The following is a 57,671-nucleotide window of genomic DNA, read 5'->3' on the forward strand; positions in this document are numbered from 1 at the left end:
TTTTATACGAAAATGGAGGTTTTCAATAATTTTGGCGCAAAAAAGTACTCTCCCTAAAATGAATAAATTCATTTTAAAAAATTTGGCTATTAAAATATTTATGCGGGTTTGATTTCTTGAATATCTACTTCATAGCCCATATGTTGAAGTTTTTTTATAAAGTAATCTTTTTTCCTTTCTTTTTTTGGAAGGTAGTCCCAACCTAATTCTTCATATGAAGTTTTTGTTTTTAACATCTGGTAAATAATTTTTAATATTAAATGTGCTAGTGCCATATTTGCTTTTCTTGGTCCACGTGTTTTTACTAAACGATAATAAAAGGAAGCTAACCTACTGTCCCTCTTTTTCATTGCAGCCCAACTTACTTGGCATAGGACTGCTTTTAAACCTTTATTTCCTTTGTTCGATTTGGAACCTTTTTTTTTACCGGCACTTTCATTATTACCAGGGCTAAGTCCACTCCATGATGATAGGTGTCTATCAGTTGGAAAGTTAGACATATCAATACCTATTTCCGCTAAGATGGTCGCTGCTGCATCTTTTTTAATACCCGGAATGGTTATTAATAAGTTAATCTCTTCCTGATAGGGGGTTACTAATTGAGCAATCTTACTTTCTAATTCTTCGACTTGTTTCTCAATGTAAAGGAGGTGGTCATAATGCATTGTAATCAGTTCTCGATGATGAAGGCGAACTCGACCGTTTAAAGCTTCCACGATTTGGGGCACTTTTTTCTTGAGTGTTGTTTTTACCATTCCCATTACTTGGTCGGATTCTATTACTTCTCCATTGAGAATCGCTTTTAATAAAGCACGTCCAGATACACCGAATAGATCTGTGATGTAGGTACTCAATTTGATATTGGCATCTTGTAATATTTTATGGATTCTATTTTTTTCGGATGTTGTATGACCTAAAAGCTTTCGACGATATCGTGTTAAATCTCGTAAGTCTCTTATTTCTATAGGTGGAACGAAACTAGATTCAACGAGTCCTGCACGTAACAGTTTTGCGATCCAATAAGCATCGGATACATCAGTTTTTCTACCAGGTACATTCTTGATTCGTTGTGCATTGGCAAGCACAAGTGTAAAACTCCCCTCTAGAATGTTCCAAACTGGTTTCCAATAGACTCCAGTACTTTCCATTGCAACATCTGTTACCTTAAGTTCTGCAAGCCAGTCCTGTAGATTTAATAATTCTTTTGTTGTCGTTCCAAATGTTTTTGTCTTTCTTTTGGGTTTGTAGTCTAAATGACCATATAATACACACGCAACAACTGTCTCTTGATGAACATCAAGTCCTGCAACTCGTTCCAAAATAGCATCCATAATTAACCCATCCTTGTTTATATGCTAGGTCATGTATTCTCGAGCGAGTATTTTTATACACGTGCTCTATGGCAACAATCAGCGATACTCATGAATACAATAGATCGGTTTTCAAGTCGGGGTTTATGTCCACCAAAAAAGAAACGACCTTAGACCTGCGTTACTATGATTAACAGGATAATTCATCATTAACCCTCTAAACCCATTTTCATCCATTGCGGTGTCTGGTTGGACATGTGGGTTTTCAAGGAAGCATTCTTTGCGAGCGAGGGGCTGAAGCGTTCTCCACGGAAAGCGAGTGGTTTTTCGCAACGCTAGACCAATACTCATCTTGTAAAGACAGAAGAAAATCACACTAAAGTTAGCAGACTTTGTATCAAGTTTTAATGCCGAAAAGCTACAATGTTTGCAAAAAGAGCCTATATGAAACAATAAGTTGATTATTTTCACTATAAATAAAGCACATAAAATTGTGCCTATATCTTAAATGTATTCATAGCTATTTAAATTATTTTATTCTATATAAAAAATATTAGAATAAGATAGTAAAAATGGACAAACAGGGAGGGAATGGTGTGGCAAAATCTCGTTTTTCTGCTCTTCTTTGGGGATGGATCGTAACTTTTGTGATTATGCTATGTGCAAGCTTAATCCTATCGCTACTATTACGATTTACATCATTAGGATCATCAACACTTAGTTGGACAACTTTAGCAGTTAGTATAATCGCACTTTTTTCAGGAGGACTAGTCGCTGGATTAAAAGGAAAAGAAAAAGGTTGGATTTTAGGTGCCGGTATTGGAGTTGGCTTTACCTTATTTATACTACTCTATCAATATCTCGGATATAGAAATGGTTTTTCCACGAATCAAATGATTCACCATGGCGGATTTCTGTTAGCCGCTTTACTGGGCGGAGTGTTCGGAGTAAATATGAGTACTGATAAGGAAAGTTAACATACACTTGATTCATATTATTCTTTTTATATTTTAAACATGAAAAAGAGGCTATCTCAACAATTAATTTTCAGTGGTTGAGTCAGCCTCTTTTATTGGTTAAATTTAATCTCTATTCAATACTTCTCTTACAGCCGAACGATCGTATGTAAGTTTTGTACCATCTTGTACAGTTAGTACAAGTGTATCTTCATCTATTGCATGCACAGTTGCATGCATTCCACCAATTGTAATGATCTTATCGCCTTTTTGTAGATCCGACTGCATTTGTCTGACAGCTTTTTGTTTCTTTTGTTGTGGTCGGATTAATAAAAAGTAAAAAATGACAAACATTAAAATAATTGGTAATAAACCGATTAAAGTATCCAATGTAACCCCTCCTTTTAAAAGTTTTTAGCATTGGGCTTATTAAACCCATATTGTTCAAAGAACTCTTCTCTGAAATCGCCAAGACAATCTTCTGTTATCGCTTTGCGGACTTGCCCCATTAATTTTAACAGAAAATAGAGATTATGATAAGTAGTAAGTCTAAATCCAAATGTTTCACTCGATTTGACTAAATGGCGAATATATGCTCTTGAGTAATTTTTACAGACGTGACAATCACAGTTAGGATCAATTGGTGAAAAATCTCTGGCATACTTCGCGTTGCGGACTACTAAACGTCCGTTTGAAGTCATACATGTACCATTTCTTGCAATACGAGTTGGCAGAACACAATCAAACATATCAATGCCTCTAATTGCCCCATCAATCAGAGAGTCGGGTGACCCAACCCCCATTAGGTAACGGGCCTTGTTATTAGGTAGTAACGGAGTTGTAAAATCTAGCACCTTATTCATCACATCTTTTGGTTCACCAACAGAAAGGCCACCAATAGCATATCCCGGAAAATCCATTGAGGTCAAGTCTTGTGCGCTTTGACGACGTAAATCCTCATACTCTCCGCCTTGAATGATACCAAACAATCCTTGCACATCCGGTCGACCATGGGCTTCTAAACAACGTTCTGCCCATCTGCTAGTGCGTTCAACGGAATCTTTCATATACTTATGTTCTGCTGGAAATGGTGGACATTCATCAAATGCCATCATTATATCTGATCCTAGAGCATTTTGAATATGCATAGCTTTTTCTGGTGATAAAAATAACTTCTCCCCGCTTATATGATTTCTAAAGTGAACTCCTTCTTCTTCAATCTGTCTTAAGTCACTCAAGCTAAATACTTGGAATCCTCCAGAATCAGTAAGAATTGCTCCATCCCAGTTCATGAACTTATGAAGACCACCTGCTTCTTGGATAATATCCTCACCTGGTCTTAGCCACAAATGATACGTATTAGATAGAATTATCTTTGCACCCATTTGTTCCAATTCTTCTGGGCTCATCGTTTTAACCGTCGCCAATGTGCCTACAGGCATAAACATTGGTGTATCAAACGAACCATGAGGTGTATGGACTTTTCCTAATCTTGCGCCTGTTTGCTTACACGTTTTTATTAATTCATAGGTGATTGCTGGCATTATAATACCCTTTCCATATATAAATTTTTAACAATTTCCCTTACCTTATTGATAAAACTCTGTACTTATTTTAATGTCGAATGGCAAGCTGAAGAACGCCTTGTTGAACGCTTTTCATTATAGAGAAGCTATAGGATTTAGCCAGCAAAGCGCAAAGTTTTAAGCGTTTAAAATAATCGAACTAAACTGACTATAAATTCACGTCGAATTTTTCATCAACATCTTATGAAAAAATCTTCACTTGATGAACTATTAAATGATTAACATGGCATCGCCAAAGCTGAAAAAACGATATCGTTGCTTAATTGCTGCCTTATAAGCTTCCAATACAAACGACTTCCCTGCAAGGGCACTAACTAACATAATAAGTGTAGATTTAGGTAGATGGAAGTTAGTAATCAAACCATCTATTGCTTTACATTCGTATGGTGGATAAATGAAGATATCTGTCCAACCACTAGCTGCAACAAGTTTGCCATTATTATCTCTCGCAATCGTTTCTAATGTACGTGTAGAGGTTGTACCAACAGAAATAATTCTGCCTCCCGATTGCTTGATTCGGTTTAACTGGCTAGCAGTTTCATCAGACATATGGTAAAACTCTGCGTGCATGTCATGTTCCTCAATACTATCAACACTTACTGGACGAAATGTCCCTAGACCCACGTGTAAAGTAATGAAGGCAATTTCAATACCTTTATTCTTAATGCTCTCCAGTAAGTCCTTTGTGAAATGCAAACCAGCTGTTGGTGCAGCCGCAGAACCTTCCTCTTTTGCATAGACAGTTTGGTAACGCTCTTTATCTGACAATTGCTCTTTTATATAAGGTGGTAGTGGCATTTCGCCAAGTTCATCTAGCACTTCCAAAAATATCCCTTGGTAATGAAAACGAAGGATCCGACCTCCGTGTTCTTTCACTTTGATACAAGTTGCAGTTAATTTGCCATCTCCAAAAGTAATAACAGTCCCCTGTTTCACCTTTTTCGCTGGTTTGACAAGCACTTCCCATACATCATCCTCTTGTTGATGAAGAAGCAATACTTCAGTCTTTCCACCTGTGTCTTCTTTACTACCATACAACCTAGCAGGTAGTACTCTTGTATCATTTAACACAAGACAATCTCCTGGATTTAAGTAGTCAATAACATTTGAAAAATACTTATGCTCCATCGTTTGATCGTGGCGATTCATAATTAATAATCGAGACGATGTTCGATCTTTTAACGGAGTTTGAGCAATCAGTTCTTCAGGTAAATCAAAATCAAAGTCGTTAATATCCATAGTTATCTCCTATCGTTTCTACTGAAGATTTAATTAGCGGAATTTACCGATTATATAAAATATAACTGTCAAGATAATACTGACAATAATCGATGTCATAATTGGAAAGTGAAAGGAAAAATTTCCTTTCTTAAAACTAACATCACCTGGTAGTTTTCCAAATATCCCCCACAATAAACCTACAATAATAAATACAACCCCTATAACAATAAAGATTTTCCCCATACCGGTCAAGCCTCTGGCACCTCCCGATTGAAATGTTCATAGGCTTTTCTTGTTACAAGTCTTCCCCTTGGTGTACGCTGGATAAAACCCATCTGTAACAAAAACGGCTCGTACACATCTTCAATTGTTTGTGATTCTTCTCCGATGGTGGCTGCAATTGTATCTAAACCAACCGGTCCCCCATTATAACCATCCATAATACCCAAAAGTAATTTATGATCGATGTGGTCCAAGCCTGCTGGGTCTACTTGTAGCATTTCTAGTGCATGTTTTGTTGTTTCAACCGTAACTTCTGTTTCACCCTTAACCTGAGAAATATCTCTTACACGTTTAAGAAGACGGTTAGCAATTCGAGGTGTGCCTCTCGACCTACGAGCTATTTCAATTGCAGCATCCTTAGATATGGAAACATTAAATATATCCGATGTTCTTTCAACTATAGAACATAAATCATTTGTGTCATAAAACTCCAGTCGACTTAATACACCAAAACGGTCCCGGAGGGGTGCAGTCAATAGTCCTGCTCTCGTAGTTGCACCTACTAATGTAAAAGGTGGTAATTCTAAACGGACAGACCTGGCACTAGATCCAGTACCAATAACAATATCTAAACAAAAATCCTCCATTGCTGGATAAAGTATCTCTTCTACAGATCGAGGTAGTCGGTGTATCTCATCAATAAATAAAACGTCTCCAGCCTCAAGTGAGGATAGAATGGCAGCTAAATCACCTGCACGTTCTATAGCTGGACCTGAAGTAGTCCTAAACTGTACACCCATTTCATTTGCAATAATAGATGCCATTGTTGTTTTTCCTAATCCAGGAGGTCCATATAATAATACATGGTCCAATGGTTCATTCCTTAGTTTAGCGGCCTCAATAAAAATACTCAAATTATTTTTAGCTTTATGTTGTCCGATATATTGCCTTAATGTTGTGGGGCGCAAACTAAGCTCTATCTGTGAGTCTTCCTCATGAGAATCACTAGATATCATTCGATCTTCCATCTATCCCACCCCTTTCTTATTTTTGCATCATCAATGCTAATCCTTTTCGGACGAACTCATCAGCGTTAGCATGTTTATCTTGCTTAAGTGTTGGTGCAATACTTTTAATTTCTCTGTCTGAATAACCAAGAGACTTTAAGGCTTCAAATGCCTCCTCAAGTGCTTGTATCTGTGCTGCCGTATTTGTTGTTTTGCCTTCCTCTACTTGATGTTCTGTAACCGTATATTCGAATGGCAATTTCCCTTTAAGATCAAGAATCATTTGTCGCGCTGTCTTCTTCCCTACACCTGGAAATCCTGTTAAAAACTTTTCGTTTTCCTCTTCGATTGCTACAACAAAGTCTTGCACCCCTGCCACACCTAGTATCGAAAGCGCACCTTTTGGACCAATACCAGAAACACTTAATATTTTAGAAAACAATAGTTTCTCATCTGTATTTTTAAAACCGTATAATACTTGTGTATCTTCACGAACATAATGATACGTATAAATACGAACATTTTCCCCAATTTTATCTTGAAACGCAAATGGATTTGCGCAAATAATTTCATATCCCACACCATTTGCCTCTACAATGACAACACTTTCTGTTACTAATTCTAAGATTCCGTTTATGTATGCGATCATCCTATTCTCCCCTAACATTCGTCCAAAGTCATTGATCAATTAATTACTTATAGTTTATCATACAGGTAGCGTATAATATGAAATTGCTAAACTACACCATTTACTATTTTATCACAGAAGCGTATGTTCGTATAATATCTTTAAAAATATAATATCCATAATCAAAACAACTTATTTAAGAACAACACGTGCCTCATAAGAAAAGCGCAAGCGCCTTGCTAAAGCCCGACAAGCTTAAGACCTCGAGGAATTAGGCGCTGGAGCTAGACATCTCTGTTAAATGAAAGGAGCCTAACCATAGAAATACGGTTAGGCTCCTTTCATTTTAAACTTCAACTACTTACCGATCGAGATGGTGTCATTTCACGAAAAGCTTCTAATACATAATCATAAACTTCTTTTGAATCAATTTTAATACCGTCTTGTAATTCTTTAGCTTGATAGCTTTCTAACTCACTCGTATCAATTTGATAAAAGGATTGTATCACCTGTTCATGATCTGGTTTGCCTTCAAATATCGTTAAAATATCATTACTCAAACCAAAATAGCCATTTTCCTTTAGATAAGGTGAAATATCATCTATTTGTTTCTTAAATACAATTTTACCCTGTTCCTGATTCATTACTTGCCAGCCATGATAATAGGACCAGAAATCTTCCATTGCTGTAATTTTTTCTTCATGTGTTTCTTCTACAATTTTCCCGTCCAGGTATTGTTTTTGCAAAGTCACTTCTAATACTAACTGATCTTGTTGAGAAGATTCACCATTTTTATCATCAGCGTCGACTCTTATTAGTTGGTTATCCGCTTGTACATAGGTGGAAACCCCAAGTCCAATAACCACTACTGATATAGATAAAACTAAAAACAAAATATGTTTCTTCATATCTTCACCCCGTATATAAAAATTTAATTATTTCCTTAACTGAGTCAACTTCATAATTACCTTATACAGTCATCTAAGGGCAATATATAGTGGAAATGGTTGTATCCAACTATATATTGTTGTAGATGACGACAAAATTGGTATTATGAAATTGATTAAACTAGCTATTAATTTTGCCTAAAAGAACTATGCATATTAACCTATATTTAAAGTTTGACCAAAAAATAGAAGTTCTATCCATAATCAGGTACAGTTCATCTAGAAAAATAAAATATAATAAGTGTTCTAGGGGTGTAATATTTCCGAGTTATATAGTTTAAAGCAGTACAATTAATTTTTATGCTTTACCTAGGTTAAACCACAGAACAAAAGCACAGGGCGACTTGCTCACCCTAGGGCAATTAAGACAAACATCTAATTTTTGCTCTTTACCACAAAGATGTTTGTCTTAAGACCTCGAGGGTTTAGGCGCTGGAGCTGGACGTGGCACATGCAATTATCCATAGGACATTAAATCTATAATTTCCTGGTGTATGAAAAAAAAAACCGACTAATAACTAGTCGGTAAACACTACAAAATCAAATTCACTTGGATCTACAACTTTCACATTTATAATATCTAATCGATTCAATCTAATATCTTCGCCAGTATAGTACCTTATACCTTCATGATAGTCTTCATTATGCATAGCAATTAAATAGTTTTCAGCATCTATTCTTGTAACTTTATTAAATTGCATTTCATGTTCCGTCGCTTGATCTTCTTTTTTATAAACGACGAAATAATCATTCTGATCATTATTGAAGTCATTCAATAATTCTAGTGATTTAACCCATTCACTATTTTGCTGCTCATCTAATAATTCGTCAACATCATGATTCGCATACATACGAACACCCTCTTTTTTTTAGTTTACCAACACACACTCATTATACAATGTTAAATCCTTCACAACCTTATTGAATGTGAATAATGTTTGACAATATACAACATGATTATGATTAGCAAACTTCCCTTTACAAATAGTTAATAACTCACCTTTTATAAGTAACATTTGGTATCTTTTATATATTAGAGTTGGTTTATTACATCCTCATCTGCATCCAAATTATGGTACACTTCTTGAACGTCTTCAAGGTCTTCCAACATATCTATAAGTTTAACCATTTTTCTAGCCTCGTCTTGTTCAAGTGGAGACAATGTTTGGGGTACCATCGTAAGTTCCGCAGTTTCTAACGTAAAACCTTTATCTTCTAACTGCTCCTTAACTTCATTAAAATCCTCAACGTCTGTATAGATAGCATAGCAATCATCTAATGATTCCATTTCATCAGCACCGGCCTCTATAACTTCGAGTAAAAGTATATCTTCATTTATACTTGTTGAATCTTGATCAATCACAATATACCCTTTTCGATCAAACATAAATGACACACATCCGTTTTCCCCTAAGTTCCCCCCATTTTTATTAAATGCATAACGAACTTCGGAAGCAGTTCTATTTTTATTGTCTGTCAACGCTTCTACAATAACAGCGGCACCACCAGGACCATAACCTTCATAAATGAGCTCTTCATAATGTACCCCATCTAAATCACCAGTGGCTTTCTTTATTGCGCGATCAATATTTTCATTAGGCATATTATTCGATTTAGCTTTGTCTACAGCTAATCTTAAAGCCGGATTTGTATCCATATCTGCACCACCTTGTTTTGCAGCAATAAATACCTCTTTAGCCATTTTCATAAACACTTTCCCGCGTTTGGCATCTTGTGCATTCTTTCGTCTTTGAATATTTTTCCACTTAGAATGACCCGCCATCTCTACATTCTCCTCCCTGCTTACTTTTCCTCTGTTCTTTAACTTATTTATACTGTATCATATCTACAATTTATTCTAAAAGTGTTTATATATCTTATGTAAACAGAAAAAATCCTCTGAATTGAGTCATTTTCATAATTCCTAATTCGGTCATCTACGACAATATATAGTTTGGAAATAGCTTTATCCAACTATATATTGTTGTAGGTAATGACAAAATTGGTATTATAAAATTGATTGAATTAACAAAGGATTAATTATTATCATGGGTATTAATAAAATCATTAATATGGTTGTTTGATTCATGTGGATCTTTTGTACTTTTCAATCTTGAATTCAAATTACGCATTTCATTCCAGTAAATCGCATCAGTATAGACTGTAATTTCCTTATTTGGAAATATATTTGCAGCACTGTCACCTATCTTTTTGATAATCGCATCAATGTCATCACTATACTCATTTTGTTCTAACATTGCTGATACAATAATTTTATTTTCCGTAACAATCACTTGTGATAAATTAACTTCTTTAAGTTTGTTTACTTCTTGAGATACTTTTGCAGATTCATCATTATAAAAATTTTCTGTATAGCCGGATTGGTTATTAGGGCGATCTAAATCTGTTTGATAGCCTTCTAAGTACTCCTCACGATTACGATTATTATTTACATTTGTGCCATTTCGTTCTGATTCCTCTTCTTTTGTATTGTAGGCAAGAGGATAATCATCATACGTATCATCATCGCCACCTAGCTTATCACGATTTGCACCTTCTTTGACTAAACACCCAGACAAAACACAAAAACAAGCAAGTGAAATTATGAGGAAAAGAATTATTTTTTTCATTTAAAAAACCTCCCTTACTTTTAGAATGGGTAAGGAATGCTTTTTTATACGAGAATCATATTGGTATTATAAAACAACTTTTTACTATATAAAAATCTCTCCATTTTATTCTAAGGACTTCTATCCATTTCACGGTTTAAGTGCTATCATTTCATTCATCTTTCTTGTAAAAATTTACAGTATAATAGTTATCTAAGCATACTTTCAACTTCTTCGACAAATCGCAATCTTTTCATCCAATCGTTTGATAATCGGGTTAAATACCATTTATACTGTCGTTCTGTTCTACTTTTTAAATTAAAGTACCACCATTCGCGTATAAGGTCTGAAGGGATTGTAATTCCCAATAACCAAATCCTAAACTCTTGTTCATTTCCACACATATTATAAGCAAGCAGTCTATCAAGGTCCCAATCAAGATACGGTAAAAAACGTTGACCTAATTGAATGTAATCGTATACAGGTGGGGATAGTGACAGTAAATCAAAATCAATCATATATATTTTTTGCTTATTATCCCTCAAAAAATTATGTGAAGCGACATCTCCATGTACCCACTTGCATTCTTCAACTGCATCTTTTTCAATTTGATACCAGTCTAATTGTTCAAATACAGATAACCGCTTCTCTGTTAATTTCATAATTTCTTCATATAATTCTAAAAAACCATGTTGTTCCATTAAGTACTTTGTTTTGTTCAACTTTGATATCCTTTTATTCCACTTTAAATACAACGGATCTTTTATAATAGGATCATTTACTGTGATTCCTTGTGCATTATTATGAAATGTAGCAATAGTAGTTAATGCATCTACTCGATCTCTATGGCTATTAAAAGACAATGCGGTACCTTCAATAAAAGGAGTAATTGTCCAATGTAATCCGTAACCAGAAAGAAATTGCTTTGAATTTGGAAAATGACTGAACTTGCTTACATGTTGATTATCAATTTCAGAAAAAATTTTCCATTGCTGTTTAATGGTGTCACAACTATGTTTCCCTTTTAGCACAAAACTTCCTTCTACTGTCTTTATATAAAATACATTTTCTTTTATCTGCCCAATGTTAATGACCTCTAGCCCACCCTCATTGATTAAAAAAGAAGAGAGACGACTCATATGCGAATCGTCTCTATACATTTTATTATTCACTTTCATCTTCATTTTCTTGATTACGATTAGTAGGATATCCATAACCTGGCATCATTTGACCTTGCTGTGGATAGCCGTAGCCTGACATGGTTTGAGGATATCCTTGTGTGTATTCTGGCATCATATTAGGACTTGTTGGGTATTGGGCTTGCGGATACATTCCTTGTTGGGCGGTTGGATATGGCATTTGTGGAACAGGTTGGTTTTGAGTATATCCTTGCTGATATTGCTTTTCTGGTCCATAAGACGGTGTGATTGGTGTATATCCACCCGCATAAGATGGAGTTGGAACAGATCCTTGACCATATGCTGATGTCATTGGCATATTTACTGAATGATTCATCCCTGGGTAGTAATTCTTATTGTGCATTTGGTGATGTTGATGATGTTGCTGTTCTTCCTCACAAACACCAGCTAAATGGTGAGGCATTTGTGGCATTTCTAGACTACTTGACGAAGACTCCATTAGAGTTTCTTGATTAAATGGCATCGTTGATTGAATTGGAGCCTGATAATGGGATGTTTGCTCAGCATAATAACTACTATCATTACACTCCATATTGTATGGCATATTATGCATTGGCATTGGTGGCGCTTGGTGCATTTGTGGTGCCTGTTGCACTGGATAAGGAACTGGGTTCATAGGGACACAGTATGGCGCAGTTTGATGATAGTTCATTGGCATAACAGGTTGTTGTGGAGAGTAGTAGGGTTGCTGTGTTTGTTGTGTTGGCATTACTGGTTGCGCTGGATAGTTCATTGTATTTTGATAGTAGTCTACATCTACATCTACGTCTGTTTTATTTACTTCTTGCTCTACTTTTGTTTTTTCAAAATGTGGCATTTTCGGCATATTAACCGATGCTGGGTAATTTTCCAAGTGCTGTTCCATCATTGGTATTTCTGGAATATCTACTGGCTTCATTGAATAGCTTTGCTTATCTTTTTTAGGCTTCTTATAATCGTCCTCTTTAATTACTGGCATCGCTTTGTCAGAAGTATCTTTAAAAGGATGTTTTGCCTCTGTTTTTTTCTTTGATTGTTCTTGTTTTTTGGGTTTAGTTGTCTCACTTTTCATATGAGGTGCTGGATACTTTTTCATCTCTTTATCTAACGGTTGTTCTTTTTTTACTTGCTTTGAATTTGTAGGGATTTTGATTTTCATTCCTGGCATAATCATATCTGGATTAGATAGTTGTGTATTCATTTGTTTAACTTCTTCAAAATCAACTCCATACTTTTGAGCAATTTTCCATAATGTTTCACCTTTTTGAACTACATGAATTTTCAAACTCTGAAACTCCCTTCTATATTTAAGTAATCTGCCTATAGACTTTTAACAGAATAATTCATTATCAACATATGCGAATAACCCAAAAAGTTGAATAATTATTTGATGGACATACTATATTTTCACCTATATTTTTTTGTTCAACTAACGTCCAATTTAATAAAAACAACGTTCACACCATAACAAGAACTGTTAATTATTAATTAGTTTGTAACATAATAAAGCAGAGAGGAATTCCTCTCTGCTTCTTGTTTTTGAAATGACTGTTTTAAAAGTTTGTTGTTTACGACATATAAAATATAGAGTTCCCTAACACTATGTTGATTTCCTTAATTCATTCATCACTTCGGAAACATACTTCGCTCTCTGTAGGGTCTCAGCGTCATCGTTTTCCCACAGCGAGCATTTGTGAGTAAATAGAATCTAACTGAGGGAGGACAAGGAATGTTTTTTTGGGGGGGAGTAATCGCAGTCCCACGAGCTGAAGACCCACTCAGAAGTGGTCTCCTTTTGAGTTAGCTGAAGCTGTGCCCGTGGAAAGCGGAGTATTCTGTCGGAACGGATTATTACCACTCAAGACTCATTGCAACAGAAAAGAAGTACACAAAAATTAAAAATACTAAGTGCGAACTTTCTATCAAGGTCAACGGCTATAATATAACCTGTTTAACTGTCTTCAAAATTTATTAAGCTTTGTCCAACATTTTATTCAGTGCGCTAATTGCTTGGTTAGAGATTGTTTCATCTACGTTTATCTGATTAATGACATTTCCTTGGTCAAGTTCCTCAAGTGTCCATAATAAATGTGGTAAATTAATTCGATTCATCGTCAAACAAGGACACATATATGGATTCAAGGAAACCACTTCTTTATCAGGATTGTTATCTATTAGCCTTTTAACTAGATTCATTTCTGTCCCTATCGCCCATTTGCTACCTTTAGGTGCTTTTTCAATCATATCTATAATATATTTGGTTGAACCCGCATAATCAGATAAAGCAACTACCTCTCTACTACATTCTGGGTGAACAATAATATTCATATCTGGGTTTACTTCTCTAGTTTCTTCTATATTTCTTACAGTGAAATTTTCATGAACAGAACAGTGTCCTTTCCATAGAATTACTTTAATGTCTTCATTATTTCCTTCAAATTCTAATCGGTCATTAATTGGATCCCATACTGCCATTTGACTAAGCGGTACACCTAAATCAAAAGCCGTATTTCGACCGAGGTGTTGATCAGGCAAAAACAATATTCTTTTCTTTTGGGTAAATGCCCACTCCACCATACCTTTAGCATTAGAAGAAGTAACAGTAGCACCACTGTTTTTTCCAACAAATGCTTTAATTGCAGCTGTGGAGTTCACATAAGTTAATGGTAATATTGTATCTCCAAATGTCCTTTGTAATATTTCCCAACTACGCACTGTTTGATCAATATCCGCCATATCAGCCATCGAACAACCGGCTCGCATATCTGGTAAAATTATTTTTTGGTCATCATTTGTTAAAATATCTGCTGTCTCAGCCATAAAGTGTACACCACAGAAAACGATAAATTCTGCCGCTTTATTTTGGGCAGAAACTTGTGCTAGTTGTAATGAATCACCTGTAGCATCTGCAAATTGTATCACTTCATCTTTTTGATAATGATGTCCAGGAATAAACAGACGTTGTCCAAACTTCTGCTTAATCTGTTTAACACGGCTTTCCATTTCTTCTACAGAAAGTTGTTTGTATCTCTCAGGCATTTCATTTTGCTTCGTCTTTAAAGCTTCTAAAATATTCATTATTCTCCCCCTGATTTAATCAATTTTAGGCACGTACTAAGAGTTCATGCTTGATGCTACATCCAAACTTATATCTAATGCCGTTACGGAATGTGTCAATAATCCTAAGGATATATAATCAACGTTACTAGAACCATATTCAGCAATATTTTTCAGATTAATGTTGCCAGATGCTTCTGAAGTGATGTTTTCCGGAATTAACTTGACTAGCTCTCTTACTTGCTCTGGCAGCTGATTATCTAACATAATTACATCTGCACCAGCATTTACTGCTTCAGCAACTTGTTCACCATTCTCCGTTTCAACTTCAATTTTGGCCATATGTCCGAGTTGATTTCTAACTTTTTTCACAGCTTCTGTAATGGAACCACAAAATGCAATATGATTATCCTTAATCATTACCGCATCATATAATCCAAAGCGGTGATTATATCCACCACCACAGGTGACAGCATATTTTTCAAACATTCTTAATCCAGGTGTAGTTTTTCTTGTATCGCAAACTTTTGTATGATTTGAATTTAGTCTTTGCACAGCTTCGTTCGTTAACGTGGCAATCCCACTCATCCGTTGTATTAAATTTAAAATAACTCTTTCTCCTGACAGTAAATCTCTCACATTCCCCCGGACAACTGCAATAACATCACCTTTTTCCAATCGATCCCCATCATGTTTTTGCAATGATATAACTGTTTCCGAATTAAGTAACCGATATGTCTCAACAATTACTTCCACACCAGATAAAATACCCTCGCTTTTTGCAGTAAACGTTCCTTCCCCAAATTGGTTTTCAGGAAATATCATCTCACTTGTCATATCTTGATCTCCGATATCCTCTAACAAAAACGCTTGTAATTTATTTTTAAGTTTTATCTTGTTCATTGCCCTACTCCTGTCATTTTTCTTGGTTCAGTCTCTAATCTTTTCCTAATAATTTGTTTATTACGCCACTCGTGATCATTAATCAGCGGATAATCATTACGGTAATGAGCACCTCTGCTTTCTGTGCGCTTTAAAGCTGAAGTGATAATCAACCAACATGTCGTTAACATATTCACTGTTCTTATTTGAATTGGCGTATAATTATTTATTAATGCGTCGCGATAACTTCTAAAATCATATTGTTCAATCCAGGATTTTGCATCTAGTAAACCTTGTTTAGTTCTTTCAATACCAACGTGAATTTGCATCACCTCTTGGATTTCAGCCAAATTGGGTAATGGTCCAACAGGCGTGTACGTTTTTTTGTCCATTGCATTCGTTTTTCTATATACACTTACATCTGTAGGTGTTAACAATATTTGATCAGCTAATAAGTTAGAAAAAACAATACCCTCAAGCAATGAATTACTCGCTAAACGGTTTGCTCCATGTACACCAGTACAAGCCACCTCTCCAATCGCATATAAGCCGTCTACCGTTGTTTCCCCAACCTGATTAGTTACAACCCCTCCCATTAGAAAATGGGCTCCAGGGGCTACTGGAATTAATCCTGTGTCTACATCTATGTTTGCTTGTTCACATAAAGAGCTAATCGTTGGAAACTTCATACTGAAATTTTCAATCATCGAAATATCAAGAAAAACTGTCTTTCCATTTGTCATTTCTGTTTGTATTGCTCGAGCCACCACATCCCTTGGCGCTAAGTCCTTCAAAGGATGAGTATCTTTCATAACCAATTTCCCAACATCATTAACTAGAATGGCACCCTCACCTCTTACAGCCTCGGATACTAATCCATAATTGCGGTTATTTAAATACAACATAGTAGGATGAAATTGAATGAATTCTAAATCACTTAGTGAAGCACCAGCTCGATAGGCCATAGCTAAGCCGTCTCCAACAACAGAAGGATCATTCGAAGTAACCTGATACAACCCACCACAACCTCCTGTTGCCAAAACAATATGATCGGCATAATAAGTAGTTAGCTGCTCATGGCTATTACTAGTGATCACACCTATACACGTGTTATTTTCTATAACTAAATCAAGTACCACTTCATGTTCAATAATAGTGACTTTTCCATCTATTTGTTTTTTCATAAAATTCATGACTACTTTACCAGTTGCATCACCACCAGCATGAAGAATTCTCCTTTTTTGATGTGCACCTTCTTTACCTAGTAATAGATCACCATTTCTATCTCGATCAAATTCAAGACCCTGTTCCATTAGTTTATTAATATATAGTGGACCTTTCTCAACTAATACATTTACAGCCATTTGATTGTTATAAAAACATCCGGCCATCATTGTATCTTGATAGTGAATTTTCCAATGGTCTGTTTGGGATACAGATGCTGCTATGCCACCTTGCGCCTTGATAGAATTACTATGATCTTTATTTGATTTTGTTAAGATAATCACATGACAGTGCTGACACAGTCGTTCAGCAACTGTTAATGCCGCTAGACCGCTACCTATGATGATTACTTTTTTCTTATTAATACCATTACACCTCACTCATGTGTCTTTACACTTATATTTACACATAACTTGATAGATGACAAGACTTTTTTGGAAGTGTTATGATTAGAATTATATAAACAAGCTTTCTATAGGAAGGAACATTCGTTATGATTTACCTTGATTATGCCGCAACAACGCCAATCAGTGATAATGCATTACATGTGTTTAATGAAGTATCTAAAAATTATTATGGAAATCCAAACAGTTTACATGATATCGGCACATCATCAAAAGCAGTCTTAGAGCATTGCAGAGAAGAATTAGCTAAATTAGTAGATGCTCCTTCTAACGGAATTTACTTTACTAGTGGTGGTACAGAATCGAATATATTAGCAGTTAAAACATTGTTACGTGCGAACAAGCGTAAGGGAAAACATATTATTACAACGGCTATGGAGCACAGTTCTTTATATAATTTTTTTAAACAACTTGAATACGAACAGGGCTATTCTGTTTCTTATTTAGCTATCGATAAATTTGGACAGGTAGCTATTGATCAACTAAAAGAAATAATTAGCAATGATACAATTCTAGCTTCGATTCAACACGCAAACTCTGAATTAGGAACGATTCAACAGTTAGAAGATATCGGTGAAATATTACATCATAACGGAGTCTTTTTTCATAGTGATTGTGTTCAAACATTTGGAAAGATACCAGTAAATATTAACCAACTAAAGATAGATAGTCTTTCCATCTCTAGTCATAAAATTTATGGGCCCAAGGGGGTCGGAGCAGTTTACCTTAATCCGAGCATTTCCTGGTCTTCAGATTTCAATAATAGTAATCAAGAAAAAGGTTTCAGGGCGGGAACTGTCAATGTAGCTGGTATTGCTGGATTCGTTACTGCTGCCCAAGATATTTGTAAGAATATAGAATTTGAACAAAAAAGGTTAAGTAATTTAAGAGAGTACTTCATTAGTAAAATAAATGATCTTGAGTTTAAAATGGAGATAATAAATAGTAAAAGTCAACTACCGAATATTATAGGAATCTTATTAAATCGAACCCAGGGTGATTATGCGATGTTAGAATTTAATAGAGCAGGAATTGCTATATCAACCGGGAGTGCATGTAGTTTAGGAGACCAACAACCATCACGATCAGTTATGGAGCTTGGTAAATCTGAAGCGGAAGCAAAACGGTTTATTAGAATATCACTAGGGAAATCTACAAGTCAGGGTGATATAGATAAAGCTATTGATATATGTAAAAAAGTTAGTAACAACTTATAACTAGTCCGTGTATTTCATAGGAGATTATAAAGAATGGAGCTTAAATGATGACAGATAGTAAAAAATTATTAGGGAAAAATCGCAGGAGTTTAATTCTTCAATGGTTAAAAGAAAACAATCGACCAATGACTGGTAGTGATTTAGCAAATAAGACAAACGTGAGCCGGCAAGTAATAGTTCAAGATATCTCTTTATTAAAAGCGACCAATGAACCGATTATCGCTACTAGTCAAGGGTACCTATATTTAAAGAAAAGTAATAAAGAGTTATTTCAGAAGGTTGTTGCATGTAAGCATACACCCGAACAAACTAAAAAAGAATTATACCTTATTGTTGATCAAGGCGTGACTGTTAAAAATGTATTTATTGAACACCCTGTTTATGGAGATTTAGAAGCATCTATCATGGTTAGTAATAGAAATGAAGTTGATCAATTTATTCAGCGTGTGGAAGAAACGAAAGCACCTTATTTACTGCAATTAACCGATGGAATTCATCTACATACATTAGAGGCTGATAAAGAGGAAAAGTTGGAGTTAGCATTTAAGGTGCTAAAAGAGGAAGGAATCATTATCAAGTCTTAACATGTTATCTAATAATAAGAAACACTCTAGTTCTAATAGAAGTGTTTCTTAATTTTTTGTAATAAGAAAAGTTCGGGCACCTTTCTCAACCTCAACAGGCTTAACACAAGCCTCGTCGAGCGTTTTGTGACACCTCAGGTAGGCGCGGCCACCTCGGGTAGGCGTGGGATAGACATAACTGAATGTTAGCTATATTTACCAATTTAATTTTTGTAACTTCATAAACAACAATAAAAAAAGACTTACCTTTTATTTATTTGTTCGTTTTAATTTTATATCCACTATTTCTTCTGTCTTGGTGTTGTACTCAATATCAATGGATAAACCGAATTCCTGCTTATCTTTTTCTAACCATAATTTAAATTTTTCAACAGTAGTTTTTTCATTTTGTATTTTACCATTATGATCATAATCAATAAGTTGAGCTTTTGGGTATTTCTCTGTCGCCTCTTTAACCGCCAATCTTCCCCACTTTGCATAAGAAGGAAGATCTTCTGCACTTGCACTATTCATGTCACTTTGGATATTGTATGGTACGGAAGTTAAAATTGCCGCACAAAGCAACGTACTACTTAATAATTTTTTCATATATAATAACCCTCCTATTCTAAACTAACAAATTTTCGAAAATATCGAATCTAAATTATTTTTAACGGATAGTAATCATTCCCTTTTCCTATGATTTGTCGAATTTTCGATTTCTATTCATCTTCATAAATGATTAAAACAAGCTAATAGGAACATAAGCGCAGGCGCCTTGTTCACCCTAGGGCAATTAAGTCAAACATCTATGTGGTGCTCTTTACCTCATAGATGTTTGACTCGGGTAGGCGCTGTAGCTGGACGTGGAACATGAAATAGTCAGTTATACACAGGACACTAAATCTATAATTTCTTGCTATTAAACAAAAAACACTTACCACATCCACTAGGAATTTGGTAAGTGTTTTTTCGTGCATCACACCTAATTAAACTTGTAATGATAATCCATTAAATAAAAAATAAGGATAACTGCCTAAAACCTCTACAGAACAACCCAATGACTCTAGTTCAGCAATCGCATTTGGTATAAGTACATCGTCCATTTTCTGCTCGATATCAATTAGAAAAAAATAGTTGCCTAAACCAGTTTTCATTGGTCTAGACTCTATTTTGGATAGATTGACCTTTCTCCATGCAAATGCAGATAAAACTTGATGCAAAGCACCAGGATGGTCAGAAGGTAAGGTAATCATTAAAGTTGTTTTATATCCTTTCACTTCTAACTTTTTTGAAAACAACTCTGAAGCATATTTATGTAGTACAACAAATCTCGTATGATTATTTGTGAAGTCATGGATATCTTTTTTAACGATTGAAAGACCATATTCTTCTGCAGCTAAATGATTGGCAATTGCTCCCACTTTTAACTCTGGGTGTTCACTTACATATTTAGCGGCAGCACCTGTTGATGATACTGACTCTGTCCTTACTTGTTTCATGTCCTCATGAAGAAAATGGTGACATTGCGCAATAGCATGCGGATGGGAATGGATAACCTCAATATTTTTCCAATCCTTAACATGTGATGGATGTACCATTAAATGTTGGCGAATTGGCACAATAACTTCACTAATTATTTTCAAAGGTTTTTTTTCAATCAAATAATCAAGTGTTAAGTTAACGGTTCCTTCAATTGCATTTTCTAATGGGAGAACGGCATATTTAATTTCTTCTTGTTCAACTGCATCCATACACTCCGGGATTGTTGTGTACCCCTTTTTTTCATCACCATTAAAAATTGCATCTACAGCAATCTTTGTAAATGTTCCTTTAGGTCCAAGATAACCAATTTTATATGCCATTCCATTTTCCCCCTGTTTAAGCACCAGAACTTAATATTTCTACTTTATCTATAAAATCTAACATTTTTAACTGCTGAATAAGCGTCTCAATATCTAATGACATACCTACTGTATTTAATGAAATGGTTACATTGGCTTTTCCATGTAATGGAATTGTTTGGTGGATTGTTAAAATATTCCCACCTGCATTAGCCACAGTAGTTAGTAAGTCAGATAGTGTTCCTGTTCGATCTTCGAGATGAAAGAAAAGCGTGATAATTTTTTCCTTAACCATAGCTTGAAATGGGAACACAGCATCTCGATATTTATAAAAAGCACTTCTAGATAAATCCACTTGCTTTACAGCATCAAAAACAGATTCAGCTTTGCCTCTCTCGATCAACTCTTTGGCTTCGATTGTTTTACGCATCGATTCTGGAAGAAAATCATTTCTGATTAGATAAAACTTTTCCTCTTTATTAGCCATCTCTCATTCCCCTTTTAGATCGCCGTCCTTACCAACTGGTTCTCTATTCCACAAACTCAAATTCATATTCAAGTAAACGAACCGTATCTCCATTTTGAGCACCTTTTTCTCTTAATGCTTCATCAACACCCATTCCTCGCATTTGTCTTGAGAAACGGCGTATAGATTCATCTCTAGAAAAGTCAGTCATTTTAAATAACTTTTCAATTCTTGCACCTGATAATACATAAGCACCATCTGGATCACGTGTGAGAAAGAAGTCTTTCTGTTCTTCTTTATGGCGGTACATCACGCGCTCGTCTTTCTCTTCTAATGGTTTTGTATGTTTTGGTATCGTTGCTAATTTATCAGCAACGCTAAATAAAAGTTCTCTTAAGCCTTGTCGTGTAATGGTTGAGATTGGAAAGATTGGATTATCGTCATCCAATCTTTCCTTGAACGCTTCAAGATGCTCTTCGGCACCGGGAATATCCATTTTGTTTGCAACAATAATTTGTGGTCGATGACTAAGTGATTCATCATATTCTACAAGTTCTTTATTAATTGTTACGTAATCTTCATAAGGGTCGCGACCTTCCGTAGCAGCCATATCAATTACATGAACGATTACACGTGTCCGTTCCACATGTCTTAGAAATTGATGGCCTAATCCGATACCTTCATGGGCACCCTCAATTAATCCAGGTAAGTCTGCCAATACAAAACTACGCTGATCTTCGGTTTCAACCACACCAAGGTTTGGAGCAAGTGTTGTAAAATGATAATCAGCAATTTTTGGTCTAGCAGCACTTACGACAGATAAAAGCGTTGATTTTCCGACACTTGGAAAGCCTACCAATCCTACATCTGCTATTAATTTTAATTCAATTTGAATATCTTTTTCAATTCCAGGTTCTCCGTTTTCAGCAATCTCTGGAGCAGGATTTTTTGGCGTAGCAAAACGAATGTTACCACGACCTCCGCGGCCTCCACTAGCAATCACAGCTTCTTGACCATGTTCAATTAGGTCTGCAATCACTTCCCCTGTAGTATCATCCCTTACAGTAGTTCCAGGAGGCACAGATAATACAAGGGGTTCTGAGTTTTTCCCATGCTGACCTTTACTCATCCCGTTCTCTCCACGTTTTGCTTTAAAATGTCTTTGGTAACGGAAATCCATTAATGTGTTTAAGCCCTCGTCCACTTTAAAAACAACATCGCCTCCATTACCGCCATCGCCACCAGCTGGACCACCAAGTGGTACATATTTTTCTCGACGATATGCGACAAGTCCATTTCCTCCGTCTCCACCTTTTACAAAAACTTTAACCTGATCAACAAACATAAGTAAAACACCTCTTCAGCTGCATATCCACGTAAGCTTACATTCATGTCTATCGTTAGATAATTGCTTTATTTTTAAATGATATAATTTATTTTTTTCTAAAAATCCTCTTTTTAAACGGTCTATTTCATCAAATACTCCGGAAAAATAAACTTCAACTTCAGCATTGTCTTGATTATTTAGTTGACGAATAGTAATTGTACCATGATATAACTCTAAATTCATTCCAAAGGTTGTAAAAGTTTCCATTACTTCATTAAATTGTTTATGTAATAACTGATCATCTATCAAAAGATTACTATTATCTGTATCGATTTTATATTCTATTCTAAAATTTTCAAAACTCCAGTTAAAGCTAATCAACCAAATTGCTGTTTTGGGTATATTTAAATTCACTAGTTTTCTTTCATTGTCTGCATTTCTTACACATTCTTTTAGCTTATCTTCAACTCTTTCTATCTTCCTCATAGAAGTGTAACCCATAAGTAGTTGAATTTGGTTCATCCAATCGTGACGATAATGCCGCAATAGTTCAATTGTTTCTTCATCTGTCATCATGATTTCCCCCTAAGGCATTAACAAAATTATAGCAAAGAAAAGAGAAATAGAAAAATACCAAATAATCTACCATTCTTTATTTGACTATCTCTATAAAATAATGCATCGGTTTATTTAATCTGAGTTCAGTGTATCATCTATACTATATGGATGTCTGTAGTTGAATACAACACTATCGTATAGATTTATTAGAAAAAAAGACTCTAACCTGTTGGCTAGAGTCTTCTTGAGTATAATTATGCTTCTTGAGCTACTGGATACACGCTCACTTTTTTGCGATTGCGTCCGTAACGTTCGAATTTAACGACACCGTCAGCTTTAGCAAATAGTGTATCGTCTCCACCACGGCCAACATTTTCACCTGGGTAAATTTTTGTACCGCGTTGACGGTAAAGAATTGATCCACCAGTTACAAATTGTCCATCCGCGCGTTTAGAACCTAAACGCTTTGATTCTGAATCACGGCCGTTTCTTGTACTACCTTGACCTTTTTTACTAGCGAAAAACTGCAAATCTAGACGTAGCATTGGTTTGCACCTCCTTATTTTTCAGAGATGGATATATATTGACCATAGTCACGTTCGATGGTTTCTAGAGATACTAGCATCCCTTCTAATAGCCATTCAGCCTTAGAACGTATAGAAGCATCCAGTTTCCTTGGAAGTTCTACTCGTAAATAACCACCTTCGCCACCTTGGTCAATGATAGGTTCAATCTCACAAAGCTTAATCACTGCATTAACAGCTCCAAAAGAAACTGCTGATACGCCGGCACAAACTAAATCATGACCGACCGGGCCACTCTCTGCATGACCACTCAGTTCAAAAGCATAAACACTTTTATTATTGCGATAGACAATCACCTTAATCATCTATACTAAATCCTTACGCATTGATTTTTTCAATTGTAAGTTTTGTATATGGCTGACGGTGACCTTGTTTACGATGGTAGTTTTTCTTTGCTTTAAACTTCATGACAGTAATCTTTTTCTGACGACCTTGTTTTTCAACTTTAGCCGTTACAGTTGCACCGTCAACGTAAGGAGCTCCGACTTTAAAGTCATCACCACTAACTACAAGCACTTTATCTAGTGTAATAGAATCACCTGTTTCAGCTTCTAGTTTTTCAACATAGATAGCTTGACCTTCTTCTACTTTCACTTGCTTACCACCAGTTTCAATAATAGCGTACATACTCTTGCACCTCCTCTTAAGACTAAGACTCGCCATACAGGTGCCAAAAAGCTTTAGCTTAATAACCTGTTCTGCGCGGTTGTAGCAACGGGTGCTACGATGAATAACGTATTGATGTTATCATATATTATAAAGATTTGTCAATGGTATCCATAGAAACAGATTCTAAATATTCTTCAATTAATTGTTTACTTCCCAACAATTTCACTTGATACGAACTGACTTCATTCGTTTTATTAAAATAGATATTCGGCGATATAAAAGTTTTTATCTTTTCAAAATTAATTTCACTTTTAAAAATATCGTATAGGATAGGATTAATTTCAATTAACAGTGCTTCTGCTTTACTATCTTGATAACTGACCAAGTCGTGTTCTAACAAATAAGCATAGCTATTAACAGACAGTTGCGGTTGTTTACTTGTTTTTTCCAAAAGGAATTCATAAACTGGTTGTGATTCTCGTTTTCGAGTCATTTCTAACAGACCTAATTTTGTGAATCCATAAACGTCACTAAGAATTGGGTCATCCTTTAATTCTTTTTTTAACTCAGCTAAAACTTGATCTCTATCTTTTTGTAACTTCATTCCAATAAAATCAATGATAATGATTCCTGAAATGTTTCTTAGTCTTAATTGATGTGCCACTGCACGTGCAGCGTAACAATTGGCTGTTACAATCGTTTGGCTCTTATCTACTTTTCCGGTAAAGGCTTTTGTATTAACATCAATTACTGTTAATGCTTCTGTTTGATCCACCTGTAATTCAACTCCACCAGTTGCCTGTACAGAAGGATTAATGACTTCCTCCATTATTTGCCCAACACTTTTAGGCAAAAGGTTTTCAATATTTTTATGCCAAGTCACACAATCTGTGTATTCTGGAAACCTTTTCCTCACGTTATTAGCTGCTTGTACATCATCAATAAATATCGAGTGTATAGACTTTGGATCAAACCTTCCAATAAATCTATCTAGTAATGGATCATCCAAATAAACGCATGAAGGTATTGATTGCTTTTTTGATCGTTGATTGATATCTTCCCACCGGCGTCTAAGACTAAGAAATTCAGCTTCTATTTCATGATTAGTCTTATTTTTGGCAGATGTGCGAATAATCGCCCCCTCTTCACCAACCGTCATATTTTTAACTTGATGGCGCAAGTTTTCACGGTCTTTTTCAAAAAGTTTTCGTGATGACGCTATATAATTACCAAATGGTAAATAAACGATATCTTTTCCAGCTATTGTGATATTTGCTGTCAACCTTGCTCCTTTATCTCCATAGGCATCTTTTTGAATTTGAACGATAATTCGTTGTCCTTCCGTTATGAGTGATTCAATCCCAACATTTTTATTTGCATGTGATTGTGGTAATTCTTTTTTTTGTAAGAATCCATGTTTTTCTTGACCAATATCAATAAAAGCTGCTTGTAATCCTTTTTCAACCTTAGCGACTTTTGCCACAAATATATTGCCTACTTGATTTTTTGTAGACGGTCGATCAATGACAAGCTCTTTTACAATATGGTCCTCTATCGCTAAACCAATACGTTCAGTCGTAATGGTCTTTATGTAAATGGATAACATAAATTTTCCTCATTTCTATTCACGGATACCAGTTATTTCTCCTGCAGTAGCTTTGTAATGCTTCCATTTGAAATAGATATCGAGACACTCATGCTCCTTTATTAAGAAAGGCTGATCGAGATTTGATTTCCTCACATAAATCAAATGGTTAGAATTACGTCTGAACAAAGAAAAAATCCTCATAAGAGACATATCAGGATTAACTACAATTGGCCTAACTTTTTTCATATCCGGTTTTTCTACGTGTCTTTTCAGCAAAAAGCGTATAAATGTGTAGTATCTTTGCTTCCATTCTAGTCTATTTTCCCAAATTATAAAACCGATAAGAAGAATTGCACTTAATGTGAATGGAAAATATGTCAAAAAGAGAAAGATACTAACAATAGAAAACAGAATAGAACAAATAATCATCAAAGAATGTGCTTTACGGTAAGGGAATAAACAAGAAAAAAATAAAAGCATTAATTTGCCCCCATCTAATGGCCAGATTGGTAATAAATTAAATAGTAATATCGTTGAATTAAATTGTAATCCTAATGTTATAACAGAGGCAGGTAAAAGACTGTATTCCGAGCAAATGAACAGTATTCCATATATCCATACATGTTGCAATGGCCCTGCTAAAGTAATCAATAATTCTTGTTTCAGTGGCTTAGTAGCATGTTCATCTGTTTCCATCACACCGCCAAACACCCATAAATTAATTCTTCTTATTCTCCATTTATAGTAGTGTGCTAACGAATAATGACCTAGTTCGTGAACAAGTACAATAAAGAAAATAACAGTTAATTCCATAAACGTACCAGTAAACAACGAAACTAATATAAAAAACCAAAGAATTGGATGTATATACACTGGTGGTAACACGTTAAGGACGTTCGTCAACTTGCATCACCTTTATTGGATCAAGATATTGGTTATCTTTTTCGATTGCGAAATAAACAGATTTAGCTTCCGTTTCTGAAGGTTTGAATTCTCCAATCACCTCATTACTCGATACTGCTTTATATTGATGCACTTTTATAGAAGTTAAATTCCCATAAATAGATGTACTTTTATCTGGATGTTGAATAATTACCGTTTTATTCGTCTCGGAATCATTACCAGCAAAAATAACTATTCCACTGTTCATTGATAGTACATTCTGGTCCTGATCTGCCGTAATCATAATACCTTGTCCATTTACTTGAAATGTCTGACTTAATGTTCCATTAACCGGCAATGCTGGAGAGATTGCATCCCCCTGATCATTTTGCTTAGGAGTAAGTGCTACTGGATAACCAAACTTCTCTTGGTACCATTGATTGACAGTAGCAAATGGGAACTCTTCAGTTAAGGCACTACTTGTCCAACTTTTAGGTGTGTCTAACCAACTTCCTTCTACTCGTAAAAAGATGGCCACTCCAAAAAATAAAATAGCAGCTAGAATACTCTTTATAACAAAAGAGGAAACAAAGGTATCCTTGATGTTTTTATTTGATCCCACCTGCTCTGACACTGGCAAATAGCCGTGTTTTTCTTCCTCTTGAGGAAAAGAAAGCGAAGAGAATTTGCGAGGTGTAGCAGCGTTTTGGGGTACGCTTGTCTTTTCTCTCTTTCTTTTTGCGATACTTTTGCGTACTTGACTAACATCTCTTTTCATAACACAACACATTCCTTCACATGGTATTTTTATCAATTAGTAAGACAAGTATTTGATAAGTTCTTGATGAGGTAAAAAAATAAACCAAGTTTTCTAATACAAGTCTATGAAGGAAAAGAATGAGTTATGCGATATACAAAACAAAAAATAGCAGTTTAATAGGAAAAACCCTCTAAATTAACATTTAGAGGGTTTACTCGTTGTACTAGGTACGCATACCAAAAAACTTTTTCACCTTAGAAAAAACGCCTTGTTGATCTTCCAATGACATTAAAGGTACGGATTCACCTAGAATTCTTCTTGCTATATTTCGGTAGGAAATAGATGCTCTTGTGTTTGGTTGAAAAGCTACTGGCTCCCCATGATTAGACGCTTTAATAACTTCATCATCATCCGCCACAATTCCAAGCAATTCAATCGATAATACTTGTACTATTTCATCCACATCAAGCATATCACCTTGTTTAACCATATGATTTCGGATTCTATTAACAATCAAATGTGGTGGCTCTACATCCTCTTTCTCCAGCAAACCTATAATTCTATCAGCATCACGAACACTAGATTTTTCCGGAGTTGTCACAACAATAGCTTTATCTGCAGCTACCACTGCATTTTTAAAACCTTGCTCAATTCCAGCAGGACAGTCAATTAGTATGTAGTCATATTCTTGCTTTAATTCAGCAATTATCTCTTTCATACCTTCAGGATTTAATTCTGACTTATCACTTGTCTGTGCAGCTGGCAAAAGATATAAGCACTCAAATCTTTTATCCATAATCAATGCTTGTTTTAATTTACATCTTTTCTTTATAACATCCACAATATCATAAATAATTCGATTCTCTAGACCCATAACAACATCTAAATTTCTTAGCCCAATATCTGTGTCAATTAAACAAACCTTCTTTTCTAGCAATGCCAAAGCTGTACCTAAATTAGCTGTAGTCGTAGTCTTTCCAACTCCACCCTTACCCGAAGTTATTACTATTGCCTCACCCATTTAAAATTCTCCTTTCAAACCCGTTTAAATCCGGTCGTTTTTGCGAAAGAACTTGAAGACGATCAATTATGATTTTAGATTTTTCTTTATCAATTAAACCACATTCCATATAAACACCTTCTGATTCATAATCTGGTGATCGACTAATATAATCTGCTATTCTTAATTGACTAGGTTCCATATAGGATGCTGCAATAACAGCATCTGTATTTCCGTTAGCACCAGCATGTGCTACACCTCTAAGACTTCCAAGAACAAAAATATTTCCACTTGCTACGATTTTTCCACCCGGGTTCACATCGCCAATCAATAACAAATCGCCAACTATTTCAACCACTTGTCCTGAACGAACGATTTTCGTTATCGCCTTAATCTCACTATCATCTCGCCACTGAAGTGCTTGTTTTTTGGTAATAACATTTGAATCAATGGATTGTACGACAAGTTTATTCTTTCTCCGGATAACTTCACGTAATGCTTCTTCTTGTTCTTTATGTAAGTAACGATTACCAAGTTGAATAGTAACCGTTATCATAGGCTCATCCTTATCAGTGTATTTTGTAGAAAGCACTTGGTCTAATTCCTTAAGAACTTCACTAAATGAACACGAATCATCTATATATAATGTAAGACCCTCTCGAGTACCTTTGATCGTTATCATTTGCTTGTTGACTATCACGATAGGTTCACCCCAAAAAAATTATTTAACTCTACCCATAGGTTTTTTCGTGCTTCATTTCTTACTTACATAGATTATTTAATTACATTTTTTTGCTATCAAAGCGCTCCTGTGACCAATTTAACAGTCTTGTTTTAATAATTGGATAAAGAAGAATAAAGAAAACACTGTTAGCAATTAAAGTTGGTATTAAACGTATCATCATATAATCGTTCCATAATAACTCATTAATGCCTATAAAGAAATATATAATATATATTCCTATATCTGCCAAAGCTATTGCTATTATGCTCAACAAAAGAGCTACAAAAAAATTTGCATGCAATACTTTTCTAATCCCATGAATAATATAGATTACTAGCGCATAAACAAACATATAAACGCCGAGAACATCAGTATAAGTAATATCTATCATTAGTCCAAAAAGGATTGCATATAATAAAGAGTAATACGTATTTTCCAAATCATAAAAAAGGGTAATCATGACAAGAAACAGTAATAACCAGTGAGGTATCATAAGCAATTCTTTTGCCATTAGACTTTGTGGTACAAAGTCTAATGCAACTCCTTCAAATACAACCATAAGTAATAGCAAGAGAGGAAGATAGAATCGTTGCATTATTCTTCCTCCTCAACTGATTCTTCAGGTTGCTCTGCTAATCGCTCTACAACAATAACATGACTTAAATCATAGAAATCAGCAGAAGGAGTTACATGTGCAATTTTTGTTAGACCATACCTATCAGGTTTTACTTCTTCTATTGTACCTATTTCTAAGCCTTTTGGAAATACCCCACCTAAACCAGAAGAAAATACAACCTCTTCTTTTGCCAGCTCGATATTATATTCATCCAGTTCCAAAAGAAGCGATTCAGATTCCTCATCGTAACCAATAATAAAACCAGAAGCGTCTTTTTCCCTATCTTCTACGTTAACATTTACAGAAATCCGATTGGATTGGTCAAATCCATTTAATAACATTACAGAAGAGGTGAACTGTGATGTGGTGTATATTTTGCCTATCATACCTTCACCTGTTATCACTGCCATGTTTTTCTCTAACCCATCTTGCTCACCTTTATTAATGGTAACCATCTTAAACCATTGCTCCTTACTTCGAGCAATGACGGTGGCTTGAATTGCATTAAAGTCACGCAAGGACTCTGATTCAGTTTTATCTAACGTACTTCTAAGTGTCTCATTATCAGCTCTTAAATCATTTACTTCCTCTAATAACCGGTTGTATTGATTTAAACGAGTCTTCAGCAGTTGATTTTCTTCATATACATTTTTAATTTCCTTTATATTTTTAGCGATGGTAGTCGTATATTCAACCGGAACATGAACAATCCCTTGCATCCAACCTACTGAATCTTGAATAAACTCTTCTACAATGGTCTTGTCATCTCTCTCACTAAGAGAAAATCCAATTAATCCAACCAGAAGAATAAATCCAATCAAGATGAAAAATAGACGTTTTTTACGAAAAAATAGCATTTATAACACCCACTTAATCCATTAGAGAGCGTGAAGATACATTTGGATTAGATTTAAAGTGTTGAATATACTCCAGAGACTTACCAGTACCAATTGCAACACTGTCTAAAGGTTCTTCAGCAACAAAAACTGGCATCTTTGTTTCATCGCTTATAATTTGATCAAGTCCCTTTAGGAGTGCGCCCCCTCCAGATAATACTATTCCTCTATCCATAATATCTGCTGCAAGTTCAGGAGGTGATTTTTCTAATGTATTTTTCACTGCATCAATAATTGATGTAACCGTATCTTTCAATGATAATGCAATTTCTTCGGCTGAAATTGTAATTGTCTTTGGAAGTCCTGTTAGCAAGTCTCTTCCTCGGATATCCATTTCATCATTTTCAAAAAGCATACCTGCAGAACCTATATCCATTTTAATGGATTCTGCCGATCTTTCGCCAATCATAAGGTTATACTTTTTCCTTACATATTGTGTAATTGATTCATCCATGTCGTCACCAGCAACGCGAATGGACTGGCTTGTCACGATTCCGCCTAAAGAAATAATTGCAACTTCCGTCGTACCACCACCAATATCAACAATCATGCTACCAGTTGGTTCCCATACAGGTAACCCTGCTCCAATAGCTGCTGCAAATGGCTCGGCAATTGGGAAAGCATCTTTAGCTCCAGCTTGTTTCGTTGCATCAATTACAGCGCGTTCTTCAACCATTGTAATACCAGAAGGAACACACACCATAACATTCGGTTTTCTTGCAAAAGAGGAACGATTCTTTTGTGCTTGCTTTATATAGTACTTCATCATAACCGCTGTCGTATCATAATCAGCAATTACTCCGTCTTTCATAGGTCTAATTACTGAAATATTACCAGGAGTACGACCTATCATATTTCTTGCTGAACTTCCAACTGCTTCAATTTCTCCTGTTGTTCTATTTTTCGCTACTACAGATGGCTCCCGAACAACAATCCCTTTTCCATTAACATATACAAGCGTATTCGCTGTACCTAAATCTATACCTAAATCTTGTGATAAACTAAATCTCACCAAAATTAATCTCCCTTTCCAGTAAAGAACTGTTCCTATATTATATTTTAATATTGCACAGGTATATGTACGTTTTACTAATAAATTCTAATCATAACATACAATTAATCCCATGCATGTTGTCATACAAAATGGAATCATGTAATGAGAATAAGCGCCATTACAAGTTTCTTTCTTGTAAAATGGCGCCGATTAAAACAATCGTTAATTATAATTATACGAAAAAAAAGTAAAAATAGATAGTATTATAAGTATCCTTTTTCTTTCAAAGATACAAATTTATGATCTCCAATAACTAAATGATCGAGCAACTCAATCCCAATCATTTTACCACATTCTGATAATCGTTTGGTTACATGGATATCTTCTTGTGATGGGGAGGGGTCTCCTGAGGGATGATTGTGTGCACAAATAATAGAGGCTGCAGAACGTTTTACTGCTTCTCGGAACACTTCACGAGGGTGTACGATAGAGGCATTCAAACTTCCTATAAAGATGGTTTGGCGATGAAGCACTTGGTTTTTCGTGTTAAGAAAAAGAACGACAAAATGTTCTTGTTTTAAGACTCTCATTTCTTCCATTACATAATCAGCACCATCTTCAGGACTTCTAATAACATATTTTTCTTGAGGTTTATATTTTTGCATTCGTTTTCCTAGTTCAATCGCCGCTAATATTAAAACACCTTTTACGGATCCAATCCCCTTTATAGCTGTCAATTCCTCAATGGTTGATTCTCTAAGTAAATTCAACCCTTCAAAGTGCATCAATACTCGTTCAGCTAACGTTTGAACGGATTCCTCACGTGTACCTGTTCCTAGAAGAATAGCTAATAATTCTTGATTAGACACGTGCGTAGCACCTAACTCAAGTAGTCGTTCTCTTGGACGATCTTCTTTAGGAACATCCTTCATTGTCATGTTTGTCTTTGTCATATGTAGACCTCCTCGGTAGGGGATTTTTCAATCCATTAATTCAGGATATACATCAAATTCTCTAAGTCTTTGTACTACTTTTGAAACTGGTAACCCGACTACATTATAATAATCGCCAATTATTTCTTTAACTAAAAATGCACCTCTTGATTGAATACCATAACCACCAGCTTTATCAAAAGAATCACCAGAATTGACATAATCCTTTAATTCCTTTTCGGTTACTTCAAGAAATTGTACCGTAGTACAACGTGAAAAAACGATCTCTTTAACAGATGAACGGATCATTACACCTGTATAAACTTCGTGTTTTTTTCCATTTAACATGTTCAACATATTATAGGCTTCATTCCAGTTTTCTGGCTTTGTTAATATATTTCCATCCATACTGACAACCGTATCAGCACTTAATATTACCCGATTTTCGGACACTTCTATTGCTAGTCCTTTCTGATTTGCAAGCAGTTCCACAAATCTAACGGGATTTTGCTCCGTTAACAACGTTTCATCTACATTTGGTTCTATTACTGTGAATGGGATTCCTACTTGCTTTAATAGTTCACTCCGTCTAGGAGAACCTGAGGCTAAGATTAATTGGTTCAATTGTATCTACCTTTCCTAAATAGTTTACTTATCATTTCATAATTCAACAAATAGAGATAATTTAATTTCTCACTATTACGCTTTATAGAAAATAAAGGCTGTTATTAACCTTATCCAAGATTTCCGGTCTTTTAACGATAGAAAAAAGAATAAGTAGGTTGTTTTTCCTACTTATTCTTTACTTAATTCACTATATAGCTTCCACATATTTAATAAATGTATTTGTTTTTGATTAGAACTTTCATCATTCTTTATCGCTTCGACAAATGAATTAGCTTCCGTTTGAAGCGCTTTTACTTTTTCAGAACTGTCCTTTGGATAATTAGCTAACCAATCGGTCCAATTAGAAGCAGAAAGGTTTTCTAAAGATAAGGAATTATTCCATAGCTCCGGAAAGGTTTTTAACCATTCTATCTCACTTTCTAGTAATTGAGTCTCTTGACCACTAGATATCCATTGCCTATCATACGATTCTACACCAACACTATCCATATCAGCAACTATTTTTTCAATTACTGCTTGTGAATTACTTATTCCTACAAATAATCGGAATTCACCATCTTTTTCCCATATCATTGAAAGATAACCACTATCACGAATACCTTGTTGCCATTCCTCTGCCTTTTCTATCGTTGAAAAAGCACCTGCTTGGATAACACTTGCTTCTAAATCTGCCATTTTATACGTAACGTTACCAGAAGCATCAGATGCTTTTCCCTGTTCAGTGGTAGCTTGTCCATCATCATCTACAACAACAGATGATGATGCATCTGTTTGTTCACCACCATTTTCAAGACCTACAAACATCCTTAACATAATAAACCCTAATGTAAGCCCTACTAAAATGGCTGACCCAGCTGAAATGATAAAGATTTTAACTATAGGAGGGATTTTTTTTCCCTTTTTTTTATAATTATTTGAATTATACCAATCATCTTCTATCGTATGGTTTTTCTCATACTCTTTTAAATCATTCGGGTTAAAATTATTATCCAATGAAGCTGCTTGTTCATTAAATGTAATCGGCCAGGGGTCTTTATTCGAATGTTTATCGCTTTGAATAGTTGTCTCTTTGCCGTTCATTTTTACTGAGATGGTTTTTCGATTATCCACTTAATTCCCTCGCTTCTAGTAGAGTTTGTTTTACTCTATCACACTAAAACTGAAAAGTAAGACGAGTTTTGTCAATAGCAACATACAAGTTTTCAACATAGTTTTTATCTAGAAAGGATGCCAAACTAAAATGTGACATAATCTAGTTTTTTAAGAGAAAAGAAGATAGAAAAAGACACCCTTATTGTGGAAAAGGTGTCTTTTTATCAGCAGATGGTTGATGTTCAAATGTTGGTGCTTCTGGCTCCAATTCTTCTAAATTCGGACTATAAAATGCAGTGAATCCTACAGAGAAACCGAAATCATCTCCTGCATCCGAACCAAATTGAATCGAATTAATTTCTACTATTCTTTCCATACTTCTTAATTCTTGTAGAAATGTGTACATTTGTGAATAATTATCACTATTTACTTGTAATTCATAATTAATTGTTTCTATTCCCGCTATACCCTGAGTACCCTGATCATTAGCATTACCACCTGTATCTTGTTCCGTTGTTAATGGTTCATAACTTATCGAGTATTGATTGATTGTGCTATTCGATATATCTTGTATGTTCTTTAGTAAAAGTAATAATTGATCTGTCTGCTTCCCTACGGAAACCTTTTGTTGCAAACTAGTCGAAGTTTCTAGTTGCTCACTATCATCGACTTTTTTCTTTGCATTCGCTATGATATGCTCTTGAAACTCAATTTCTTCTTTCACCAATTGCACATCATTTTTAATAGGTTGTACAAAAAAAATATGACCAAATAGATAGCTTGCGGCACCCAAAACAATTACTAAAATCAGCAGCATTTGTTGAAGACGCGTCCACTTAATCATCATTGTCTGATGCCTCCTCTGTCAACGATTGCTCATTTAATGCAACATATAAAGAAGCAATATACCCGGAGTCCGTTTGATTAATCGTGGAGACATCAACTACTTCGACAAAGTTTTGCATCTCTAGGATATTTGTATAAGCTGCAACTTGTTCCACTGATTCAACACGAATATCTAGATAGAGACCATCTTGGATTGTAAACGTATAATTTTCAAAATACGCTTTCTCAGGTAATAAAATAATCATTTTATCTAATATAGAAAGGGTTGGAAATATACTTAATTCAACCTCATTAACTTGCTCTTTTAATGTTTGTCTTTGGTTTTGTATGCCTTCTATATTTTCCAAATTCCTTTGTTCTTCCAAATTAGCATTTAACTGATCTTTATAAGAACTTAACTGCTCTTCTTGATAAGATACTTGCCATTGTAAACCTACTACCGTTATGCCTAATAACAAAACCAACAAAACAACCAATATATAAGGAACAATATTTTTTTTACTTCTTTCAAGGAAATTAATTTCTACCATTTGTTTATTCCCCTCACCCGTTTAGCTAACTACAAATAATTTATTTTGCTCACACTTATTTATTTTTTGATAGCTAAACCTAATACATCGACATATTTAGACGGAAAATCTATTTTACCACTTAACTGTTTTTCCATTGTTTCTACTGGAAGATTATAACGCTCTTCAATTTCCTTTTTAATCAAAGGTAGATTTGGAAAATCTCCTGACAATAACATTTTTGTTATTTGATGATTCCCATCCATCACAGAATATTGATAAAAGTCCATAAATCGTTCAATTGTTACTAACTGTTCATTCCTTACCTGCTCAAGTTCATCTGCTTCTCCAACCCAATATATATCACTCTCATCCTCACTCCATCTCCAATCACTCTTATTAAGAGAGGATTTAATGTACCTGGTGAAAATTGGTTTGTTAAAGTTAAAAGCTGTTAATACATTGGCATCTTTTCCCCACTGGATAGACAACAGATGTTCATTTTGACTAGATAAATCCAAATGAGAGTATAATCTATAAATCGATAAAGCAGATAAATCTGCCACAACAGGTTTCATACCAACCTTATCAAATAGTTGAACAAAATCTGCCATTCGGTCTTTTGGATAAGCGAAAAGTAGTATTTTGGACTGATTATTTTCTTCACCGACAATTACAAAATCAATTACTGGATTGGAAAAAGGAAGTCGAATGCTTTCTTCTAACTCCATATTTATATAGCTTCTCATCTCTTCTTTTGTTAATTCTTTTGGAACAAGCTGTTCTCTAATCGTTACAAATGAATCCGGCACACAAAACGCTAATCGTTTGCCTTTCCACTTATTTTCCTTCACTAACGTTTCCAATACTTTCAAAAACGCTTCTCGGTTTATTAACTTTCCATCTTCAATAATATCTGCATCTAAAAAAACTTCTCCATAATCGACAATACCCTCCACAGAAGGTTGCTTGGAAACCATATACCGTAAAACGCGATCTTTAATAATTAGATTGACTTGTTTATTTAATCCATTCATCATTGCTGCCACCTACTTAAAAAAAGGTTGTAATATACCATTTAATCATTTCATCTCCAAAAAAGAATGCAGTTATCGTACCAAAAACAATAAAAGGACCAAATGGAATCGGCTTTTTCCGCTCAACAACCTTGAATCCTTGTAAAAGTCCACCTACGATAGATCCATAAAGTGTTGAAAAAAAGAAAGCTAAAAGAACACCTTTATATCCTAACACCATCCCTAAAACGGCAAATAACTTCATGTCTCCTCCACCCATGCCACCGTTACTAACAATAATAATGATAGCAAGTAACACAAAACCGATAAGGGCACCCGCAATCGGTGACCACCATGGTTCAAGGGGGGAAAGAACCCGTAAAATAATGAAAAACGGGACAAAAAATATCAAAATGCGATTTGGTATTAGCATATACGATAAATCAGTAACTATAATAATAACTAATAAAGAAATAAGTAATAGTGAAGTGATAAGTTCTAATTGAAAACCAAAAACATAGTAACTATAGGCAAATAACACACCTGTTAAGAGCTCAACTAGTGGATAAATAATTGAGATTTTTTGTTTGCAATTACGACACTTACCAAATTGTATGAGGTATGAAACCACTGGTATAAGTTCATACCAAGACAAGGTATGACGACATTGAGGACAGTAAGAGCGCTGTGATTGAAACATTTTCTTTTCCGGAACCCGTAAACCAACAACATTATAAAAAGATCCGAAAACCGTACCGATAATAAAAAAATAGACCAGGTAGAAAATTTGCATATGTTTTCTCCTATATTTTCCTTATATTATGTAGAGAGACCCCTCGGGGAGGGATCTCTGAAATATATATTTACTTTAGTTATTACTACCAGTACCTGTTGTAGTATCTTTAGAGTAATCATATGTTACTTTACCTTCAGTATCTACTGTTATACTTACAGTACCTTTTAAAGCAGTAGCACGTTCGTCATTTAACTCAAGAAAACCGTTACTTATTAATTCACTCACTGTGTAATCTGCATCTCCAGTACTTCCACTTTCTACATAAGCCAATCGTGCAGCATCAATAATCAATTCTGTTTCTGCTTCATCCGCCCCAGATTGTGCTTTATTAATAATTCCACCAATACTAGGAATGGCAATAGCCACAATAATCCCCAAAATAACAATAACTGCTAGTAACTCAACTAATGTAAAACCTTTCTCACTTTTAAATCTTTTTAAAACTTTTTTCAACATAACTCTTCACCCCTATTTTTTTATTAAAAAAAGACTCACAACACAAAGAATTTCTCATGAAGTCAGTCGGTTGCACTACTTGCTCCTGATTATCCAAGTGCCCAAATATAGATAATCATTCATAGCATTCTGTTCTATCGTTGTTCTTTCATTTATGTTTTCCTATACCTATTATACTATAAAGGAAAACTCTGTCCACATCTTTTTTACTAGTTTCTAGATGTTTTCAAAGATAGAAAACATTGGTATGACAATCGCTAAAACAATGGCACCTACCACCGTAGCTAAGAATACAATCATGACTGGTTCGATCAAAGATTTCATTTTATCAGAAGCTTCATCTAACTCTTGTTCATAGAAATCTGCTACTTTCTTAAGCATCGAATCTAATGAGCCTGTCCGTTCTCCTACTGCAATCATTTGCGTAACAAGTTTCGGAAATACCCAATGACCTTTCATAGGTGATGCCAAGGATTCCCCTTGTTCTAATGCATCATGACTTTCTTTTAAAATACCTTTAATCACTCTATTCTTAATCACGCGTTCGGTTATTTCAACTGCTTGTAAAATTGGTACCGAACTATTAAGTAACGAACTTAACGTTTGTGTCAGTCTTGCTAGTAATGACTTTTGAATAAACATACCAAATATAGGAATTCTTAATTTTATCGTATCAAACATAAAAGCAAATCTCGGTTTGTTTTCTAAATATTTAAAAATGATGACTAATAGGAGAACAATTAATAAAAGCATCCACCAAAAAGATTGGACAAATCCACTTATACTTAGAATAAATGCTGTGTACATTGGTATTTCTTGTCCAAATGAAATGAACATATCAGTAAAGATTGGCACGATAAAAGCTAATAAGAAAATCGTTATAAAAACAGAAATAACTCCTACAACAATAGGATAAGTTAATGCCGTAATAATCTTTTGTTTTAATTGATATTGTTTTTCATAATAGCCTGCCATACTATCTAATATATCATCAAGGTTACCACTTATTTCTCCTGCATTAATCATACTTACAAGTAACTCCGGAAAAAGTTTTGGGTATTTATGAAAGGCTTCAGATAAAGATACACCTTCTTCTAAATCATCTTGAATGTTTGCCAAAGCTTTTTTTAAGTATTTGTTGGTCGTTTGTTCTTCTAGAATACTCGTTGCCTCAACTAACGAGATACCAGCATCAATTAGTGTAGCAAATTGTCTTAAGAAAATAACAAAATCTCGATTACTAATGACACGACCAATCGTAATATCTTTATATAATACAGCATTCAATGGCTCCATTTTAAAAACAGTAATACCATCTGATTTTAATTTTGCGATCGCTTCTTTTTTTGTTTCAGCATTAATTTTTCCTTTTTTTGCTTTTCCTAATGTTGTTCTACCTTTATAACTAAAATAAGGCACTCGTTATCACCCTCTCCCCTTTAAATATGGTAGAGCGTGTTCTTCCAATATCGAACCTTGCCTTACTAATCGTTTAATGTCCATTGTCATCGTGTGCATACCTTGTTCTTTAGCTGTTTGCATCGTATTTGGAATTTGGTGCATCTTTTCATTACGTATTAAGTTCTTAATCGCTGGTGTATTAATTAATATCTCCGTCGCAGCTGCTCTTCCTTGTTTATTAGTTGTCTGAAATAAACGTTGAGAAACAATCGCTTCTAATACATTCGCTAATTGAATTCGAATTTGTCCTTTTTGATGGGCTGGAAACACATCAATAATCCGGTCCATTGTTGAAGATGCATCCGTCGTGTGCAACGTGCCTAGTACTAAATGACCTGTTTCCGCTGCAGTAATTGCAGTTGAAATCGTTTCTAGATCTCTCATTTCACCGACTAGAATTACGTCCGGATCTTGTCTTAAACATGCCCGTAATCCATTTTGAAAGTTCATTGTGTCAAAGCCGACTTCTCTTTGGTCAATAATACATTTTTGGTGGGAATGTAAATATTCAATTGGATCTTCTAGGGTTATAATATGTTTGTTCATCGTCTTGTTCATATAGTCTATCATTGCTGCAAGTGTTGTACTTTTTCCACTTCCAGTCGGACCAGTAACAAGTACGAGACCTTGCGTACTTTCTGCAATGCTTTTTAACACATTAGGTAGATCTAATTGTTCTAGACTCGGAATTATTGTTGGAACTATTCGAATCGCTAATGAAATACAACCCCTTTGGTAATAAACATTAATACGAAACCTTGAAATACCTGCAATACCATGGGATAAATCTACTTCCCTTTTTTCATTTAGATGTTCCCATACACTGTCTGTTAAGATACTTTTAGCCATAGCTTCCGTATCAGTAGGGAGTAAATCATCATCCCCAAATTTAATTAATTCTCCATGAATTCGAAAAACAGGAGGTGTACCTACTGTTAAGTGAATATCAGAAGCATGCTTTTCGTAAGCTGCTCTTAACAAAGCTTCTAATTTGTCCAAGTTGTATTCCTCCTATTCTTCTGAAGCAACTCGTAATACTTCTTCCATTGTTGTAAAACCTTGCTTAACCTTTATAAGTCCATCATCGATTAAAAATCTCATTCCATTTTCACGGATGTAATTTTTTATTTCGGTAACCGATTGATCATTCATCATCATATGTCGAATAGAATCATTGATAATTAATAGTTCATGAATAGCCATTCTGCCTTTATAGCCAGTATCCTTGCAGCTATTACAACCTACACCCTCGTAAGTTTGTTCGATTGTTATGCCACGTTTCTCAAATAGTTTCTTCTCCATAACAGTTGCCTCACGACTACGTTTACAGTCTTTGCATATTTTTTTAACAAGACGTTGAGCCATAATCCCTGATAATGAGGATACAACTAAATAAGGTTCAACCTCCATATCAAATAACCGAGGAATAGCAGCAACCGCACTATTTGTGTGTAGTGTACTAAACACTAAATGACCGGTTAGAGCTGAACGCACAGCAATTTCTGCAGTTTCTTTATCTCTAATTTCCCCAACCATGATTATATTCGGGTCTTGTCTTAATATAGAGCGTAATCCAGTCGCAAAAGTTAACCCGACTGCATTATTTACCTGGACTTGGTTAATGCCGTCTAATTGATATTCCACAGGGTCTTCAACGGTAATGATATTTACATCTTCATGATTTAGTTTATTGATCGATGCATAGAGCGTTGAAGTTTTTCCAGAACCAGTAGGACCTGTCAATAAGATTAATCCAGATGGTTGCTCAATTAACTTTTCATATTTACTTAACGTTGCTTCACCGAAATCCAAATCGGATAAGCGCTTAAAGATATTACTCAAATCAAGAATACGGATAACCACTTTTTCTCCAAAAACAGTTGGCAAGGTAGATATACGTAAATCAATTGGTTTTTCATCAACCGCCAACCTTATTCTACCGTCCTGAGGTAAGCGTGTTTCAGTAATATTTAAGTTGGAAAGAATTTTAGTTCTGGCTATTAAAGCATTTTGCAGGCGTTTCGGAATTGTTCTATCTGTACGTAATACACCATCCACTCGATACCTAATGGTAAGATTCTCTTCGCTTGGGTCAATATGAATATCACTTGCTTTAAGGTGAACACCAGTTTGCAAAATTTGGTCCATAATCCTTATCGCTGGTGCATCATCATACATTTCATCTTCTTCAGTCACATTCGATTCATTGGCATCATAATATTTGTTTATAGCTTGTAAAATATCATCTTTTGTAGCGATTACTGGTTTCACTTCAAAACCAGTTGAGAGTTCCAAATCATCAATAGAAAAATAATCCATTGGGTCATTCATTGCAACAGTGATTTTGGCTTCTCGTTGAGATAATGGAATGAGCAATTGTCTTCTAGCCACTTCTTTTGGCACTAACTGCATCAAGTTTTTATCAACTGGATATCGGTATAAGGAAACACTAGGAATACTTAAATGTACTTCTAGAACTTCTAATAACTGCTGTTCCGTAATATAACCCTGTTCAAGGAGAGTATCTCCTAACTTTTGTCCATCCTTCTTTTGCTGAAGAGCAGCTACAATTTGTTCCTCTGTTAAAATGCCTGACTCTTTTAATAAATCTCCTAGTTTTTTTCTGTTTCTGACAGCCATGGAATTCCCCCTAATAAAAATTCAATTTGATTCCCTTGGTGGACTAGATTTCAGTAAATCATCAGCGGTATCGCCATTCGAAATGAAAGGTAAATGACTTATATCAACTTCTTGATATGTTATGTTTGTCCCACCCTCACCATAATAGGAATTAGTTATAACCGCTCCATTGACTTTAGCACCACCTAGTAACCGGAAATCAGCATTTGGTGCTACTATTAATGATCCCGTTCTTACACCACCATCAAATACAACGTTTGTACCAGCTGTGAATATATGACCCTGGAATCCACCTCCACCTGTAAAGTGAATGTTAGCATCTTCTGCATAGATAGAACCTTTAATTACTTGGCTATGACTGAGTGTCAATTGTTTTGGATTACTACTATCATTTGATCCTTTTAAAAATACGATTAGATTTTCTACTGAACCATTCTTGTTAATAGAACTTCCTGATCCGATGTTTATACTGTCACGAACATAAAGAGTTAAACTGCCTCCTCCTAGAATATTGATGTGACCATTACCTACATTTAAATGGTCTACGACAATTGCTTTATCTGATCCTCTGGTATCAATGTTAAGCGTATAATTACTACCCAGTATAATTTCATTAAATGCTGCATTTCTTGTTAGTTCCAACGTATAATTATTTGATAAATAATTATTAATTCTTAAACTCCCACCCTTGACCACGTAATATTTTTCATGCTCCGTTTTTACTATTTCCTCATCTGGCGGAATCGTATATGAAGGCAAATCCGGGAATGGTGGTAACGACAACGTAGATGGTGGCTTAGCTACAGTTTCTGGAATTTTATATTCTCGATCAGGTTTATACATATATTCAGGAGCTTTAATAGCAATTTCCGTTGCGTTATTAGGCACATATATATTTCCATCAGTTATATAAGCACTACCATCCAGTTCAACAGTATTGGCTTGATCAGAATTCGTTCCTACATTCCCGCTTATCGAAGAACTTCCAAACAATTTAATTGTTGTATTCGTATACACCCCTATATTCGATGGAAAGTTTAATCCGCCCTTACTTTGCCAATTCACAGTAAATGTTCGCTCTACTGTTCTAGATCGTTTACCAATTTCACCTTCCGAAATAATTTTATATGTCCTAGGATTTTCGTCATTTAAACGTTCAATACTTACATTTGCTTCTGGTGCGTCTCCAAAAACTGATTCAAAATCAGTTAAAGTTGAATCCCCTATCATATTTCTTTCTAAAGCATCATAAAAATCAGACTGAGATGAGTATTGGTCATAGTAACTAGCAATTAGCGTTTCTACTTGACTTAACCTATGTGTAGCACCTGCCTCTGCTATATAGTAAGTAGCTTCATAATCACGTTCAACCGCGGTTAGTCTCGTATTACCAACCGCAATCGCAAGGAGTCCTAACCCTAATACAGATAAAACAACAAGGACCATCATCACCAGTACTAATGTAAAACCTTGTTCATTATTTGTTTTTTTTGAAAGTCGTTTTATAATAAGCTTCATTTTTTCACCTACTCCCTGAGATAGATTACTGTAGACAAAGAAGCTGTATTTCCATGTGGATCACTTATGCTTTCAATTTTCATGTCTACGTAAGGATTATTACTCTCGTCGTTACTACTCTTATTAACATTAAATACTGCAATATTTGAAACCATTTCATTCCCATTAACTGTTATTTTATTGTTAGTAAGCGTATATGTTTTTTCATCAATTATTAATGTACTATTATCTGGACTAGTAATGAGAGCCGGATCGGTTGTTCGAATATCCTTCGTTATGGAAGCAATAGCTAACCGAACATTGGATTGGTTTTCAATATCCTGTGATTGGTTTACATATTGCTTTTGACCAAAAATATGGACTGAACTAATCAAGAGTATGACTACAGACATTAACGCAAGAGCTCCTAATAACTCAACTAGTGTAATACCTTTTTCATCTTTGATCACTGTAACTCACTCCTAATTACTCCAGTTTAATTTAGTCTCCATTTTCGATTCCAGTTTATTATCACGATAAACCTCAACGACTACATCTTTTAAATCCACAATATTAGAATCCTTCATTCTAACTTTTACACAAAAATCACCGTTTTTTTCTGTGAATATATAGCTTGTGTCTGCATCACATGATGATTGATCTTGTAATACGTTTATATTTTGTTCAGAAGTAGTACTTAAATTATATATCTCTTCCATCTGTGTTTGTGCGACATAGGTGGCGTCCATTATATCTTCAGAAATCGAGTTTGTTCGAGCTGATTGAATGAAAAGGGTTAGAAAGGTTACAACTATAATAGATAAAATCATGATTGAAGCTAAAATTTCTACGAGTGTCATTCCTTTGGATGAAAGTAATCTTTTAAGTTGTTTTTGCATGAATTTATCACCCTTTTTTCCTAATTGTGCCACTTAGTTATCAGTCTTTTTAACTATATATGTACCTATAGTATAAAAGTGTTTAAGTGTAATGTAAATTAAATCTTCTAGTAATAAAACACCTTGGTCAAATAGTTTAACCAAGGTTCGACAAATATTGTTTATTTGTTTATTTATAAAGTCCTGAAAATAGTAAAATTAGTTCTTATAAACCGCCACTTTATTCCTGCCTTTTTGCTTAGCTCCTACATACATAGCGCGATCTGCATGACGAATCAAATCAAGTGGGTCTTCAGAGTTTTCAGGATACGTAGCAACTCCAATACTCGCAGTAACATACATATCAATTGCTTTGTCATCATCTAAGATGTGTTGATGAATGGTAAAGCTTTGTTCTTCAATTTCTCTTCTTAGCGATTCTGCAAGGATAACAGTTTGTAATTGATTCATCCCAGGTAATAATACAACGAACTCTTCTCCGCCGTACCTTGATACAATACCTTTCTCACCAATACTCTTCTGCAAGTATGAAGCTAAGCTTTTCAATATTTCATTACCACTCTGATGGCCATATGTGTCGTTAATCTGTTTGAAGTGGTCGAGGTCTAACATAATTAAAGAAATATCATTTTGTTTATTTGCTTTTTTCATATTAGAAAAATAATTGAGGAGATAATTTTCAAAGAAGCGGTAATTATATAGTTGTGTCAGTTGATCTCTCTCGTTTTCTTGTTTTCTAGCTTCATAATTTTTTGCATTTTTAATAGCAACAGCGAAATAGTTTTTTAAAATGTCTAAAATCATAATATGGTGTTTATCAAACATACTTTTTCTTTTCGAAATTAAGGTAATCACTGCCACAATTTTATTATTTCTTTCCACCGGTAAGGAAACAATACTCTCTCCTAATTCTGGTAAATACACATCTGCAATCTGTTCCCACTGTTTTTTGGAACGATAATGAATCATTTCATTTCTACCCCACGCTTTTCCGCTTATCGCTTCGTTCTTTTTCAATTCATCCTTGGCAGGGAAGTCCAGTTGACTTTCGACATCATAAAACCTTATTAATTTCAATGTATCCTTATCCATCACTTCATATATAAACGTATAATCAACAGGTAACAAAGTAGAGATACGTTCAACAAACAAATCAACTACTTCATTTACTTCTAGCTCAGCTGTTAATTGATGGCCAAACTCACTTGTTTGCTGTAAATAGTAATTTACACTTTTACTTGCATGATACAGCATCAATATAATCGATATACTAATAAAAGGAATTCCCACAAAATAAATACCAAAAAGATTAAAATCGCGGTACATCATGTATAATACAAAACCAACAGGCAACACAACAATGGTTGTGCCAAACTCCCATAATAAGCTTTTGTCAACTAATTTAAATTTCTGATTATAAATGATTACTCTAAATAGATAAAGAAGAAAATGGTTGGATAAAAATACGCTCAAAACATAACCTAAGATAGGAATAATGTCTGATTTGTTTAAAAAATAAATCGAGCCAATTTCACCACCAAGCCAAATATAAACATGTGCTGAGATTATAGAAACAAATAGAAACATAAGTGAATTTAATGGGATTCTAAATAATTCCGATCGTCTAATTCTTAATCTTGCAAGTAAAACAATTATAGCAATTTGCGTTAAAACTAGTTCTGCAAATAATCCATATGCTAGAAATACGGCAAAAGCAATCCCATGAACAAAGAAAATTGGTGTTTTATTTACCATTAAAGGAAAAAAGGCTACGATACACATAATTAAGCCAAATGATAATATCGGTAATAGTTCACCATCCAACTGATGAAACCATTGATTATAAATAATCAATAGGGACATTGGCCATATACAGAGCCATATCAACCATAGTGCTATTTGTTTACTTTTTGGCACCATATTTTCCAACCCCTTGCCTATTTTAAACTAAAATACTAAATTTTTAAGACTAAAGTCCTATTCACCCTCAAATATAGCATATATTCTGTTAATTCACAAAATAATTCCTTACTTTTCCAATAAAACTCAAAGAACCTGTAATGAAATGGATTTTGTCTGGATAGCCTATGATATTATCTTGTATTGCCTTTATCCAATTTTCTTCTACTTTTTTTTGTTTGTGATTGGATAGACTAGCCAAATAATGAGCATTTGAAGCTCTTTCGTGATCGAAACTAGTGAAAACTACTTGGTCAAATATTAATTCAACTTGATTAATCATCTCCTGCAATGGCTTGTCCTTGAACGCTGCAAATAATAACTGCTTTTCGTTATTTTGATAATATGTACTTACTGTTTCAATGAAAGTTTCAATACCTTCTTTATTATGAGCACCATCAACAAATACAATTGGATTCTCACATATCTTTTCAAACCTTCCTGGAATATGAGCCTTTAAAAGTCCTTTTTGTATTGAAGACAACTCCATAACGAAACCAATTTCTTTTATCTTTAACAAAGCCATACATGCGACCGCCGCATTTATACATTGATGCTTTCCTTTCATCATAATTGCAATGGATAGTTTCACATCATTACTAATAAGGTTAAAAGATTGTTGATCTTTGAGACGTTGCACATTTTCAATACTAAAATCCTCTGAGTATGTAAGTTGCTCAGCGCAATTTTCACCTGCTACTTTTTGTATAACCGCTAGGCTCTGTTGATTCACATCACCAATAATTACAGGTACTTTATTTTTAATGATTCCTGCTTTATGATAGGCAACCTCTGTATATGTCTCCCCAAGAAAACGGCCATGGTCTAACCCGATATTTGTAATTATCGTAAGAATCGGTTGAATTAGGTTTGTTGAGTCTTCTCTACCACCCATTCCTGTTTCTATTAAAGCAACATCTACTTGATTCACAAAATATAAAATCGCAATAATAACTGTGATTTCAAATTCAGTTGGCGGATTATCTTTTTCATCTAAATGACTTATAATTGGTAGTAACTTGTTAAGTAATTGGACAAATTTTTCATCCTCAATCGGCTGATGATTTATTTGTATTTGCTCATTTATTTTATTTAAACTAGGGCTAGTAAAGCTTCCAACTTTATATCCACTTTCCATTAATGCTTGCTTTATGAAAGTTAACGTTGATCCTTTTCCATTTGTGCCCGCCAAATGAACCGCTTTTAATTTGTGCTCTGGATGATTACAATAAGTAAGCATAGTCTCTACTCTAGATAATCCAGGTTTAATTCCTAGGTTACTTCTTGATTGAAAAAAATCATCAACATCCTTTATAGTTGTTAACATAGTTAAAACCTACCTTATTAAAATGTACTTTATGTAATGAAAGTATTATATCAACAAACATAGCGTTATTAAAATCAAAATTTTCTAGCGGCTTTGATAGGAACATGATACTTTAAATTGGAAAGGAATGACCAACATGCATGGATGGGTTATTTATAATGGTCACTTACCCGGTGATAAATTTCTCGATTTCGCTGAATGGATTAAACAAGCAGGTGTTAGAAAAAATGTGAAGATTACTATTAAAAAAAATAACCACCTATTATCACTCGTATCCACGCAAGGATCTAAAATTATCAATCAAGCTTTAGAAGCGAAGCCTGATTTCGTAATCTTTGGAGATAAAGATATTGCACTCGCGAGACAACTTGAGCAAATGGATATTCCTGTCTTTAACTCATCGACCTCTATTGAAATTTGTGATAATAAAATAACCAGTTATCAGTATTTAGCACAAGAGAAACTCCCTATTCCCAAAACAATTATAGCACCGAAGATTTTCCCAGGAGTAAAAACGGTTGATTCTGAAACATTTGCGACTATTGAAACAGAACTTGATTATCCTGTTGTTATCAAAGAGGCATATGGTTCATTTGGAGAACAGGTCTATTTGGTTTCTTCAAGAGAAGAATTAACTTTAATGATAGAGAAATTAAAGGACACACCGTTTGTCATTCAAAAGTTCGTATCTTCGAGTTATGGGAAAGATATTCGGCTAAATGTAGTTGGAAACAAAGTGGTTGCTGCTATGCTTCGAACATCTAACAATGATTTTCGGGCTAATGTTAGTGCAGGTGGGAAAATGGAAATATATCAACCGTCACAAGCAGAAATAGCATTAGCTATCCATGCAACAAAAGCAGTTGGTGCAGATTTTGCAGGTGTTGACCTTTTATTTGGTCCTAATGACAAACCTATTATTTGTGAAATAAATTCTAATGCTCATATACGTAATATTTACGATTGCACAAACATTAATATAGCTGACTATATAGTGGACTATGTATTGGCTATGATAAATTGAATCCTGTCGACTGTTTGTATATAGGGTAACAGAGCAAAAAGGGCAGCTAAAATTCCACTTTTGAACAAGCAATGCATTATCTTCTCACCTTTACTCAACCTATAAAAAAACAGAATGAGTGATATAAAAAAGGCAGTGAAAAAAAGCCATAAATTCTCCTTTTGATTGTAAATTACATCATCTAATCTATCAATCTTCCGCAACTCCGGTGGAGCATAAGAAATAATGTCATCCTTTATTCCAAAAACAGTATTAGACTGGATAGTTAACGAAGACTCTTCACGCACCATTACTTCATAGCCGTTTGGTAGAAAATTTAAAGAATAGGTAATTGTATATGAAAGTGTAAATGAAATTAATAGTAATAAAATATGAAGTAGTATTTTTCTAATTTTAAGAACTGTTAATTCTTTCATTTAAATCAGCCTCATGTATTAAAATAATATGGTATATATTTTAACATAATTTTCTAGCTGTAGTAGAAAAAAACGTGAAATACCCTTAGGGAATTCCACGTTTTCTACCGTTTAAGATTGAAGTTCTTTTATTCTAGCTTCAACTTTAGATCGTTTTTCTCGATAATCTTTCTCTTTCTGTTTTTCTTCTTCTACTACACTTTCAGGCGCTTTCTTCACAAAACCATCATTAGCTAGTTTTTTCTGAACACGGTCTACTTCTTTGTTCAGTTTTTCCAGTTCATTTTTCAAACGAGTTACTTCTTTGTCAACATCAATCAAACCTTCTAAAGGTAAAAACAAATCTGCTCCAGTAATAACAGCTGACATTGCTTTTTCTGGTGCTTTAATAGAAGTTGAAATTATTAATTCACTCGTATTACAAAATCGCTCTAAATAATGGCGATTTTGTTCAAATTGCAAGGAGATTTGGTCATCCTTAGCTTGAATCAATAGTTGAACTTGTTTAGACATTGGTGTGTCTACTTCAGCACGTATATTACGCACAGATCTTATAATTGCAACTAAACGTTTCATTTCTTCAGACGCCTGCACGTCATGTAAATCCGTTCTAACTTCTGGCCACGCGGCTTCTGTGATCGACTCACCTTGATGTGGTAGGTGTTGCCAAATTTCCTCTGTTACAAACGGCATAAATGGATGCAACATACGCATTGTATAATCAAGTACATAAGCTAACACAGATCTTGTAGTAGCTTTTGCTTGTTCATCCTCACCGTATAATGGAAGTTTTGCCATTTCAATATACCAATCACAAAACTCATCCCATATAAAGTTATAAAGATGTCTTCCCGCTTCTCCAAATTCATATTTATTTACATTCTTATTCACTTGATCGATGGTTTCATTAAGTCGAGTAAGTATCCATTTATCTGCTACTGACTTCTCACCAGATAAATCAATCTCATCGTACTTTAACTCATCTAAGTTCATAATTACAAATCGAGAAGCATTCCATATTTTATTAACGAAGTTCCAAGTAGATTCTACTTTTTCCCATTGGAAACGTAAATCTTGACCTGGTGTTGAACCTGTAGCAAGGAAATATCTTAGTGAATCGGCCCCGTATTTTTCAACCACTTCCATTGGATCGACACCATTTCCTAATGACTTACTCATCTTACGTCCTTCTGCATCACGAACTAAACCGTGAATTAATACATCTTTAAACGGACGCTCATCATTAAATTCAATCGATTGAAAAATCATACGGGAAACCCAAAACCCAATAATATCATAGCCAGTAACAAGCACATTGGTAGGAAAGAAATGTTTAAATTCTTCGTCTTGTGTATCAGGCCAATTTAGTGTTGAGAAAGGCCATAATGCTGAAGAAAACCATGTATCTAATACATCGGAATCTTGCTGCCAGTTTTCTTCATCTTTTGGTGCCTGTTTACCTACATGAATTTCTCCCGTTTCTTTATGATACCAAGCAGGAATTCGATGACCCCACCACAATTGTCGAGAGATACACCAATCACGTGTGTTTTCCATCCAGCGTAGATACGTATTTTCAAAACGGTCTGGAACAAAATGAACTTTTTTATCATCATCTTTCTCTTGTAAATCTACTGCTGCATCTGCTAGTGGCTGCATATTAACAAACCATTGTGTAGAAAGGTACGGCTCAACCACTGCTCCACTCCGTTCAGAATGACCAACCGAATGCATATGCTCTTCAATCTTAAATAAAATCCCTTCATCCTGAAGATCCTTTACTAGTTGCTTACGACATTCAAAACGGTCCATACCTTTGCAAATACCAGCTCTATCATTCATCGTCCCGTCTTCATTCATAACTAGAACACGCTCTAAATTGTGGCGGTTTCCAATTTCAAAATCATTTGGGTCATGTGCTGGCGTGATTTTAACTGCACCAGAACCGAACTCCATATCAACATAATCATCCGCAACAATCTCAATTTCTCGACCAACAATTGGTAATACTACCTTTTTACCAATAAGTTCCTTGTAACGGTCGTCATCCGGATGGACTGCAACGGCTGTATCACCAAGCATTGTTTCTGGACGAGTTGTTGCAATCTCAATTGACCCCGTTCCATCCTTTAACGGATATCTCATGTGGTAGAAATGACCTTGAATTTCTTCGTGGATAACTTCAATATCGGAAAGTGCAGTTTTAGTCGCTGGGTCCCAGTTAATTATATATTCGCCTCTATATATAAGCCCTTTATCATATAATTTAATAAAAACTTCTTTTACTGCTTCTGATAAACCTTCATCTAAAGTAAATCTTTCACGTGAATAGTCTAATCCTAAGCCTAAGTTCTCCCATTGTTTACGAATAAACGTAGCATATTCATCTTTCCACTCCCAAGCTTTTTCAAGAAACTTCTCGCGACCTAAATCGTATCTACTTAATCCTTGTTCTCTTAGCTTAGCTTCTACTTTTGATTGTGTTGCAATACCTGCATGATCCATGCCAGGTAAATATAAAACATCATATCCCTGCATTCGCTTCATACGCGTAATAATATCTTGTAATGTTGTATCCCAAGCATGACCAATATGCAATTTCCCTGTGACGTTTGGTGGTGGAATCACAATTGTAAATGGCTTTTTCGTTTTGTCAGCTTTCGCCTCGAAATATTTACCATCTATCCAAAATTTATAACGGTCTTTTTCCACAGCAGTTGGATCATATTTTGGTGGCAATGAAACTTGATTATGTTCTTCCATCTTTATTTCCTCCTTTAACTAACTAAACAATTAAATCTATACACAAAAAAATCCTCATCATCCAATAAAGGACGAAAAGGATATATTTCCGTGGTACCACCTTTGTTCACTTACACATCTCACATAAATTATTGTGTAAGTACACTTAAATAAAGTAACGATTCTTCACCGGCTTCTTCTACTATTAGTTCAAAGAAGCTGCATCCAAGGCGACCTTCCAAAATAAATATTTCCTAGGAAATCTTCCAGCTAATGATTTCCCTCTCTATAGGCACTTATTTTGTACTCTTCCTTATCACTGCATTTATTATTATTTTGATATACTAGCTATTTTATCCAAAATAACACAAATAAGTCAATGTATTTTTTTATTTTAAAGTTGATATTATTGCACCATTTACTATGTTATGAACATAGAATACACCAAAAGTATAAAAAAGGGGTGTAATTATGGCACGTTATTATCGATACCGTCTACCACCTTGGGCAAGGTATTGGCTTTTGCTAATTGAAAGATGTGTATTACCAATCATGATTTTTCAAGGTGTAAGAACAATATTTTTCCCTACAACTTTTGATGTATTACTCCTAGGAGTTTTTGCGGGTATATTTATTGCTTTTTATTTAGAATGGATTTAATCATCTGACTCTAATTCTTTTTCTTTTAATTGCTCTCTCATTTGATAAAAATACCCTTGAAGATTCAGTCCATTGATAAGCCTTCTATAGCTCTGCTCTAGCTTTTTCACTTGAAACGGCTGAGCCAGGGCTAACTCATTCCGATAATATCTCTCTATCAATTGAATATATGGTACCGGAGTCAACAAGTAAATAGCAAGTAGACTTCTTTCACTTTGCATTAATGGATTGTATTTTTCATAAATTGGAAATGCACTTGTCATATAGTTTATCGAACAGTCATGATATTTAAATTCATTATAGTAGAATCTTGCTAAATCATTTATTGGGTTCGCAAAGTTGTTTTTCTCCCAATTAATTAAAAAAGTATGACCATGTTGGTAGATCATATGAGAAGAGCGTAAATTTCCATGACATAAACTAATATAGACTCGATTATCATCTGAAATATCTTCTAAATAATAATCATACCATTTATCCAAATAGTAAAAAACTTGATCCAAATCTCGATATTGCATACACACCCTTAATTCAAAAGGGGACATAAAGTGTTTCTGTTCAAATTTCTCGATATATCCTAATAATGTCTGTCTTTGTTTAGATAAATCACTTTTCGCTTGGTTAATCATTTGTTCAACCATACTTGAACTTATTTGCTTTTCCGATTTGGTTTGTTTATGAATTTGACCAAGTGTATGATAGAACGATTCCATTTCATGTTTTGGCTCATCTGTACTCACCGAATCTTTCCATGGCGTTAGATAATAAATGTCTTGTTCATACTGTTTAAATAGTTGATTCTGTTCCGTCATATAAACTGGTAAGATGGACGATAAGTTGTTTTCACTTCCTATTTGATACGCCCTTCTCCATTTTTCCATGTTATTGAGTCTCATTCTCGAACGTTTCAATGCAAATATATAATTATGAGTTTGCACTTTATGGACTCGTTTAGTGATTGGTATAATCTCTGAAGGATGAACATGATAAGCTTTTAAAACTTCTTTTATATTTGTCATAACATTCACTCCAAATTACAAAATTGGGTTTGTTTGATTTATGTAAGAAGTAAAATCCCTTGTCACTAAACTGTGGCAAGGGATTACTTTGTCAAAGGCATTATCTTCTATATATCTCAAAGAAAAGCTGACTAGTTTTTTTGTTTCGTAGGTATATATAATATTTGCCCCTCTGATACTTGATCATTATTCAATCGGTTTGTTTTAGATATAGTAAGGGACGAAATTTCATATCGTTCTGCGATAGAATCAAGTGTATCTGACTCTTGCACGATACACATTTTTAAACTAGAAAATCTACTTTCCTCTTCTTTATCAGCAAACATACTTAATAAATAGTTAGCATCACGTTTGTTCTCCATACTAGAGGATTCTAATGAGTCTTCATGATCATCCTTCTTGTTTGCATTAAATGAGACAATACTAGATTCAGATTCAGATTCACTTGACTCATATAATTCTGTTACTTTTTCAGTTTTTTCATCAATTTCTTCTTTATCTGCTCCATGGCCAAAAAATTCAGACAATGTTTGTGATTTTTTATTTTTCAATCGATTTTTTTCCGATTTACTTGTTGTTGGCTCTGGATCTACTATAGCCTCTGGTTCTGGCTCTGGTTCTGGTTCTGGCTCGTAAGCCGCTTCTGACTCTTGTGTATTCTCTTCATTATTATCTAAATTGTCACGGTTAACTGATTCTTCTTCTTGTTTTTCTTTCACATCAAATTCAAATGTTTCATCAACAGGAGCTTCTGGTGGCACCTCGATTTGTTCATCTTCATACGCTTCAATCTCTTCTCGATCTTTAGCTAGTGTGGCACTAGGTGCATCTTCTTTCACTCCATGAATTGCAACAGTAGCATTCAATTTAAGTTGACTATATTCTGGCAACTCGTAATCAAATGATTCTATTCCAACAAGAACATCATCTAAACTTTCTATTCTATATTTCGGAATCGACACCTCTACAGGGAAATTATGAAAAAATTCATTTACACCATCTTCATAGCTTTCTACACGATCAATAAATCGTTGTGAAGGATGATCTCTTAACGAAAGTACCTGTTCTTCCCCAAGGTCATCTTGCTTAATTTGAAAGTATTCTCCTTTCAGTTCAATTACACCTCGTACGGAAACATAGTCATCAAATTCCTGAATAGAAATCTCTGGCTCTAAAGAAATTCCCATTATCTCATCAACTTCCTGTCCCTTTTTAAACCAAAGTGATTCATTTAAATCAAAAGTGAATACGGATCCATCTCCATTGGTCAACACTAATTCCTCCCCTCAAAATCAACACGCAAATCGTACGTTGTCCTCCATTCAGATATATGAAAAAGTTATAAAATTATGCATGGAACCCATTCAATATGGCCAATTATGCATTGGAAATAAAATTATATTTAGTAAGGAATCAATAAATTAATTAAAAATTTAATCAGAGTAAATATATGCAGTATTTAACAGTTCTATTACATAATTCAAATTTAATAAAATAGACATTTTCATTAGTTAATTGCTTTTAAATATTCACAATCAATGGAAAACACACCCCCACAGCTATGGTGAATTTTCCAACTTTACAGTCGTTTACCACCATGCTACATTAGTCTGCTCTTATTAATAATCTACTTGGATTTCTTGAAAGCTCTCTCTCAACAATAGTCAACTTAGAAGACAGCAAAAAACACCTACTTTTAATTGTAAAAAAGCAGGTGTTTTTGTCTTAGATCTTTACCTATATAAAATTAGTTATATTACTTACGTTAATTTTGAAAAAGCTATTCGAGCAGCTTTTATTGTTTTATCAATATCTTCATCTGTGTGGGCCGTTGATAAGAAGATGCCCTCAAATTGAGAAGGCGGTAAAAATACTCCTTCTTCAATCATTGTCCGGTAATAACTAGCAAAGTGATCTAAATTAGAATCGCTCGCTGTTGTAAAATTTTCCACTTCTTGATCATTAAAGAAAAAACCTACCATCGATCCGGCTCTATTTACTTGTAATGGTAAATTAAACTCAGCTGCAGCTTGTGTGTATCCTTCAACTAAGCGATCGACCTTATTATTCATTTGTTCATACGCTTGTTTATCCATAGCGATTAGTGTCTCGTAACCAGCTGTCATTGCCAATGGATTACCTGATAACGTACCGGCTTGATAAATATCACCTGTTGGAGCGATTCTTTCCATGATTTCTCGTTTTCCACCGTACGCACCAACTGGGAGGCCACCACCGATTACTTTGCCTAGACAAGTAAGGTCTGGTGTTACTCCAAAATGCCCCTGTGCACAGTTATAACCAACACGGAATCCAGTCATTACTTCATCAAAAATCAGTACTGTTCCATTATCCTCAGTTATTTCTCTCAGGTTTTGTAAGAAATTATCTTTTGGTGGAACCACTCCCATGTTGCCTGAAACCGGTTCAACAATAACCGCAGCTAAATCATCACCAAACTGTTCAAAAGCATATCGCACACTTTCTATATCGTTATAAGGAACAGTGATTGTATTTTGTGCAACTGATTCAGGAACACCAGGGCTATCAGGTAAACCAAGCGTCGCAACACCTGATCCAGCTTTTATTAAAAGTGAATCACCGTGCCCATGATAGTTTCCTTCGAATTTCAAAATCTTATCTCTTCCCGTATAACCTCTTGCTAGTCTAAGAGCACTCATGGTAGCCTCTGTACCTGAATTAACCATTCGAACTATTTCGATAGATGGTACGCGCTCAATAACCAAATTTGCTAGTTTATTTTCTAGTAAAGTTGGCGCACCAAAGCTTGTACCATTTTCAGTTACTTCCTTTAGTTTTGATACAACACGATCATCGGCATGGCCTAAAATTAATGGCCCCCAGCTTAATACATAATCAATATAATCGTTACCATCAATATCATAAATTTTTGAGCCTTTTCCTCTTTCCATAAATATCGGATTCATTCCAACTGATTTAAATGCGCGGACTGGTGAATTCACTCCACCAGGCATAAGATTAACAGCTTCTTTATAAGCATCAATGGATTTATCAAAATTTCTCAAACTCAAACATCCTCTCTACGTTTAATCTTTTAACCATCTAGCAACATCTTTTGCTGCATAAGTAATAATAATATCGGCACCAGCTCGTTTCATTGATGTTAGCTTTTCCAATACAATTTGTTTCTCATCAATCCAACCATTTTGCGCAGCAGCTTTAACCATTGCATATTCTCCACTTACATTATAAGCAACAACTGGTGCATTAAATTGGTCTTTCACTTCTCGCATAATATCCATATAAGATAATGCTGGTTTAACAATTAAGAAATCAGCACCTTCATTAATATCAGACTCCGCTTCTCTTAATGCTTCCAATCGATTAGCTGGATCCATTTGGTATGTTTTACGATCACCGAATTGTGGTGCACTACCCGCAGCGTCTCGAAACGGACCGTAAAAAGCGGAAGCATATTTTACAGCATAGGACATAATTGGTATATTTTCAAAACCTGCCTCATCCAAACCTCTTCGAATCGCACTAACAAAACCATCCATCATATTAGAAGGTGCAATAATATCAGCTCCTGCTTTTGCTTGTGAGACAGCCGTTTGTACAATCAATTCTAGAGATTCATCGTTTAGCACGTCGCCTTCATGAATGATTCCACAATGACCATGGGAGGTGTATTCACAAAGACATGTATCAGCAACAGTGATAAGTTCAGGGAACTCTTTCTTAATCTTACGTAATGCTTCTTGAACAATCCCTGTTTCACAGTAAGCTTGAGTACCTAGCTCATCTTTTTCCTTTGGAATTCCAAATAAAAGTACTGATCGAATGCCTAAGCTAACTATCTCATTCAATTCTTCTGTCAAATAATCTAAAGAGACTTGATAAACACCTGGC

59 protein-coding genes, 1 riboswitch and 2 other annotated features (1 of these 62 running past the window's edge) are annotated in these 57,671 nt (G+C 34.8%); of the genes, 5 read left to right on the top strand and 54 right to left on the bottom strand.

Features of this window, described 5'->3' with window-relative positions; all coding sequences use genetic code 11:
- Positions 1-98: 98 nt before the first annotated feature.
- Complete coding sequence (locus QQS35_RS14425) at positions 99-1,331, bottom strand: IS110 family RNA-guided transposase (protein WP_285932552.1); 1,233 nt, start codon at positions 1,329-1,331, stop codon at positions 99-101.
- Between the two features lie 575 nt (positions 1,332-1,906).
- Here QQS35_RS14425 and QQS35_RS14430 point away from each other — a divergent pair.
- On the top strand, positions 1,907-2,287 hold the full coding sequence (locus QQS35_RS14430) for a TIGR04086 family membrane protein (RefSeq protein ID WP_285932921.1): 381 nt from the start codon (positions 1,907-1,909) through the stop codon (positions 2,285-2,287).
- A 105-nt stretch (positions 2,288-2,392) separates the two neighbouring features.
- Here QQS35_RS14430 and yajC read toward each other — a convergent pair whose 3' ends face one another.
- The 15 genes from yajC to nadB all read right to left on the bottom strand — a co-directional run bounded on the left by yajC (position 2,393) and on the right by nadB (position 17,192).
- On the bottom strand, positions 2,393-2,656 hold the full coding sequence (gene yajC / locus QQS35_RS14435; RefSeq protein ID WP_285932922.1) for a preprotein translocase subunit YajC: 264 nt from the start codon (positions 2,654-2,656) through the stop codon (positions 2,393-2,395).
- A 14-nt stretch (positions 2,657-2,670) separates the two neighbouring features.
- On the bottom strand, positions 2,671-3,810 hold the full coding sequence (gene tgt, locus QQS35_RS14440; RefSeq protein ID WP_285932923.1) for a tRNA guanosine(34) transglycosylase Tgt: 1,140 nt from the start codon (positions 3,808-3,810) through the stop codon (positions 2,671-2,673).
- A 252-nt stretch (positions 3,811-4,062) separates the two neighbouring features.
- Positions 4,063-5,091, bottom strand: a complete 1,029-nt coding sequence (gene queA / locus QQS35_RS14445; RefSeq protein ID WP_285932924.1) for a tRNA preQ1(34) S-adenosylmethionine ribosyltransferase-isomerase QueA — start codon at positions 5,089-5,091, stop codon at positions 4,063-4,065.
- A gap of 33 nt (positions 5,092-5,124) precedes the next feature.
- The gene (locus tag QQS35_RS14450; protein ID WP_285932993.1) at positions 5,125-5,316 is read right to left on the bottom strand and encodes a DUF2905 domain-containing protein; all 192 of its coding nucleotides are present in this window, start codon (positions 5,314-5,316) and stop codon (positions 5,125-5,127) included.
- A gap of 5 nt (positions 5,317-5,321) precedes the next feature.
- Complete coding sequence (gene ruvB, locus QQS35_RS14455) at positions 5,322-6,323, bottom strand: Holliday junction branch migration DNA helicase RuvB (protein WP_285932925.1); 1,002 nt, start codon at positions 6,321-6,323, stop codon at positions 5,322-5,324.
- Between the two features lie 16 nt (positions 6,324-6,339).
- Entirely contained in the window at positions 6,340-6,951 is a 612-nt protein-coding gene (gene ruvA, locus QQS35_RS14460) for a Holliday junction branch migration protein RuvA (protein WP_285932926.1), read from the bottom strand.
- A gap of 332 nt (positions 6,952-7,283) precedes the next feature.
- On the bottom strand, positions 7,284-7,838 hold the full coding sequence (locus QQS35_RS14465; protein ID WP_285932927.1) for a BofC C-terminal domain-containing protein: 555 nt from the start codon (positions 7,836-7,838) through the stop codon (positions 7,284-7,286).
- Between the two features lie 557 nt (positions 7,839-8,395).
- A complete protein-coding gene (locus QQS35_RS14470; RefSeq protein WP_285932928.1) occupies positions 8,396-8,728 on the bottom strand; it encodes a hypothetical protein in 333 nt (110 codons plus the stop codon).
- Between the two features lie 182 nt (positions 8,729-8,910).
- Positions 8,911-9,660 carry a YebC/PmpR family DNA-binding transcriptional regulator gene (locus QQS35_RS14475; protein WP_285932929.1) on the bottom strand — a complete coding sequence of 250 codons (750 nt, stop codon included), beginning with the start codon at positions 9,658-9,660 and terminating at the stop codon, positions 8,911-8,913.
- 253 nt (positions 9,661-9,913) lie between these two features.
- Positions 9,914-10,507 carry a YhcN/YlaJ family sporulation lipoprotein gene (locus tag QQS35_RS14480; protein ID WP_285932930.1) on the bottom strand — a complete coding sequence of 198 codons (594 nt, stop codon included), beginning with the start codon at positions 10,505-10,507 and terminating at the stop codon, positions 9,914-9,916.
- Between the two features lie 188 nt (positions 10,508-10,695).
- Positions 10,696-11,700 (bottom strand): phosphotransferase, encoded by a 1,005-nt coding sequence (locus QQS35_RS14485; protein ID WP_285932931.1) that lies wholly within the window; start codon positions 11,698-11,700, stop codon positions 10,696-10,698.
- Positions 11,651-12,949, bottom strand: a complete 1,299-nt coding sequence (safA, locus tag QQS35_RS14490; protein ID WP_285932932.1) for a SafA/ExsA family spore coat assembly protein — start codon at positions 12,947-12,949, stop codon at positions 11,651-11,653. Before safA ends, QQS35_RS14485 begins: the two co-directional genes overlap by 50 nt.
- A gap of 686 nt (positions 12,950-13,635) precedes the next feature.
- Positions 13,636-14,742, bottom strand: coding sequence for a quinolinate synthase NadA (gene nadA / locus QQS35_RS14495; RefSeq protein WP_285932933.1), 1,107 nt, complete (start codon positions 14,740-14,742; stop codon positions 13,636-13,638).
- Between the two features lie 36 nt (positions 14,743-14,778).
- Positions 14,779-15,624 carry a carboxylating nicotinate-nucleotide diphosphorylase gene (gene nadC, locus QQS35_RS14500; RefSeq protein WP_285932934.1) on the bottom strand — a complete coding sequence of 282 codons (846 nt, stop codon included), beginning with the start codon at positions 15,622-15,624 and terminating at the stop codon, positions 14,779-14,781.
- Entirely contained in the window at positions 15,621-17,192 is a 1,572-nt protein-coding gene (gene nadB / locus QQS35_RS14505) for an L-aspartate oxidase (RefSeq protein ID WP_407933968.1), read from the bottom strand. Before nadB ends, nadC begins: the two co-directional genes overlap by 4 nt.
- Positions 17,193-17,320: 128 nt before the next feature.
- Between nadB and QQS35_RS14510 the strand changes: the two genes are divergently transcribed.
- Positions 17,321-18,448 (top strand): IscS subfamily cysteine desulfurase, encoded by a 1,128-nt coding sequence (locus QQS35_RS14510; RefSeq protein ID WP_285932936.1) that lies wholly within the window; start codon positions 17,321-17,323, stop codon positions 18,446-18,448.
- Positions 18,449-18,495: 47 nt separating this feature from the next.
- Positions 18,496-19,032: a transcription repressor NadR gene (locus QQS35_RS14515; protein ID WP_285932937.1), complete on the top strand. Its 537-nt coding sequence runs from the start codon at positions 18,496-18,498 to the stop codon at positions 19,030-19,032.
- 249 nt (positions 19,033-19,281) lie between these two features.
- On the opposite strand, the gene QQS35_RS14520 is transcribed toward QQS35_RS14515, so the two are convergent.
- The 32 genes from QQS35_RS14520 to QQS35_RS14675 all read right to left on the bottom strand — a co-directional run bounded on the left by QQS35_RS14520 (position 19,282) and on the right by QQS35_RS14675 (position 47,916).
- Positions 19,282-19,620 (bottom strand): DUF3889 domain-containing protein, encoded by a 339-nt coding sequence (locus QQS35_RS14520; protein ID WP_285932938.1) that lies wholly within the window; start codon positions 19,618-19,620, stop codon positions 19,282-19,284.
- A 380-nt stretch (positions 19,621-20,000) separates the two neighbouring features.
- Positions 20,001-20,876 (bottom strand): prephenate dehydratase, encoded by an 876-nt coding sequence (pheA, locus tag QQS35_RS14525; RefSeq protein WP_285932939.1) that lies wholly within the window; start codon positions 20,874-20,876, stop codon positions 20,001-20,003.
- 16 nt (positions 20,877-20,892) lie between these two features.
- A complete protein-coding gene (locus tag QQS35_RS14530) occupies positions 20,893-21,342 on the bottom strand; it encodes an ACT domain-containing protein (protein ID WP_285932940.1) in 450 nt (149 codons plus the stop codon).
- A 43-nt stretch (positions 21,343-21,385) separates the two neighbouring features.
- The gene (gene obgE, locus QQS35_RS14535; RefSeq protein ID WP_285932941.1) at positions 21,386-22,666 is read right to left on the bottom strand and encodes a GTPase ObgE; all 1,281 of its coding nucleotides are present in this window, start codon (positions 22,664-22,666) and stop codon (positions 21,386-21,388) included.
- A 15-nt stretch (positions 22,667-22,681) separates the two neighbouring features.
- Positions 22,682-23,221 (bottom strand): Spo0B domain-containing protein, encoded by a 540-nt coding sequence (locus tag QQS35_RS14540; protein WP_285932942.1) that lies wholly within the window; start codon positions 23,219-23,221, stop codon positions 22,682-22,684.
- A gap of 239 nt (positions 23,222-23,460) precedes the next feature.
- The gene (rpmA, locus tag QQS35_RS14545; RefSeq protein ID WP_285932943.1) at positions 23,461-23,751 is read right to left on the bottom strand and encodes a 50S ribosomal protein L27; all 291 of its coding nucleotides are present in this window, start codon (positions 23,749-23,751) and stop codon (positions 23,461-23,463) included.
- Positions 23,752-23,765: 14 nt separating this feature from the next.
- Positions 23,766-24,095, bottom strand: a complete 330-nt coding sequence (locus QQS35_RS14550) for a ribosomal-processing cysteine protease Prp (protein ID WP_285932944.1) — start codon at positions 24,093-24,095, stop codon at positions 23,766-23,768.
- Between the two features lie 13 nt (positions 24,096-24,108).
- On the bottom strand, positions 24,109-24,417 hold the full coding sequence (rplU, locus tag QQS35_RS14555) for a 50S ribosomal protein L21 (RefSeq protein ID WP_285932945.1): 309 nt from the start codon (positions 24,415-24,417) through the stop codon (positions 24,109-24,111).
- A 15-nt stretch (positions 24,418-24,432) separates the two neighbouring features.
- Positions 24,433-24,508 (bottom strand) — a sequence feature (ribosomal protein L21 leader region).
- Between the two features lie 36 nt (positions 24,509-24,544).
- Positions 24,545-26,005 carry a ribonuclease E/G gene (locus tag QQS35_RS14560; RefSeq protein ID WP_285932946.1) on the bottom strand — a complete coding sequence of 487 codons (1,461 nt, stop codon included), beginning with the start codon at positions 26,003-26,005 and terminating at the stop codon, positions 24,545-24,547.
- 15 nt (positions 26,006-26,020) lie between these two features.
- A complete protein-coding gene (locus QQS35_RS14565; protein WP_285932947.1) occupies positions 26,021-26,890 on the bottom strand; it encodes a M50 family metallopeptidase in 870 nt (289 codons plus the stop codon).
- Entirely contained in the window at positions 26,874-27,647 is a 774-nt protein-coding gene (locus QQS35_RS14570) for a M23 family metallopeptidase (RefSeq protein ID WP_285932948.1), read from the bottom strand. Before QQS35_RS14570 ends, QQS35_RS14565 begins: the two co-directional genes overlap by 17 nt.
- 205 nt (positions 27,648-27,852) lie before the next feature.
- Positions 27,853-28,650 (bottom strand): septum site-determining protein MinD, encoded by a 798-nt coding sequence (minD, locus tag QQS35_RS14575; protein WP_285932950.1) that lies wholly within the window; start codon positions 28,648-28,650, stop codon positions 27,853-27,855.
- Positions 28,643-29,329, bottom strand: a complete 687-nt coding sequence (gene minC, locus QQS35_RS14580; RefSeq protein WP_285932951.1) for a septum site-determining protein MinC — start codon at positions 29,327-29,329, stop codon at positions 28,643-28,645. Before minC ends, minD begins: the two co-directional genes overlap by 8 nt.
- An 82-nt stretch (positions 29,330-29,411) precedes the next feature.
- On the bottom strand, positions 29,412-29,948 hold the full coding sequence (mreD, locus tag QQS35_RS14585; RefSeq protein WP_285932952.1) for a rod shape-determining protein MreD: 537 nt from the start codon (positions 29,946-29,948) through the stop codon (positions 29,412-29,414).
- Positions 29,948-30,826, bottom strand: a complete 879-nt coding sequence (gene mreC, locus QQS35_RS14590; RefSeq protein ID WP_285932953.1) for a rod shape-determining protein MreC — start codon at positions 30,824-30,826, stop codon at positions 29,948-29,950. The genes mreD and mreC overlap by 1 nt, the downstream gene beginning before the upstream one ends.
- A gap of 13 nt (positions 30,827-30,839) precedes the next feature.
- Positions 30,840-31,880, bottom strand: coding sequence for a rod shape-determining protein (locus QQS35_RS14595; protein WP_285932955.1), 1,041 nt, complete (start codon positions 31,878-31,880; stop codon positions 30,840-30,842).
- Between the two features lie 242 nt (positions 31,881-32,122).
- On the bottom strand, positions 32,123-32,812 hold the full coding sequence (gene radC / locus QQS35_RS14600; RefSeq protein ID WP_285932956.1) for a RadC family protein: 690 nt from the start codon (positions 32,810-32,812) through the stop codon (positions 32,123-32,125).
- A gap of 27 nt (positions 32,813-32,839) precedes the next feature.
- On the bottom strand, positions 32,840-33,415 hold the full coding sequence (locus QQS35_RS14605) for a Maf family protein (RefSeq protein ID WP_285932957.1): 576 nt from the start codon (positions 33,413-33,415) through the stop codon (positions 32,840-32,842).
- Between the two features lie 171 nt (positions 33,416-33,586).
- Complete coding sequence (locus tag QQS35_RS14610; protein WP_285932958.1) at positions 33,587-34,528, bottom strand: hypothetical protein; 942 nt, start codon at positions 34,526-34,528, stop codon at positions 33,587-33,589.
- A 181-nt stretch (positions 34,529-34,709) separates the two neighbouring features.
- Entirely contained in the window at positions 34,710-35,357 is a 648-nt protein-coding gene (locus QQS35_RS14615; protein WP_285932959.1) for a hypothetical protein, read from the bottom strand.
- A complete protein-coding gene (locus QQS35_RS14620) occupies positions 35,347-35,886 on the bottom strand; it encodes a hypothetical protein (RefSeq protein ID WP_285932960.1) in 540 nt (179 codons plus the stop codon). Before QQS35_RS14620 ends, QQS35_RS14615 begins: the two co-directional genes overlap by 11 nt.
- Positions 35,887-35,945: 59 nt before the next feature.
- Entirely contained in the window at positions 35,946-36,902 is a 957-nt protein-coding gene (pilM, locus tag QQS35_RS14625; RefSeq protein ID WP_285932961.1) for a type IV pilus biogenesis protein PilM, read from the bottom strand.
- 16 nt (positions 36,903-36,918) lie between these two features.
- Positions 36,919-37,674 carry a prepilin peptidase gene (locus QQS35_RS14630; protein WP_285932962.1) on the bottom strand — a complete coding sequence of 252 codons (756 nt, stop codon included), beginning with the start codon at positions 37,672-37,674 and terminating at the stop codon, positions 36,919-36,921.
- A gap of 75 nt (positions 37,675-37,749) precedes the next feature.
- Positions 37,750-38,133: a competence type IV pilus major pilin ComGC gene (locus QQS35_RS14635; protein ID WP_285932963.1), complete on the bottom strand. Its 384-nt coding sequence runs from the start codon at positions 38,131-38,133 to the stop codon at positions 37,750-37,752.
- A gap of 55 nt (positions 38,134-38,188) precedes the next feature.
- A riboswitch (cyclic di-GMP riboswitch) is annotated at positions 38,189-38,273 on the bottom strand.
- 76 nt (positions 38,274-38,349) lie between these two features.
- Complete coding sequence (locus QQS35_RS14640; RefSeq protein ID WP_285932964.1) at positions 38,350-39,552, bottom strand: type II secretion system F family protein; 1,203 nt, start codon at positions 39,550-39,552, stop codon at positions 38,350-38,352.
- A gap of 6 nt (positions 39,553-39,558) precedes the next feature.
- Positions 39,559-40,593, bottom strand: a complete 1,035-nt coding sequence (locus tag QQS35_RS14645) for a type IV pilus twitching motility protein PilT (protein WP_285932965.1) — start codon at positions 40,591-40,593, stop codon at positions 39,559-39,561.
- A 12-nt stretch (positions 40,594-40,605) separates the two neighbouring features.
- Positions 40,606-42,234: a GspE/PulE family protein gene (locus tag QQS35_RS14650; protein WP_285932966.1), complete on the bottom strand. Its 1,629-nt coding sequence runs from the start codon at positions 42,232-42,234 to the stop codon at positions 40,606-40,608.
- Positions 42,235-42,255: 21 nt separating this feature from the next.
- Positions 42,256-43,752 carry a DUF7305 domain-containing protein gene (locus QQS35_RS14655; RefSeq protein WP_285932967.1) on the bottom strand — a complete coding sequence of 499 codons (1,497 nt, stop codon included), beginning with the start codon at positions 43,750-43,752 and terminating at the stop codon, positions 42,256-42,258.
- Between the two features lie 8 nt (positions 43,753-43,760).
- On the bottom strand, positions 43,761-44,201 hold the full coding sequence (locus tag QQS35_RS14660; protein ID WP_285932968.1) for a PilW family protein: 441 nt from the start codon (positions 44,199-44,201) through the stop codon (positions 43,761-43,763).
- A gap of 12 nt (positions 44,202-44,213) precedes the next feature.
- Positions 44,214-44,630, bottom strand: a complete 417-nt coding sequence (locus QQS35_RS14665; protein WP_285932969.1) for a type IV pilus modification PilV family protein — start codon at positions 44,628-44,630, stop codon at positions 44,214-44,216.
- Positions 44,631-44,828: 198 nt separating this feature from the next.
- Entirely contained in the window at positions 44,829-46,550 is a 1,722-nt protein-coding gene (locus QQS35_RS14670; RefSeq protein WP_285932970.1) for a sensor domain-containing diguanylate cyclase, read from the bottom strand.
- An 88-nt stretch (positions 46,551-46,638) separates the two neighbouring features.
- On the bottom strand, positions 46,639-47,916 hold the full coding sequence (locus QQS35_RS14675; RefSeq protein WP_285932971.1) for a bifunctional folylpolyglutamate synthase/dihydrofolate synthase: 1,278 nt from the start codon (positions 47,914-47,916) through the stop codon (positions 46,639-46,641).
- A gap of 136 nt (positions 47,917-48,052) precedes the next feature.
- On the opposite strand from QQS35_RS14675, the gene QQS35_RS14680 reads away from it, so the two are divergent.
- Positions 48,053-48,940, top strand: coding sequence for an ATP-grasp domain-containing protein (locus QQS35_RS14680; protein ID WP_285932972.1), 888 nt, complete (start codon positions 48,053-48,055; stop codon positions 48,938-48,940).
- On the opposite strand, the gene QQS35_RS14685 is transcribed toward QQS35_RS14680, so the two are convergent.
- Complete coding sequence (locus QQS35_RS14685) at positions 48,916-49,356, bottom strand: hypothetical protein (RefSeq protein ID WP_285932973.1); 441 nt, start codon at positions 49,354-49,356, stop codon at positions 48,916-48,918. The two genes, QQS35_RS14680 and QQS35_RS14685, sit on opposite strands and share 25 nt — an antisense overlap.
- 111 nt (positions 49,357-49,467) lie before the next feature.
- Positions 49,468-52,119, bottom strand: coding sequence for a valine--tRNA ligase (locus tag QQS35_RS14690; protein WP_285932974.1), 2,652 nt, complete (start codon positions 52,117-52,119; stop codon positions 49,468-49,470).
- A gap of 64 nt (positions 52,120-52,183) precedes the next feature.
- Positions 52,184-52,427, bottom strand: a binding site (T-box leader).
- Positions 52,428-52,566: 139 nt separating this feature from the next.
- Between QQS35_RS14690 and QQS35_RS14695 the strand changes: the two genes are divergently transcribed.
- Entirely contained in the window at positions 52,567-52,758 is a 192-nt protein-coding gene (locus tag QQS35_RS14695) for a hypothetical protein (protein ID WP_285932994.1), read from the top strand.
- Here QQS35_RS14695 and QQS35_RS14700 read toward each other — a convergent pair.
- From QQS35_RS14700 to hemB, 4 genes are all read right to left on the bottom strand, one after another.
- The gene (locus QQS35_RS14700; protein WP_285932975.1) at positions 52,755-53,777 is read right to left on the bottom strand and encodes a protein kinase family protein; all 1,023 of its coding nucleotides are present in this window, start codon (positions 53,775-53,777) and stop codon (positions 52,755-52,757) included. The two genes, QQS35_RS14695 and QQS35_RS14700, sit on opposite strands and share 4 nt — an antisense overlap.
- A 131-nt stretch (positions 53,778-53,908) precedes the next feature.
- A complete protein-coding gene (gene spoVID / locus QQS35_RS14705) occupies positions 53,909-55,048 on the bottom strand; it encodes a stage VI sporulation protein D (RefSeq protein ID WP_285932976.1) in 1,140 nt (379 codons plus the stop codon).
- Between the two features lie 489 nt (positions 55,049-55,537).
- Positions 55,538-56,824, bottom strand: coding sequence for a glutamate-1-semialdehyde 2,1-aminomutase (gene hemL / locus QQS35_RS14710; RefSeq protein WP_285932977.1), 1,287 nt, complete (start codon positions 56,822-56,824; stop codon positions 55,538-55,540).
- A gap of 21 nt (positions 56,825-56,845) precedes the next feature.
- Positions 56,846-57,671 carry the 3' portion of a porphobilinogen synthase gene (hemB, locus tag QQS35_RS14715; RefSeq protein WP_285932978.1) on the bottom strand. The gene runs 152 nt beyond the window's last position, so 826 of the gene's 978 nt are visible here — the last part of the coding sequence; its start codon lies off the right edge, out of view — the gene reads right to left on this strand; it ends in the stop codon at positions 56,846-56,848.

The organism is Aquibacillus rhizosphaerae (assembly GCF_030282825.1).
Lineage (GTDB): Bacteria > Bacillota > Bacilli > Bacillales > Amphibacillaceae > Aquibacillus_C > Aquibacillus_C rhizosphaerae.

Coding starts and splice junctions, on each gene's coding strand:
- ruvA (WP_285932926.1), bottom strand. CDS start 6,951: ATGATCGCATACATAAACGGAATCTTAGAATTAGTAACAGAAAGTGTT.
- QQS35_RS14655 (WP_285932967.1), bottom strand. CDS start 43,752: ATGAAGCTTATTATAAAACGACTTTCAAAAAAAACAAATAATGAACAA.
- QQS35_RS14560 (WP_285932946.1), bottom strand. CDS start 26,005: ATGTTATCCATTTACATAAAGACCATTACGACTGAACGTATTGGTTTA.
- QQS35_RS14520 (WP_285932938.1), bottom strand. CDS start 19,620: ATGAAAAAATTATTAAGTAGTACGTTGCTTTGTGCGGCAATTTTAACT.
- QQS35_RS14480 (WP_285932930.1), bottom strand. CDS start 10,507: ATGAAAAAAATAATTCTTTTCCTCATAATTTCACTTGCTTGTTTTTGT.
- pilM (WP_285932961.1), bottom strand. CDS start 36,902: ATGAATGGATTAAATAAACAAGTCAATCTAATTATTAAAGATCGCGTT.
- nadC (WP_285932934.1), bottom strand. CDS start 15,624: ATGAACAAGATAAAACTTAAAAATAAATTACAAGCGTTTTTGTTAGAG.
- QQS35_RS14635 (WP_285932963.1), bottom strand. CDS start 38,133: ATGTTGAAAAAAGTTTTAAAAAGATTTAAAAGTGAGAAAGGTTTTACA.
- minD (WP_285932950.1), bottom strand. CDS start 28,650: ATGGGTGAGGCAATAGTAATAACTTCGGGTAAGGGTGGAGTTGGAAAG.
- QQS35_RS14630 (WP_285932962.1), bottom strand. CDS start 37,674: ATGCAAATTTTCTACCTGGTCTATTTTTTTATTATCGGTACGGTTTTC.
- QQS35_RS14510 (WP_285932936.1), top strand. CDS start 17,321: ATGATTTACCTTGATTATGCCGCAACAACGCCAATCAGTGATAATGCA.
- mreD (WP_285932952.1), bottom strand. CDS start 29,948: ATGCAACGATTCTATCTTCCTCTCTTGCTATTACTTATGGTTGTATTT.
- QQS35_RS14615 (WP_285932959.1), bottom strand. CDS start 35,357: ATGATGATTAAGTGGACGCGTCTTCAACAAATGCTGCTGATTTTAGTA.
- QQS35_RS14515 (WP_285932937.1), top strand. CDS start 18,496: ATGACAGATAGTAAAAAATTATTAGGGAAAAATCGCAGGAGTTTAATT.
- QQS35_RS14620 (WP_285932960.1), bottom strand. CDS start 35,886: ATGGTAGAAATTAATTTCCTTGAAAGAAGTAAAAAAAATATTGTTCCT.
- tgt (WP_285932923.1), bottom strand. CDS start 3,810: ATGCCAGCAATCACCTATGAATTAATAAAAACGTGTAAGCAAACAGGC.
- nadA (WP_285932933.1), bottom strand. CDS start 14,742: ATGAATATTTTAGAAGCTTTAAAGACGAAGCAAAATGAAATGCCTGAG.
- pheA (WP_285932939.1), bottom strand. CDS start 20,876: ATGGCATATAAAATTGGTTATCTTGGACCTAAAGGAACATTTACAAAG.
- rplU (WP_285932945.1), bottom strand. CDS start 24,417: ATGTACGCTATTATTGAAACTGGTGGTAAGCAAGTGAAAGTAGAAGAA.
- QQS35_RS14670 (WP_285932970.1), bottom strand. CDS start 46,550: ATGGTGCCAAAAAGTAAACAAATAGCACTATGGTTGATATGGCTCTGT.
- QQS35_RS14470 (WP_285932928.1), bottom strand. CDS start 8,728: ATGTATGCGAATCATGATGTTGACGAATTATTAGATGAGCAGCAAAAT.
- QQS35_RS14425 (WP_285932552.1), bottom strand. CDS start 1,331: ATGGATGCTATTTTGGAACGAGTTGCAGGACTTGATGTTCATCAAGAG.
- QQS35_RS14685 (WP_285932973.1), bottom strand. CDS start 49,356: ATGAAAGAATTAACAGTTCTTAAAATTAGAAAAATACTACTTCATATT.
- QQS35_RS14450 (WP_285932993.1), bottom strand. CDS start 5,316: ATGGGGAAAATCTTTATTGTTATAGGGGTTGTATTTATTATTGTAGGT.
- QQS35_RS14540 (WP_285932942.1), bottom strand. CDS start 23,221: ATGACAGATGAAGAAACAATTGAACTATTGCGGCATTATCGTCACGAT.
- QQS35_RS14680 (WP_285932972.1), top strand. CDS start 48,053: ATGCATGGATGGGTTATTTATAATGGTCACTTACCCGGTGATAAATTT.
- queA (WP_285932924.1), bottom strand. CDS start 5,091: ATGGATATTAACGACTTTGATTTTGATTTACCTGAAGAACTGATTGCT.
- QQS35_RS14675 (WP_285932971.1), bottom strand. CDS start 47,916: ATGTTAACAACTATAAAGGATGTTGATGATTTTTTTCAATCAAGAAGT.
- QQS35_RS14700 (WP_285932975.1), bottom strand. CDS start 53,777: ATGACAAATATAAAAGAAGTTTTAAAAGCTTATCATGTTCATCCTTCA.
- rpmA (WP_285932943.1), bottom strand. CDS start 23,751: ATGCTACGTCTAGATTTGCAGTTTTTCGCTAGTAAAAAAGGTCAAGGT.
- QQS35_RS14550 (WP_285932944.1), bottom strand. CDS start 24,095: ATGATTAAGGTGATTGTCTATCGCAATAATAAAAGTGTTTATGCTTTT.
- mreC (WP_285932953.1), bottom strand. CDS start 30,826: ATGCTATTTTTTCGTAAAAAACGTCTATTTTTCATCTTGATTGGATTT.
- QQS35_RS14690 (WP_285932974.1), bottom strand. CDS start 52,119: ATGGAAGAACATAATCAAGTTTCATTGCCACCAAAATATGATCCAACT.
- obgE (WP_285932941.1), bottom strand. CDS start 22,666: ATGTTTGTTGATCAGGTTAAAGTTTTTGTAAAAGGTGGAGACGGAGGA.
- QQS35_RS14485 (WP_285932931.1), bottom strand. CDS start 11,700: ATGGATATCCTACTAATCGTAATCAAGAAAATGAAGATGAAAGTGAAT.
- ruvB (WP_285932925.1), bottom strand. CDS start 6,323: ATGGAAGATCGAATGATATCTAGTGATTCTCATGAGGAAGACTCACAG.
- QQS35_RS14650 (WP_285932966.1), bottom strand. CDS start 42,234: ATGGCTGTCAGAAACAGAAAAAAACTAGGAGATTTATTAAAAGAGTCA.
- QQS35_RS14465 (WP_285932927.1), bottom strand. CDS start 7,838: ATGAAGAAACATATTTTGTTTTTAGTTTTATCTATATCAGTAGTGGTT.
- QQS35_RS14475 (WP_285932929.1), bottom strand. CDS start 9,660: ATGGCGGGTCATTCTAAGTGGAAAAATATTCAAAGACGAAAGAATGCA.
- QQS35_RS14530 (WP_285932940.1), bottom strand. CDS start 21,342: ATGGCTAATAAAGAGGAAAAGTTTTATCTAATCAGAAATGATTTTCTT.
- QQS35_RS14570 (WP_285932948.1), bottom strand. CDS start 27,647: ATGAAAAGAGATGTTAGTCAAGTACGCAAAAGTATCGCAAAAAGAAAG.
- radC (WP_285932956.1), bottom strand. CDS start 32,812: ATGACAAAGACAAACATGACAATGAAGGATGTTCCTAAAGAAGATCGT.
- QQS35_RS14665 (WP_285932969.1), bottom strand. CDS start 44,630: ATGCAAAAACAACTTAAAAGATTACTTTCATCCAAAGGAATGACACTC.